Origin of the sequence: Christiangramia qingdaonensis, assembly GCF_048381525.1 — a bacterium.
Classification (GTDB): Bacteria; Bacteroidota; Bacteroidia; order Flavobacteriales; family Flavobacteriaceae; genus Christiangramia.
In genome coordinates this window covers 111,411-169,081 of record NZ_JBLWIM010000015.1, presented here as the reverse complement: position 1 = coordinate 169,081, position 57,671 = coordinate 111,411, and the positions used below count along the sequence as shown (strand labels likewise).

Below are 57,671 nucleotides of genomic sequence, written 5' to 3'. Positions count from 1 at the left end.
TGGCACTGCAATTAACTTAAGCGCATTAATAAAAATATTTCCGAAAGGTTTGATCCAATCCTCTGTAAAGTCTGGTCCCCAACTAAAATTAGTCATGATAAGTCCAAAGATGACCCCTACGGCCATTCCTAAAAGTATCTGCCAGTGCAATGCGAGTTTTTTCATATACCTGTTGTTCTACTATTAAATTTTTGATGATTTATTCTGAAGAAAATAGTCGGCCATCACTATTGCGGCCATGGCTTCTACGATGGGTACTGCTCTAGGCACAACACATGGATCATGTCTTCCCTTACCCTGCATGTCCACCTGCTCGCCTTTGGAATTGATCGTTTGTTGTTTTTGCATAAGTGTTGCAACTGGCTTAAAAGCTACTCTAAAGTAGATATCCATCCCATTGCTTATTCCTCCCTGGATACCGCCACTCAAATTAGTCTTAGTGGAACCGTCCTGGTTGAACTGGTCATTATGCTCACTACCTTTCATAGTAGTTCCTGCAAATCCGCTGCCGTATTCAAAGCCTTTCACAGCGTTGATCGATAGCATCGCTTTACCAAGTTCAGCATGTAATTTATCAAAAACAGGTTCACCCAAACCTTTAGGAACATTTTGAATCACACAATCAACGATTCCACCAACCGTATCACCGCTGGAGCGAATTTCCTTGATAAAAGTTTCCATTTCTTTAGCCTTGACAGGATCTGGACATCGCACCGGATTCTTTTCAACTTCTGAAAAATCCAGGTCCTGATATTTTTTATCCAGTTCAATATGACCTACAGTAGAAACATAGGCATTAAATTGAAGGGAACTTAAAAGCTGTTTAGCAATACTACCTGCAACAACCCTGCAAGCCGTCTCTCTGGCCGAGGATCTTCCGCCGCCACGGTAATCTCGAACACCATACTTTTCGTCGTAGGTATAGTCGGCATGGGAAGGCCTGTAAGTATCTTTTATATGTGAATAATCTTTGGATTTTTGATTCGCATTTTTAATTACGAATCCAATTGGAGTACCGGTTGACTGCCCTTCGAAAATTCCAGATAGAAATTCAACAGTGTCAGGTTCCTTGCGCTGAGTTACAATTGCAGATTGCCCGGGCCGTCTTCGATCCAGGTCCTGCTGTATTTTGTCCAGATCTAGCTCGACTCCTGCAGGACATCCATCAATTACACCACCAATAGCAACACCGTGAGACTCACCAAACGTAGTTAATCTGAAGAGTGTGCCTATAGAATTTCCTGCCATTTATTCGATTTTGAACAAATGTAATTTTTTAAGAACATATTTGAAAGTGGAATCCTATATATTCCCAATGTAGGAAAAGGCTATTGCTTAATTTGGAATTATATTAGTTAATTACTGAATTTCTATGAGCTGGCGGACTTTCCGCTATTGTCCCTTGCAAGAACTTCAGACACTCTGTTTAAAAGGGTATCCATATCAAATGGTTTTGGAATAAAGTCAATAGCGCCTACAGATTTACAAAGGTCGCCTACATTGTGTAAGGCAGACATCATAATAATCGGTATGTGAGCAACTTCTTCATCTGCTTTGAGTTCTGCGCATACATCTGTTCCGTCCACTCCAGAAATAAGCTTATCCAGAAGTATCAGTTCTATATCGTGTTTTAATATATTTTCTTTCGTAATCTTAGGTTGCTGAGAGACAGTTACATTATGATCAGAAAACTCAAGTATATCTTTAAGCATTAATCCAATTGTTTGATCGTCGTCTACGATTAAGATTCTAGCCATATGTTTATTGATTTAGGGGTAATTTAAAAGTAAATTCAGAGCCTTTACCAGGCTCACTTTTCACAAGAATTCTTCCTTGATGTTTTTCTATAATTTCATTTGAAAGATAAAGCCCAATTCCAAAGCCTTCATAAGTTTCATCTTTATTTCCAGAAACTCTATAGAAACGTTTGAATATTTGCTGTTGTTCCTGCAAAGCTATACCTATTCCGTAATCTTTCACACTTACTGCAGCTTGATTATCTTCGGTCCTAAAAACCCTTACCGATACTTTCTTGGTATCGGGTGAATATTTCACTGCATTGGTTATTAAATTCGTAATTACCTGACCTATTCTCTCTTTATCAGCTTTTATTGAGATTTTTTCTTCATGACTTATATCGATCTGCATCTCACGATGAGAAAACGATAGATCTTCAATTACTGTTTCGATCTGTTCATTCAATTGAAAATCGCTTAGCTCAAGAATTAGTTCATTTTGCTCAATTCTACTTAGATCAAGCATTTCAGATATTAATCGAATAAGCCTTTCGATCTGGCTCTGTATTCTATGCAAATATGGTTTAACTGGGATATTCCTGGAATCTGCCTCTACCTTCTCAGGTAATATAGATTGTAACAATTGTATGTAACCTTTAATTGAAGTAACTGGGGTCTTGAGTTCATGACTTACCAGTTTTAGAAAACTTTCCTTTCGCTTCTCATCATCTTTTAATTTCTGAATTTCGGTACAAGAGGATATCCATGAATTTATTACGCCTTCTTCATTTTTAATAGCAGTTGCTCTGGCTAAGTGCCATTTTGGTATTCCATCTTTGTTAAAAATCCGCAATTCGGTCTCAATATCCTGTCCGGTATTCATGCTACTTTCAACAAGTTCACCAATAAACTCCCTGTCTTCATGATATATAAGCGAATACCATGAATCTTTAAGTAATTCATTAGAAGTCTTTCCAGTAAAATTTAACCAGCTATTATTGTAAAATACAGGTTCACCTTCAGCAGTTGTCGTACAAATCTTATGAGGTATGAAATTCACCAGTTCTCTGAATTTCTTTTCACTTTCCCTTATTTTCTTATTTAATAGACCTTGATTGGTTACATCGTGAGCAATTATTGCCACTCCTTCAATTTCTCCAGAGATATTTTTTTGAGGTTGGTAAACGAAATCAAAATAACCAAGCTTTAATGATCCATTTTGCTGATGTAAAAGAGGTCGTTCCTGAGCAATATAGGGCTGTCCATTTTTATAGACATCATCAAAAATTTCAGGCATTCCCTGCCCGATCATTTCAGGTAGTACATTAAATAATGGTTTTCCTTCCACGTTATCACCCTTACCCCAAACATCCTTAATTGCCTGGTTCGCAATTTCCACTATCATGTCTTCACCCTTCAATATAGCTATAAGAGAATTGGAAGAATGAATTAGTTCGCGATACCTAAATTCACTGTTCTTAATTTTTTCATGGTAAATGGCTTTAGGTGTTACTTCCTGAGCAATTACTGCAACTCCTTCTACTTCTCCATTCCTATTTTTCTGAGGTTGATAAACAAAATTAAAATGCGAAAGTTCTCGTTTATCACTTCTGGTAATATAAACTGGCATTTCATAGCCGAATTGAGGTTCTCCAGATTCAAGAACTGTATGAAGTAATTGCTCTAAGCCTAGCTCCCTTATATCAGGATGTACTTCTATGAGTGGTTTACCTAATATACATTTCTCTTTTTGCCAGAATTTCAGAATAGGCTCATTTGCTACCTGAATTACTAGATTTTTTCCTTTTAAAAGGGTAATCATGGAGGGAGAAGAATGAATTAGTTCTCTAAATGAATGAGCTTCGTTTTTTAAGTTTTCATTTTCAGATTTTAATCGTTCATTGGAGGCTAAGAGCTCTGCGATTCTAAGTTCTTTCTCCTTCGACTTTTCTTCTAATTCCTGAATCCGTAAATCCTTATTCATTCCCAGTCAATGCAATAAAATAGTCTGTAATTTTTTCGAACGCTAAATTTAATGTTTTGAACGCGCCACAATATATAATACACAGGCATTAACAAAACTTTACATTATTAAGCAAGAGCTTTATAAAGAATACTCACCGGGTGCTGTGCTATTCTTCCAGTTCCATCTTTAATTTGATGTCTGCAACTGGTTCCATTCGCAGATATGATTGTGCCCTCCTTACTCTTTCTTATAGCCGGAAATAGAGAATTTTCTCCTATACGCATACTGATCTCATAATGTTCTTTTTCATAGCCGAAAGAACCTGCCATACCACAGCAACCTGAAGGAATGATAGTCACCTTATAATTTTCAGGGATATTGAGAATATCGAAAGTTCGGGCGCTATTGGATAGCGCTTTTTGATGACAATGTCCATGAATTTTAATAGTTGCAGCCTCCGTGGTAAACTGATCCTTAAGGATATTACCCGCTGCAAGCTCTTGTTTCAAGAATTCTTCAATTATAAAGCAATTCTCACCAAGTTTCTCGGCTGAATTCTTATCATCTGCCAGTCTTAAATATTCATCTCTAAAACTTAAGATTGCCGAAGGTTCTACACCAAGCAATGGAGTTTCCTTATTAATTAGAGGATTAAAGATTCTAATATTCTCATTGGCCAGTTTCTTTGCTTCACCCAGAAATCCTTTGGAAAGGTAACTCCTTCCGCTTTCAGGATGATCAATAATTTGAACCTGGTAGCTTAACCGACTTAAAAGTCTGAGAGCGTCAATACCTACTTCTACATCAAGATAATTGGTAAATTCATCATTAAAGAGATAAACCGTTTTAAGCGGATTTTGAACTTCAAGTATCTTTTTATTAGCCAGGTAATATTTTTTAAGGGTAGTCTTTCCAACTGCAGGCAATTCTCTTTCTACTGCAACCCCAAGTAGTCTTTTTGCAATTCTGGAAGTAAATTTGTTTTGCATTACAAATCGCGATAAGCCAGGGACTTTTGATGCCATGGCGTTTTGGTTGCTGATTCCTGCGAAAGTTCGATCCCTTAAACTAGGTTTGTTCGATTTGTAATACTGAAATTGAAATTCAGCTTTAAGAGCAGCCATATCCACATTGGACGGACATTCACTTTTACATCCTTTACAGCTAATACACAGATCCAGCACTTCCTTTAGTTCTGGATGATCAAACCTGTTCTCCTTATCTGAATTTGTAAGAAATTCCCTTAAAGCATTTGCACGAGCCCTGGTGGTATCTTTTTCATCCCTGGTAGCTCTGTAACTAGGGCACATGGTTCCTCCCGCTTCTACCGACTTTCGGCAATCACCACTTCCGTTACATTTTTCGGCTAGCTTAAGGACACCTTCAGCATCAGAAAAGTCCATGATGGTTTCGATCTCGGGTTCTTTGCGATCTGGAACATATCTAAGAGAGGTATCCATAGCTGGTGCATCCACGATCTTACCTTTATTGAAAATATTATCTGGATCGAAAGCAAACTTTATATCCTTCAGTAGAGAATACACTTTTCCCCCATACATAAGCTCAATAAATTCTGCCCTCAACCTTCCATCGCCATGCTCCCCACTAAGAGAACCATTGTATTTTTTCACCAGTTTTGCTACATCCAGCGTAATACTTCGGAATAACCCAACATCATCAGATTTTTTCAGATTCAGAATAGGACGCAGATGAATCTCCCCAGCACCTGCATGAGCATAGTAAACGGCTTGCTGATCATAATTCTTCATGATCTCTGTAAATTCAGCAATATAATCTGCCAGTACCGGGATGGCCACAGCAGTATCTTCAATACATGCAACGGCTTTGTGATCTCCCTTCATATTACCCAATAGTCCCAAACCAGCTTTACGCAGATCGAGTGCAAGGTCGATTTGATCACCATACAAAACGGGAAAAGCGTAACCAAGATTGGAACTTCTAAGTGTATTCATTAGAGCTTCCAGTTTCTTTTCAAGTACTTCCTGTGTTTCTGCGCGTAACTCAAGCATCAGGATCGCCTCAGGATCATCTTCTATAAAAAATCTATTCTCACGATATTTTAAATTATCACTGGTACAGTCGAGAATGATCTTATCCATCATCTCACAGGTAAAAAGCGAGTGCTTCATAGCCGGAACTACCGCTTGCATACAGGCATCTATAGAACGAAAATGCACTGCGATCATCGCTTTTTCTGAAGGAGGCAGAATATCAAGCTTTAAGGTGATTTCAGTAATAAAAGCCAGAGTTCCTTCACTACCTGCAATGATGTCGCAAATATTCAATTTTCTATCACCACCCTCGAATACTGCAGTATGCAACAACTCATCAAGCGCATAACCTGTATTTCGTCTATGTAACTCCATTGGAGGAAAATTACTGATGATCGCTTCCCTGTTTACTTCTGAATTAAGTATATCCTGAATTTTACGATAGATATCACCCTCCAGTCCTTTGACCTCTAATTTCTTCTGAAATTCAATTTTAGAAAGATCGCTAAACTCAACTTCACTGCCATCACTTAACAGTGCTTTGATGGATTTGATTCTGTCCCGGGTTGTACCATACTTAATTGAAGTAGTTCCACTGGAGTTATTACCTACCATTCCTCCTATCATACAGCGGTTGGAAGTCGAAGTATTCGGCCCGAAGAAAAGACCATGCCTATGAAGTTTCCGGTTAAGATCATCCCGAATCACTCCAGGCTGTAGAGTTACTGTTTTGCTTTCGGGATCAACATTAATAATATCGGTAAAATGACGTGAGACATCCACAATGATACCATCACCAGTACATTGTCCTGCCAACGATGTACCGGCAGTTCTTGGGATTAATGTAGTTTTATTTTCCCTGGCGAATTTTATAAGTCTTATAAGATCTTGCTTTGACTTAGGTCTGCTTACGGCTAACGGTATTTCTCGATAGACAGAAGCATCAGTCGCGTAAATGGTTTTCCAGAGCTCATCATAGTATAGCTCTCCTTCTAATTCATTTGCGAGCTGCCGCAGGGAATTTTTCAATTTCATACTCAAATTTAGGAAGTTTCAGTTTACCGACTTAACAGAATCTTAATTAATATTAACAATACATTTACTAGCCTTGACGTTCTCATATTGGTAAACGGCATAAATTTGCCGGGATGAATTTAAAACAATCAAACATGAAAAAAGTAGTTCTATTTGCAGCTTTTATTTTTGGAGCTGTATTTCTGAATGAGGCAAATGCACAGCAGATATCTCAAAACGCTCTTGGTTTAAGAGTGGGTGACGGTGGTGGATTTGGTGCCGAGGTTTCATATCAGAGAGCAACAAGCGAGAACAACAGGTTAGAGTTCGATCTTGGATGGAGAAATGACAGCAATTACGATGCTATCAAGCTTGTTGGATTGTACCAATGGGTTTGGAATATTGAAGGAGGTTTCAACTGGTATGCAGGTGCTGGTGCAGGACTTGGTAATTATGATGACAATCGCAGAGGTGATATTGATCGTAATGACGGGGTTTTTGCGTTATTAGCAGGTAACGTAGGGATCGAATATAATTTCGATTTCCCACTTTTACTATCATTAGATTTCAGACCTGAAATTGGATTTTCGGACTATGATGATCACGATGATTTCACACCAGATATTGCTTTAGGTATTAGATACCAATTCTAATTGAATAGAAGATAACAAGAAAAAGGAGCCAATTGGCTCCTTTTTTTTATGATGCTTTAATCAATGCCTTATTGTATAGCTCTTCATACCTGGGAACGATCATATTAATATCGAAATCCCTTGCTGTTTCTCCAGCCTGCCTTTTAAATTTCCTTAAAACTTCTTCTGATTTCAAAATTGATATCGCACTGTTTGCCATTGCGATCACATCACCTACGTCATGTAGAAAACCTGAGAAATTATCTTTATTGACCTCTGGCAATCCCCCTGTATTAGAGGAGATTACAGGGACGGAATGAACCATTGCTTCAAGTGCTGCCAAACCGAAACTCTCCGTTTCAGAAGGTAAAAGAAACAGATCTGAAAAACACAGGATCTTATCAATTTCATTACTTTGCCCCAGGAATAATACTTTGTCTGTTATACCTAAATCGCGAACCAGTTTTTCGGCAGTTTCTCTTTCCGGACCTTCACCAACCATCATTAAGCGCGCACTCACAGACTTCTGAATTTCGAAGAAGATCTTCACAACATCATCTACCCTCTTTACTTTTCGAAAATTACTTACGTGTGTTATAATTTTCTCATTAGATGCCGCCATTAGTTCTCTCTGGCAATCTGTAAATGTTTTCTTCTGAAATTTAGATACATCGATAAAGTTAGGAATAACTTCAATTTTTGTTTTTACTTCAAAATGCCTTAGGGTATCCTCTTTTAGGCTTTCTGAAACTGAAGTAACATAATCACTTTTATTGATACTAAAAGTTACTGCAGGCTTGTAAAATGGATGATTTCCAACCAGGGTGATATCTGTTCCATGTAAAGTCGTAACCATAGGAATTTCAATTCCATCTTCCGCAAGCATCTTCTTAGCCATATATCCGGCATAAGCGTGAGGAATCGCGTAATGAACGTGCAAAAGTTCTATTCCGTAATTCTTTATTACATTTACCAGTTTACTGCTTAACGCAAGCTCATAGGGTTGATAATGAAATAAAGGATACTCCGGTACATTCACCTCATGAAATCTTATGTGGCTGGATATTGTCTCCAACCTTACAGGTTGTTTATAGGTGACAAAATGTACCTCATGACCACGTCTGGAAAGCGCTAAGCCTAACTCGGTGGCTACTACTCCGCTACCACCAAAAGTAGGATAACAAACAATTGCAATTTTCATTAATTAGAAATCTATAGATTCGTATATCACTTTCTGGATCTCAGACCGGATATCTTCCCTGATAAGCTTCCTGTTCGTTGAATCAGGATAAGTTCTGTTTGATAAAAATACATAAACTATCTCTTCTTCAGGGTCGGCCCAGGCGAATGTTCCTGTAAAGCCGCTATGTCCAAAGCTATTCATAGACAAGCAGTTGCAGGTTGGCCCTGAGTTTCCAAGCTGTGGTTTGTCGAAACCTACTCCTCTTCTTACATTCTGCTCACAATAATAGCAGGTATTGTATTTCTCAATGGTTTCTTTACGCAAATATTTCTTCCCGCCGTAAGAACCGCCATTTAGATAGGTTTGCATCAACTTCGCGACGTCATTTGCTGTACTAAACAAACCTGCATGCCCCCCAATTCCACCTTGCATCGCAGCACCCTGGTCATGAACATATCCACGAACAACCTGCCCTCTCCATAATTGATCATTCTCTGTAGGAGCGATTTGCAGGCTATCAAACCTCGTCTTAGGTAAATAACCAGTATAATTCGCGCCAAGGGATTTGTAAAAATGTTCCTGTGTAATATTCTGAAGTGAAGATTCATAATAGCTCTCCAGGTAATACTTCAACAGATAGTATGGCAGATCGCTATATTTATAAGACCTCGTTTTCTCAAGATCACTAAGCCTGATCGTATTAATGATGGTATCTCCAATATCCTTTCTAATAAACATATTATCTGCAACCTGTGTATTGTAAGTTTCAGAAGGTAAAGTGCTATAATAACTGTTAGATAGTTTCTTGGTATCGGGATCAAGCGTAGAAATATAAAATGGGATCCAGGCTTGCAATCGAGCATAATGCATTAACATATCCTGCAACTTGATATTGGATTTATTCGAACCTTTCAGTGAAGGAAGTAACTCACTAAGAGTAGTATCAAAACTCAGAACTTCTTTCTCATCCAATTCCATGACCAGCGGCAGGGTTGCAAGAATTTTGGTAAGGGATGCCAGATCATAAACCGTAGTATCTGTTACAGGTAGCTCTTCATCATAAGTCTGATAGCCAAAATTCTTCTGGTATATTACTTTACCCTGCCGGGCAATAAGTATCTGAGCCCCAGGAGTCATTTTTCCTGAAATAGCATAATTTATAATACTATCGATCTTCTGAAGTTTATAGGAATTCATCCCAACGCTTTCAGGAGTTCCATAAGCTAAGCGATCAACATCCCTAGTATTGAAACCAGTTCCCGCAGGAAATTCATTCTGGATGCTAACCGGAAGCCGACCTTTGGCCTGAGCTGCTCCAAAAATTATCTGACCCACCTTTTTCTGAGCGAGTGGATGATTCTGGTAACCAATTATGATCCCTTCTATATTCGTAAAGCTTTTTACATCAAGCAGCGCATAAGGTCTTGCGAACAGCGCAAGGATCGTTTTATTTTTGCGGGCAATCTCATGCAACCATACCAATTCGTTATTTGAAAATTTATAAGATGCCCACGGACTACTATTCGATTTATGGAAACCAACGATCACACGATCATAGTTTTCCAGTTTGACAAGTAGCGAGGCCAACTTATCTGCCTGAACCCAATCAACTTTCGAATATTTTTTTAACTGCTGAAGAAAAACGCTACCATCATCGTCCCCAAAGTTCACATAGGCTATGTTCTCTTCTGAAAGATCTTTAACCGGAACTACAGCTTTATTGTTTTTGATAAGCGTTGCAGCGTTTTCATAGAGCTCTTCCAGTAAAGCTTCATCACGCGAGGTGTATAATTCTTCTATCAGGAAATTTGTACTAATCGGTTTAAATTCATGAAGACCAGCTTTATACTTAGCGTATAAAATTTTCTTTACTGAAAGTGCCAAACGGCTTTCGCTAATAGTACCATCATTTACCGCATCCATGATACTTTGAGAAGCTCTGCCAACATCTTCACTCATTAGCAGGATATCATTTCCTGCTTTAAATGCATCAAGATCAACTTCACCTGGTTCCGAATTTCTCGAAACACCTTTCATGTCAAGTGCATCAGTAAAAATGAGACCGTTAAAACCAAGCTCTTTCTTCAATATATCTGTAATAATATCTTTAGATAAAGAGGCAGGTTTGCCATCTGTAGGCTCTAAATCAGGTACATTGAGATGGGCTACCATAATACTACTAAGCCCTTCGGGAATTAGTTTTTTATAGGGATATAGTTCTACGCGTTCAATCCTTTCCGCGGAGAAATTGATCGTTGGTAACGTCTTATGCGAATCGGAATCTGTATCGCCATGACCTGGAAAATGTTTTGCGCTGCTAAGTGCTCCTTCGCGGTGCATACCTCGCATAAAAGCAAGAGATTTTTCAGTGACATTAAATTTATCTTCCCCAAACGATCTATTTCCTATAATTGGATTGTCTGGATTGGTATTTATATCCACTACAGGGGCAAAATTAAAATGTACACCCAATCTCTTAGTTTGCTTGGAAATAGCTGCACCAGCTTCCTCGACCAGTTGATTATCCTGTATGGCGCCCAGTGTCATATTCCATGGCAGTGCAAAAGTGCTGTCAAGTCGCATGGCAAGTCCCCATTCAGCATCCATTCCAATTAGCAAAGGAACTTTAGACATCTTCTGAAACTCATTGGTTAACTGAGCCTGTTTTACCGGACCTCCTTTGGAAAAAATAAGTCCGCCAATATGATTTTCAGCAATGAGTTTGCGAATGGTATCGGCCTCATGATCATTTTTGGACCAGATACTAGCCATAAATAATTGACCAACTCTTTCCTTAAGATTCATGGAGTCATACGTACTATCCACCCACTGCTTTTGAGCCGCATGATCTTTGGTGAACAATGGATTTTTTACCTGGGAAAAAGCACCAAGACTGTAAAATAAAAAGAGTAAAAGTGGTAATTTGAGGGACAGGGTTCTCAATATCATTATTTCATGAAGCGTTTATGCCAGCTCTCAGAAGCAGGTACTTCCCATTCTGTAAGATATTCGGCTTTGGTATTAACGAGGTTGTTGAATACGATTGTATTCATGGACACCGCTTTATCCTTTGCCATTTTTCTGAAATCGGTAAGTGTTTTATAAGCAACAAAGTCTCCTTGTTTATAGGAAACATTCATTTTATCGAGAAGATCAACGTTATAGTCTTTCTCCAGCTGCTGAATGAATTGCACGGAAGAATCTATAGAACAACCTGTTGCAGCATTCAATTTTTGATCCAGAGCTATTGTAATAAATCTTTTGTACTTGATATCGTAGGAAGCCTTGAGATCTCCTCCATGTGCTGTCCATCTTTCAATGAACTGGTCTAATCTTGATGAGATCTCCTGTAATTCCTCTTCTGTAAAAGATCTGTTGGCTTGATAAATCCAAACTCTTGAATCTTCTGAAAGGCTATCAAATGGTACTAACATAGGCTAAATTTGTATTCACACAAATCTAATTGATTTAGCCTTGGAGTCAAATAGAGACTGGTCTTTTAACTTTTAGAATTTTAAAGTTCGTCTGCGCTGGCAATCATCTCAGCAACATCCATTACCTCGATACTATCTTCTTTTTCTTTATTCTTAACCCCATCTGTCATCATGGTGTTACAAAATGGACAACCCGCAGCAATTATTTCAGGTTTCACTTCCATAGCCTGTTCTGTACGCTCGATGTTTACATCCTTGTTTCCTGGTTCAGGTTCCTTGAACATTTGCCCTCCTCCGGCTCCACAGCATAAACCGTTTTTTTTGCACTTACGCATTTCCACAAGCTCAACTTCAAGCTTACGTAGAAGATCACGTGGTGCTTCATATTCATTATTTGCTCGACCTAAATAACATGGATCATGAAAAGTAATTCTCTTTCCTTTAAATTTTCCACCTTCAACTTTTAACCGACCTTCATTCAAAAGATCTTTTAAAAACTGAGTATGATGCATGACCTCGTAATTCCCGCCAAGAGCAGGATATTCATTTTTGATGGTATTAAAACAGTGAGGACAGGCAGTAACCACTTTTTTGATCTCATAACCGTTCAACACCTCAATATTTGTAGCAGCCTGCATTTGAAAAAGAAATTCATTTCCGGCTCTCTTTGCAGGATCCCCGGTGCAGCTTTCCTCGGTCCCAAGAACAGCAAAGTCAACTCCCGCCTTGTGCAAAAGTTTTACAAATGCCTTGGTTATTTTTTTAGCACGATCATCGAAACTTCCCGAACAACCAACCCAGAACAGAACTTCAGGCTTTTTGCCTTCAGCCATATATTCGGCCATTGTAGGTACTTTGAGTGCTTCCGCCATATTATCGATCTTTATAAAATTCTAATGTATTAATTTTCTTTAGCCCAGTTCAAACGGTCCATCTGGTTGTAAGGCCATGGTGCACCATTGTTTTCGATGTTTGTCATCGCTATGGATAATTCATTAGGAGCGGCACTTTGCTCCATTACCAGGTATCTTCTCATATCCAGAATAATGGATAAAGGATCGATCCCAACAGGACAGGCCTCTACACATGCATTACAGGTAGTACATGCCCATAGTTCTTCTCTAAGTATATAGTCGTCCAGTAATTGCTTCCCGTCATCTTCAAACTTTCCGTTCTTGGTAACATTCTCACCTACTTCCTCAAGCCTGTCCCGAGTGTCCATCATGATCTTTCTTGGAGAAAGCTTTTTCCCGGTTTGGTTCGCAGGACATTCAGAAGTACATCTACCGCATTCTGTACAGGTATAGGAATTCAGCAATTGAACCTGATTGAGATCAAAGACATCTGAAGCTCCAAACTTTTCCGGCTCTCCTTCATCCTCGCCTTCCGCAGGAGCTGCAAAAGGATCGGCATTTGGATCCATCATTAATGCTACTTCCTTCTGAACTGCTTCCAGATTATCCATTTTCCCCTGAAGACTCAGTTTTGAAAAATATACATTCGGAAACGCCAATAGAATATGTAAATGTTTCGAGTAGTATAAGTAATTCAGGAAGAATAGAATTCCAAGAATATGCAACCACCAGGCAGCTCTTTCAATAATAATAAGAGTCGCATTGCTCATTCCGTCGAAAAGAGGAAGCAAAAACTGGCTTATTGGAAAGCTACCCATTATACCAGCTTCTGAAGCGTAATGATCTGCTCCATTCATTTGCAGTTGATAGTCTGTAGCATTCATGATAAGAAATAATGCCATTAGCACCATTTCAAAATACAGGATATAATTTGCATCATTCTTAGGCCATCCTTTCAATTCACGACCAAGGAAACGGTAGATGTTAAGTGCATTTCTACGTATCCAGAAGATTACTACTCCAACAAATACGAGGAAAGCTAAGATTTCGAAACTTGCAATGAGAACATCATAAGTACCACCTAAAAAAGAAAAGATTCTATGAGTACCAAAAATTCCGTCGATAACGATTTCGAGAACTTCTATATTTATAATAATAAAGCCCACGTAAACGATAATATGCAGAAAACCAGAAACCGGTCTTTTTACCATTTTGCTCTGCCCCAAGGCTATTCTGGCCATTTTGGCAAATCTTTCTCCACCATTATCAGTTCGATCGATTTCCCGACCTAATTTGATATTACGAATAAGTCTTTTAATATTTCTGGCGAAAAAGCCAACGCCCACTAATAGAGCGATCACAAATAGTATTTGCGAAACAATTTGCATGATAGATTTATTTTAAGGAATCTTCCGGTTCTTCATAATCTCCAGCTTTCTTACCGAAAACTGAGAAATGAACGTAGCGCTTTGGATTAAGTTTGATATCCTGTAGGAGTTGTTCTAGCTGTTTGGTTGCCTGATCCAGGTTATTATACACAGCATCATCATTAATCAATTTCCCTGCGGTTCCTTCCTTGCTGTTCAGTTTATTTGAGATTCCTTCAAAATCTGCAATTACCTTTTCAAGATCTGAGGTGATCTTGCCAATATTCATGGTGGATAATGTATCTGAAAACTTATTAAAGTTTGTAGACATTTCATCAAGATTCGTAAACGTTCGATCGATCTTGGAACTATTTCCTTTTACTATACCCTGAAGCTCATCTGCGGTTACTCTAAATGAGGATACGGTAGCATCAAGATTTTTAAAAGTACCACGAATATTATTCCTTGTAGAGTCATCAAGGATTTCTGTAATGGCCGTTAACATCGAATCTGCACTTGTGATCGTGTTCTCCAGTTTATTCTGTAAAGGCGTCAACTTATCATTCACTAGTTCCATGATCCCTTCCTCCTTGTCTCCCTGAAGTGTATCACCAGACACAGCCCATTCAGATTTTTGGTCATAATTTGGAACAATAGCCAAAGACTTTCCACCTATGATGCTTCCACCATAAATGTTCACCTTACTATTTTTCGAAAACTTGAAATCATTCTTTACAGTAAAACTTACTACAAGTCTACCTGAATTGTCTTTGAACTCTATGCTGCTTACCTGACCAACTTTAAGACCGTTGATGGTAACTTCAGAAGATGGTGAGAGTCCTTCTACATCATCATATTCAGCATAAAAAATTCGATTCTGGGCAAGGAGGTTTTCTCCCTTGAGAAAACTATAACCAAACAATAAAATAACTATCGCCACGATAGCTAGAACGGCAGTTTTTACCTCTCTGGAATATTTCAAAAGCAATTTTTTAAGTGAATACGCACAAATTTAGAAATAAAAATAGAAAAGCTCTTCTATTTTAGCTTTGATTTTAACGCATCGTTAAGCGTTATTTTTTCCTCATTCTTAAAGGCTACGATATAACTATCTGTGTATCCACTTTTTACTGCCTCGCTGTGCATTCTCTGGATCTTTAAATAATCTGAAGTTGCTCCATAGTAATACTTATAAAGTTTTCCTTCTTTCTCCCTGCTAACATTCTTCATGCCTTTAAAATTATAAGGCTTAGTATCCAGTTTTTTTGAACCGGCCGCCAGCTGCACCCTAAACAACACATCTTTAAAGACCTGAGATTCTGGTAAAACTCCTTCATCTACTGTTCCTTTAAGTTGACTTACAGCCACTTGCTCCAGGGTATTTAAATTAATGGTTTTACTATAATTGAGAATAGCATTGGTAATTGCCCGGGCCATATCATCCTTCCCTTTTGAACTATTTAGATAAGGTCCCTCCTGGTTATTTGTAAGGAACCCAGTTTCTACAAGAACGCTAGGCATGTAGGTTTGATGTAGCACAATAAGTCCCATTTGCTTAACTCCCCGATTCTTTCTCTTCAATGTATTTGTAAATTCCTTCTGAACAAGATCTGCAAGCAAGATACTTTGATCCAGATATTCTTCCTGCATAATTGTAAGACCTATGGTAGATTCAGGGGAATTAGGATCATATCCAGCATAAGTAACTTCATAGTTATCCTCGAGATAGATCACCGAGTTTTCCTTTTTTGCCACTTCAAAATTAGTCTCATTTCTATTAAGTCCAAGCACGAAAGTTTCGGTTCCTGAAGCTTGTGAATTATGAGAATTACAATGTACAGATACAAAAAGGTCTGCATTCGCTTCATTGGCAATTCTGCCTCTCTCGAATAGCTCTACAAACACATCAGACTTCCTGGTATACACTACCTTTATATTCTTATACTTTTCAAGCTCGGCACCAATCTTCAGAATTATACTTAAAGCAATATCCTTCTCCTTAAAACCATTACCCATGTTACCAGGATCTTTCCCACCATGACCAGCATCCAGAACTACTACAAATTCATCCAGGTTAGGAGGAATTTCAGCAGAAAAAGTTACCGTTGATGTAATAAAGAAAAGGCTTGTGAATACGAAAAGATTAAGTAAGTTCGTTCTCATAGAAAGCTAACGCTTGTGTGGGGTGAATATTTTATTGCTATTTTTCCTGCAGTCTCAAAACTCAGCTAAAAAAATATATGTAATTTTGGATTTGCAAAAAGCACGCCAATCCGTACAAAAATAGCACTTAAAGCATTGCAAACAAATATCCCCAATACACTTTTTTGCTTAGTTTTCACGCTATTTATGACCTCACTTTTGCATGCGCAGGAGATTGGAAATAACTCGATCCCTGTTGAAAGTCAGAAGGATAGTATAGCTCCCACAGTTACACCTGAAGAGATCGCCCAGAACTTGCAGGTTACCGATACCGTTAAGCAGGATTCAGTCAAAAAGCCCCAGTTTATTACCGATGTTGTGGATTATAGCGCCAAAGATTATATGCGCTTGAGTCCAAAAGAAAATAAAATCTACCTGTATAACGAAGCAAAGATCGTCTATGGTGATATGACCATAGAGGCTGGACTCATCGTTATCGATAATAATAAGAATGAGTTTTTCGCCTATGGAATTGAGGATTCCCTTGGAGATTATATCCAAAAACCTATTTTCACCCAGGCAAACAGAAAAGTAGAGCCAGATTCACTTCGGTTCAATTTTGATACTGAAAGAGCTTTGGTTTACAATTCCCGAACCCAGGAAGCCGACTTTAATGTAAAAGGTATGGTCACCAAACGGGAAAATGATTCGGTTTACTTTATGAAGAATGTTCGGTTTACCACTTCTCAGGATGTAGATGACCCAGAGTATTTCTTCTATGCGAGGAAGATCAAGTTCGTACCTGAGAAGAAGATCGTGACCGGACTCGTAAACATGTACATTGCAGATGTTCCTACTCCTCTAGGACTTCCTTTTGGTTATTTTCCATTAACAGATGAGGAAACTTCAGGTTTTATTATTCCGTCGTTTGGAGATTCCCAGTATGGTTATAACCTTCAGAATGGTGGTTATTATTTTGCTATTAGCGATTATGTGGATCTACTGGCTTTAGGTAGTTACTACACTAACGGTTCTTACACCCTAGAATTTTCATCCAATTACGCTAACAGGTATAAATATCGTGGAAATGCGAGAGTAAGGTTTGAAAAGTTATTCACGAGCGAAAGAGGTTTCCCCGACTTTGCCGAGAGATCCAGCTATAACATTCAGTGGTCTCATAGCCAGGATCCAAAGGCTAGTCCAAATTCCAGATTTTCAGCTTCTGTAAACTTAGGGAGCAGCGAGTATTATGCAGAATCCATCAATCAGGCCAACACAGGAAATTACCTGAATAACGAACTAAACTCTTCGGTTTCATACAGTAAGACATTTCCCGGTGAACCTCAGGTGAATTTGAGTCTGGCCGCGCGTCACTCCCAAAATACCAGAACTAATTCGGTGAATCTTAGTTTACCAACTTTACAATTGAGTATGTCTCGTATCTATCCTTTAGCTCCAGCTTCTGGTAGTAAAAAAGGTTTTATTGAAAATATTAACCTTCAGTATAATTTACGGGCAGAGAACCAGATCAATACTGCCGATTCACTTTTCCTTACTCCGGAGATGTTTGATGATGCAAGGCTGGGCGCACAACATAGTATTCCGCTAAATACGAACTTTAAGCTTTTTAAATATTTAAGTGTTTCCACAGGTACCAGCTATGAAGAAACCTGGGTTTCCAGAACTTTTGAAAGATCCTATGATCCTGTGCTGGATGATGTCGTGATTGATACGATCAAAGGTTTTGACTCTTATCGTACTTATAATTTCAATACAAGCCTTGGAACTACATTATATGGTATTAAAAACTTCGGAAAAGATAAAAAAGTTCAGGCGATTCGTCACGTCATGAGACCTTCGGTGAGTTATAATATCAACCCGGGTTTTGACCGGTTTTATGATCAGTTTGTCCAGGAATCTGAAGATGAAAATGGAGAGATCATTGAAGATATTGTAGATTATTCAAGGTTTGACGGTACTTTATATGGAGCACCCGGAAGAAATTTTTCCAGTTCTTTAGGCTTCAGCTTAAGCAATACCATTGAAGCCAAGGTTAGGTCGAAAGATAGCACCGCGATAGAACCTGAAAAGATCACTTTACTAAATAACTTCAGTATAGGAACAAGTTATAACCTTGCGGGAGACTCCTTGCGCCTGTCCCCTATTTCACTTCGTGGGTCCATTCCGGTGATCAAAAATAAACTGGATATTAACTTTGGAGGAAATTTAGATATATACGCTCTGAATAATAATAACCGTAGGATCGACAAGCTGAATATTGAGAACGGCGGAAGCTTATTTCGACTAACCGCGGGAACAGTGAACTTTGGTTATTCTTTTTCTAACAAGGATTTTGAAGGCGTTGAAGAGGAAGAAACCGATGATATGGACAATGAAACCTATAGAAATGGTGGACGTCCTGATGATCTCTTCGGAACAGGAATGGGCGAAGATGGCCGTCTTTTCGATGAAGATCCTTTCGAAGGTGAAGAGGAGGAGAACGAAAATGGATGGTACAATTATAACATACCATGGGATGTTCGTGTAGCTTATGCTATGAATTATACGAATTCTGCCCGACAGAATACCGTATCTGCTCATTCATTAATGTTTAATGGAAATATAGAAATCGCACCAAAGTGGAAAATTGGAGCCAGCACCGGTTACGACCTTGTGAATAGCGGTGTTACTCCTACTCAATTACGTTTTCAACGTGATCTCGATAGCTGGTTGATGAGTTTTAGCTGGGTTCCTTTCGGACCTAGAAAATCATGGAACTTCCTGATAAGGATAAAGGCAAGCGTCTTAAGTGATATAAAATACGAAAAGCGACGGGATCGAGATAGAACTTTATAAAATACTGAGTTATGAAAAAGATTATTAAAACCAACAATGCACCGGCACCGATAGGACCTTACAACCAGGCAATTTTCGCTGGAGACACTCTATATATCAGCGGACAAATCGCAATAGATCCAGCAACCGGCGATCTAAAAACTGAAGATCTCGAAGCTGAAACTACACTAGTATTGGAAAATCTAAAGGCAATATTGACTGAAGCTGGTTTGACCCTTGATCATGTGGTCAAAACTTCAATTTTTATAAGTGACATGAACAACTTCGGAAAGATCAACGATGTCTATGCAAAATATTTTGCTTCAGAAAATGCTCCGGCAAGAGAAACTGTGGAAGTTGCAAATCTTCCAAAGTTTGTAAATGTTGAAATTAGCGCGATAGCAGTTAGATTCTAACTAAAGACCTCTAATTAAAAGCCTGGCAGTTGCAGGATTTGTTGCTAAGGGTACATTGTGTACGTCGCATAATCTCATTAGCATAAAAATATCTGGTTCGTGAGGATGCTTATCCAATGGATCTCTAAAGAATATGACCATATCTACCTGCTTTTCAGCAATCCTGGCAGCGATCTGAGCGTCTCCACCCAAAGGACCAGATAGTAACTTTTCTACTTTATAACCAGCAGCTTCGGTTTTGGCACCGGTAGTTCCCGTAGCTATGATCTTGATTTCCTTGGAATTCAGGATCTCATTAAACTGATTCAGAAATTGAACCATTTCAGGTTTCTTCCCGTCATGGGCAATGATCGCTATTGTCTTCATTAAGTTGAGAGTATTTCAGAAATACGTAAAAGATCTTTATTAATATTATGCTTCCCTTTTAATGCCTGGTCCAGGCTACAGCTTTCAATTTCATTATTCATCATTCCCACCATGAGGTCTCGCTTACCATCTAATAGAAGTTCGACAGCTTTTACACTAAGCCTGCTCGCCAGAACCCTGTCAAAACAGGAAGGCCTTCCTCCTCTTTGAATATGTCCTAGAACGGTTACTCGAGCATCGTAAAACGGGAGGTTCTCTTTCACATATTCTGCGAGTTCGAAAACATTCTTTCCTATTTTATCACCTTCAGAAACTACTACGATACTGGAAGTTTTTCCAGCTCTTCGGCTACGTTCCAGAGAATCCAGTAGTCTATCCAGTCCAAGATCTTCTTCAGGAATCAAAATTTCTTCAGCTCCAGCGCCAATCCCGGTATTCAATGCTATAAAACCTGCATCGCGACCCATCACTTCCACAAAGAATAGTCGGTTATGGGAACTTGCCGTATCACGGATCTTATCAATAGCTTCGATAACTGTATTCAATGCCGTATCGTAACCAATGGTATAATGAGTACCAAATATGTCATTATCGATAGTCCCTGGTACACCAATTACTGGAAAATTATGCTCCTGGCTAAATACCTGACCTCCGGTAAATGTTCCATCACCTCCAATAAGGATCATAGCGTCTACCCCTTCTTTTTTTAGATTGGCAGCAGCTTTAGCCCGTCCTTCTTTGGTCATGAATTCCTTAGATCTTGCCGACTGTAATATCGTTCCACCCTGATTGATGGTATTACGTACGCTACGCGCAGTTAATGGAATGCTATCTCCCGCAATCATTCCCTGGAAACCACGATAGTATCCAATACAATCAACATGATAATATGCACAGGTTCTAACAACCGCTCGAATTGCAGCATTCATTCCCGGAGAATCTCCCCCGGAAGTCATCACCCCAATCTTTTTCAATTTCTTACTCATTGGTAATTTTCTTAATAGATTAAAACTACAAACTAAATTTTTAGAAGCCAATCAAATGAACTCCCAGATTTCAATTATTTCTGAAGCTTGAGCTTTATTCATTTTCTTCTTCAGATTTGAAATTCATAAAAGCTGGTGCAGGTGATGGGGATGCAGGATCGTTTTCTTCTTCTTCTGAATCATCAAAACCTTCAATAGTAGTACTTGCTATCTTCCTTATCAACTCCTTAAAAGTATCAAAATCCACGTTATAGGATAACCCGACTCCCTGTGTAAAACCTATCTCCTCACCTATGAACTGAATGTTATTTTCCCGGTTAAATACTGAAGCCCTTAAAGTACCATCTGCATTTAAGAGAAAATCAATTTCTAGATCTCCGATTATAACAGATTCTGTCACTCCTCCAATAGGAACTCCCACCTGACCATTGATCAAAACACGATCTGAGATCTGGGTGGACAACGTCAAACCAAACCTATCTACGGTTTGCTGATCTGGAGTGCGGTCACCCTGTACATAATTGACACCTACCTGGAATTTACCATCATCATCAGCAAAAATATCGTTTACGATACTGGAAGCTCTTTCAGCAAGGGTCCCGTAAATCGCGGCGCCTCGCAATCCAAACTCACTATAAAACGTTCCCTGTGTAACCAGGAATAAAGCCTGTAATTCGGTAGTAGCCCTATCATCTATACGGTACTGTAATTCAGATTTGACCGTAGAACTAGCACTTGGAAAGTCAATTGCAAAGCCAATCTCAGGCTGTGCAATTTCCCCCTGTAGATTAATAACCACATCTACAGGAATCTTTCGATTAACCGATGGGTTTTCCAACAAAACTGCGGGATTCGCGTTCAATGAGTAAACGGCGCTTACATCCAGTTGGGCATCCATAGGATCTCCATCCCAATTTATACTTCCTCCAGACTCGACCGTAAAAACCTTTTGAACAAGTCCGGCATATTTAAAGTTATAGACTCCTTCATAAACAATAAAATCTCCCCACATATTGAATTTACCATTGGTATTGATCTCCAGAAGTAAGTTCCCGGAACCTCTACCACGCAATGTACTTCCGCTGGTCTGGTCTACTACAACTTCAACTTCAGCATCATTGGTAATATCAAGATCAAAGACCAGTTCAAGACCTTTTACTTCGGGAATTTCAATCTCTTCTCCTGCAAGACCCGCTGCTTTTTCTTCAGGACTTAAAAATCTTATAAAAGAATTATCCCCAACAGATTCAGTATCACTTAGCGGAATCTTAAAAACCGTCCCTCTTTCGGTAGCCGCATTCACTTCTATCACCAGTTCATCTGTAGGCCCCATGATCGAAGCTTCTCCATCAATAAATGCGGTTCCATAATAGAGGGCATCTTCATCGGCTTCCGTATCCAACACTAGGATACGGTCTGAAACCAGCGTTAGATCCAGAAACCATTCAGAAAAATTACGATGCGATATCAAACCATCCAGTGTTCCTTTCGTATTGAACTTGGTGTCTACAATATCGATGTTATCAAAAACAAATTGCTGCTGGGTAAGATCTATCTCTGCATTTTCCTGGAAATCTAGATCTACATTCAAATAAGGGATTCGTAATCCGGCTTCAGCTAAAGATAAAGATCCTGAGAAATCAGGATTTTTGTAATTCCCGGTTACAAAGGCCCTTCCAGTGGCAAATCCTCTAATATCTGTTAGAACATCTGCTCCCAAAGGAGTAAATACACCCATGTTCAGGCGATTCATATTCACTTCAAGATCTATCCTTGGTTCGCTGCCATTTACATTGATATCGCCTATGGCAGATAAGGATTCGATACCTTCCTTCTCAAGTTTAGCGTAAACCGAATAGGTACTGAGATCCTGGTTTCCGCTTACATCAAGTGCCAGATTACCCATCACAAGATCGTTTACCTCAAATTGATTGATATTTAAGTTCGAGACCGGAAAATAAGCACCATCTTCCTGGAGCAGTTCGAGATCGCCGTTGAGAATCCCGGCAAGGTCGAGACTATCTATTTCCGGGGTGATCTTTCCAATATCCACCTCACTAAACTTCATTTTAAAGTTTTTATAGGTGCTGTCCCGCATATTTCCGCTGAGTCGGATTTGTTCATTCTTATGACTCATAACAAGCGAATCGATCTGCAAATCACGAAAGCTATTATCAAAAACTATTTTATTGCTACGATCGCTATTTTCATTCAGGTACCAAACCTTGTTTTTGAATTTAAAATCTGATTTCTGTATTCCAACCACAGATTTACTGTTCTCATTTATCGTATGAAAAAGATTCAGATTGAATTCATCAGAATTATTCTTTCCACCTTTAAATTCTGAACGTATGAACAGCGTGTCACGCTGAGTCACATTAATGAAACTGAATTCTGAAAATTTATAAAGATCGGTGGAAACGCTATCGGCTTCAAAGAAGGTATTATAGATAGGATTCGTATTGTCAACCTGAAGATTAATGTCTTCCGCCATATTCTCAAAGAAATCGATTCTTGGAGACCTGAAGGTTAATTTAAATTCAGATTCATCAGACTCCACCCGACCTCGAATAAATGTATTAGGAGCCAGTTCAATTTCAGGATAGAAAACTTCGACGATCTGGTTATAAATATCGAAATCGAACTCCATATACTGGTTCGTCGTGATAGTTTTAGGTTTGTAGTTCGTGTAAATACTACCTATGGAATTTTCTATTAGCGCACCTACTTCGTTGACTTTAAAAATACCGCTTACCTCTCCATTTATAACATCTGGGGAATTGATCGTAATAGTTCGAACAGGGCCATCAAATGTAGAAGCTATATTTAGATCATCGAAGTAATAAAGATCGTTCTGGTTTTTATACGACGTGTTTAGAAGCAGGATATCTCCAAATGCATTATCAACATTCGTTCCCTGCATATTCATGATCACATCACCCTTGAAAACTGAAACCGTATCTCTATCCACAAAATTAAGCGCATGCAGGTCGGCATATCCTACGGAAGCTTCAAAATCATACACATTGGTTTCTTCTGAAACATCTGCCAGACCATTAAATTCCATTTCCAGATTAGGATCATTCGACTTGAAATAACCATTAAAAAGAGGATTCCGAAGATTCCCCATAATCTGGATATTGGAATAAGCATAATTATTGAATTCCAGTTTAGCAATGGTTCCTTTCAACTGCGTATTCAGGTTTTCCTGGTCCAGACCTCTCCCGTCAAAGTCGATATCAAAACTTGCTTTCCCTAATTGAGTATTACCGATCAAACGCCCAAGGTTAAAATTCTTAAAGATCAGTTTACCTTTATAACTTGAGGAAGCAGAATTATTGAAATTATTAAGTTCAAAATCTGCATCTGCAGATCCCAGTTGTGTGGCTATCACAACATCTGCATCCAGAAAGCCGTTCGTTACCACCGTATTTCCTTTGATATTCACATTACCAAAATCTCGAAGAGTTTCAGGCAATTGGCCCTGAAGCGCTCCCGGCAGGAAGTTGATCATATCATAGTAGTTGGTATTGAAATCTGAAAAACTCCCATCTAATTTGAAAGAATTCGGCTCATCTGAAAATGAACCAACAACCTGGAAATTCCCATAAATCTCTGTTCGATCAAGACCCTGAAGTCGGAATCCATCTAACTGAAAATCATTTAAAGTACCGGTAAGTTCCGTCTGGAACTTTACGAGTTGATTCTCTCCAAAACCATCATAAAATGTAATTAGATCATTAGAGTTTAAAATACTTTCCCGAAACTTCGCTTCTACCTGCACCAGATTCTCAAAATCTGAAAAATCTGATAGGTCATATTCAAAAGAAAGATCGGCATTAACCATAGATCCCGGTGTTTGCAAGATCATGTTCTGCAGACTCATCCGGTTTGGATCGTAATGAAATAAAGTAGAAAGCTGATCTATCTGAATCCCGCGATGCTCGTAGCCGCGTAGCATTCCAATATCGATATCTATATTAGAATTAAAGATCCTTAGTTCGTTTGCATAAATATTAAGATCATCAACGACCAGAACATCAGAGCGATCAAGGTTTTCATCTATGAAACTATAGCGACTGTTCGTGATCTGTACATCTTCCGCAGTAAGATTAAAATCCTTTGGATCCCCTGTTGGTTCCTTCTGAAGTTTTTGAATAAGTATACCCAGATTATCCCTGTCTTCACCTTTATACCTGCGCATATGCATGTTCAGGCCATCAATTCTTGTATCTCCCAGTTCTGGAGCGTTACTCATAAGCTTAGAGTAGCTTAGAATAGAAGAACTTATTTCTTTTGCCGTAAATAGCGTATCCTTACGATGATCTTCTACATAAATATCATTCAAAAGAATATCTCCAAAATAACTTATAGAAACACGGCCAATATTTACATTGACATCACTATTTTCCTGAAGAGAATTGGTGAGTTTTCTTGCTACTGAAGTCTGAACAGCAGGAATGGAAAACACGATCAATAAAATAATGAATAACAAAACAAGGGCAACCACTGTTTTCGTTAGTATTTTCCAGAATTTTTTGATACGTTTTTATGTTTTAACTTTGCGACTAATTTACAATATCTATTCCCAAATAAATCTGATGGCTGATCATTTAATAAACATTCTCGCTATAGAATCTTCCTGTGATGATACGGCGGCTGCCGTACTCTCCAACGGTAAAATTCTATCCAATATTGTCGCAACTCAGGAAGTACATAAACAATATGGTGGAGTTGTTCCAGAACTTGCATCACGAGCGCATCAACAGAATATAGTTCCGGTGATTCATCAGGCTTTGGAAAAGGCAAATATCGACAAAAAAGATCTCTCTGCAATTGCATTTACAAGAGGTCCGGGACTTATGGGTTCTTTGCTCGTAGGCACCTCTTTTGCCAAGTCACTTGCAATGGGTCTGAATGTTCCTTTAATCGAGGTTAATCATATGCAGGCACATATCCTGGCACATTTTATCGAAGAGGAAGGATTTGACAAGCCGGAATTTCCATTTCTGGCTATGACCATAAGTGGCGGACATACCCAAATCGTGAAGGTTTCAGATTATTTTGATATGAAAGTTATTGGTGAAACTCTGGACGATGCAGTTGGTGAAGCTTTTGATAAAAGTGCAAAAATATTAGGACTACCCTATCCCGGCGGCCCGTTAATAGATAAATACGCCAGAGAAGGTGACCCAAAAGCTTTTCAATTTACTAAGCCGAAAGTTGATGACCTGAACTTCAGTTTTAGCGGTTTTAAGACAGCTGTGTTATATTTTATTCAGAAGAAAACAAAAGAAGATCCTGAATTTGTCGAGAAAAATCTAAAAGATATTTGCGCCTCTATTCAATATACCATCATAGGAATTTTAATGGATAAATTGAAAAAGGCAGTAAAAAACACCGGGATCAACCAGGTGGCTATTGGTGGCGGAGTTTCTGCAAATAGTGGAATACGCCAGGCTTTGGTTAATGCTGAAAAAAAATGGGGCTGGAAATGTTTTATTCCGAAGTTTGAATACACGACAGATAATGCTGCAATGATCGGGATCGCTGGCTATCACAAATACCTACAAAAAGATTTTGCCGATTTTTCGGTAACCGCGCAATCGCGATATAAAATATAATATGCAGCTATTTTACAATCCAAATATTTCAGAAAACGATAAACAGGTAATTTTTCCGAAGGATGAAAGCAGACATATTGTAAAAGTATTGCGGAAAATTGAAGGTGACGAGTTAAGCATTACTAATGGAAACGGGATGTTATTCAAGGCTCAGATCATAATGGCTGATGTAAGACAATGTGTTGCAAATATCAGTTCTTTTGAAAGTCAGCCAGCACCACCCTATTATTTACATATGATTGTTGCACCTACGAAGATGAACGATCGCTATGAGTGGTTTCTGGAAAAAGCGATGGAGATTGGTGTGCACGAAATTACGCCGGTTATTTGTGATCATAGTGAACGCAAAACCGTCAAACTGGAACGTTATCAACGAGTGCTATTGAGCGCTATGAAACAATCCCTGCATATGCATTTCCCAAAATTGAACGACCCTGTTAGTTTTTCTGAATTAATGCAGACAGAAATGCAAGGTATGCGATTAATTGCTCACTGCGAGGATGACGAAAAGAAACCCTATCTTCAGAATAAATTGAAGGCCAATAGCACTATCAATATTTTGATTGGTCCTGAAGGAGATTTTAGTTCCAAAGAGATAAAAACTGCGACGAAAGAAAACTGGCAGCAAATAAGTCTTGGAGAAAGCAGATTACGGACTGAAACTGCAGCGATTGCAGCATGTCACACAGTCGCACTCATCAATCAAAATTCATGAAAAAGTTCGCATTCGGAATTCTCTTTTTAATGCTGGTATCGTTTAAGGTAAATGGGCAGGAAATTGCCGTTCTAAAATATAATGGTGGTGGAGATTGGTATGCGAATCCAACAGCCCTACCCAATCTTATTAAATTCTGCAATAAGAACTTACAAACTTCTTTAAATGAAAAACCGGAAACTGTAGAGCCCGGAAGTAGTGATTTATTTCAATTTCCGTTTATACATATGACAGGACATGGAAATGTAGTGTTTAGCGAAGCTGAAAAAGAAAACCTCAGGCAATACTTGTTGAGTGGCGGATTCCTGCATATCGATGACAATTACGGAATGGATGAGTATATCCGGCCTTTGCTAAAAGAATTATTTCCCGACCAAAATCTTCAGGAAGTCCCCGCGAACCACGAAATTTTCAGGAATCAGTTTGAATTTCCTAACGGTCTGCCAAAAATCCATGAACATGATGCGCAAAGACCTCAGGCATTGGGAATCTTTGAAAACGGCAGATTACTGATTTTATACACCGTAGAAAGTGATCTTGGTGATGGCTGGGAAAGTCAGGAAGTTCACAATGACCCGGAAGAAATTCGGCTAAAAGCATTACAAATGGGAGCAAACATTATTAAATACGCATTCGAAAACTAGCTATGCAACTTACTCACGACACCACGAATTTCGAAAACAGACAATTTCCAGTTATTTTGCTGTTAGACAATATCACCAGTGAAGCGAACATAGGTAGTATCTTTCGTCTTGCCGATGCTTTTGGAGTTGAAAAGCTTATTTTTCATGGAACCTTTCCAAATTTAAACAGTAACCGATTAAAAAGAACAGCCAGAAATACACATACTACAGTGGAGTTTGAAGTTTACGAAGATGCCACCCAAGTGATTAGGGATCTTAAAAGCAACGGCTATAGAATGACCGCGGTCGAGATCACCTCAGAAAGTAGGCCTATCTCAGAGTTTAAACTTGTGACTGAAAATATCCTTTTAGTAGCCGGAAACGAGAGGCACGGCGTTTCCGAAGAAATTTTAAAAAACTGTGACTCTGCATATCATATCGAGATGTTTGGAAAAAACAGTAGCATGAATGTCGCCCAATCACTGGGAATTGCTTTGTATGAAATTACAAAAGTGCTGCGCAGTTAAGTAAGAAATAATATATTTACGCTGTGAAAGCAAAAGAATTCGCGAACGGTATATTACGAGCAGTAGGTATCATGATTGGTATCGTCCTGGCACTCTATTTTCTATGGGAAATCCAGTCGGTAATCGTTTATATCGCTATAGCCGGTATCATAGCACTAGTTGGTCGACCTGTCGTAATTTTCCTTCGGAATAAGCTGAAACTCCCCAACCAATTAGCTGTAATTACGGTGCTTTTGCTGGTCCTATCCATCTTTGTAGGTATTATTTTCGTTTTCGTTCCTATTATTATTGAACAAAGTAAATATTTAGGACAGATTGATATTGAAGCTTTTAAGAGTGACCTGAATGATCTAAACGATCAGGTCAATAATTATCTGGGAGTTAACGAGTTAAACTTAATTGAAGGTCTTAAACGAAGTGAATTTGTACGAAATTTCGATGTTGGTCTAATTCCGCAATTCTTAAACAATGTCTTCGGAATACTGGGAACAACCATGATTGCTGTCTTTTCGATAATTTTTATTTCCTTTTTCTTTCTGAAGGATTCCAAGTTAATGTTGAATAGTATTCTTGTTTTTGCCAATCGCGGTGAAGAAAAGAAATTTCAAAGAGTTTTTAATAAGATCAAGGTACTATTAAGTCGATATTTTGTAGGATTAACTATGCAAATTGCAGTATTGTTCTTCCTCTACTCCATTTTACTTAGCGTCTTTGAGATCAATAATCCTATTGCCATCGCTTTTATTTGCGCGTTCCTGAATCTTGTTCCATATCTGGGACCACTTTTAGCAGGAATTTTAATGGCTTTGTTCGTGATATCCAGTTTTCTTGGTGCAGATTTCAGTAGCGTCATTCTTCCAAGATTAATTTACGTGATGATGGGTTATGCAATTTGTCAACTAATAGATAACTTTATTTCACAGCCCATGATATTTGGAGCTAGTGTGAAATCCCATCCACTTGAAATATTTCTTATTATCCTAATTGCCGGACTTATGTTCGGGATCGCAGGGATGGTAGTCGCAGTTCCTTTTTATACCGCGTTAAAGGTGATCGCTAAAGAATCTTTAAGTGAGTACAAGATCGTGAAACGATTAACCAGAGATCTATAATTGGATGCTTCACGAGGCACTTTTAGAGAAAGAAATCCAAAGTTTTATAAGAGAGAATCAGAAGAAGGACCTACCTGCTCTGATCTTAAAAGGTAGCCCTTTCGACCATATCAAAATTCAGGACATCGCAATGCAAATAAAAGGCATGCGCATTGCAGAAAAGAAATTTCCACTGTTTTTTAATAATCCGCGAATACTTTATCCTCCTAAACTTAATCTGGAGCAGACATCATCTCAGATCACTGCTGAATATAAATCAGGATTAATAGAAGGTTCTTCTGGGGCCGATCTTACCGGAGGCTTAGGTATAGACACCTTTTTCCTGGCAAAGAAATTTGACAGTTTTCAGTATTACGAAATGAATAAAGAGCTTTCTGAAATTGCTGATCATAATTTCAGAGAATTAGGAGCTTCAAATATTAGAGTCAATTACGGGGATAGCCTAGAATTACTAAAGCAAACCGGCCAGAAATTTGACTGGATCTATGCAGATCCTGCGAGACGTGATGAACATGGCAGTAAAGTCTACCATTTATCAGATTGTAAACCAAATATTCCAGAAGAACTCGATTTCTTACTTGAAAAATGTGATCATATTCTTCTAAAAACTTCACCGATCCTCGATATCACAGCAGGACTCCGTGAACTTCATTCTGTTAAGGAGATTCATGTGATTGCGGTTAATAATGAAGTAAAAGAGCTGCTGTGGCTTGTTGAAAAGAACTGGGAATCTGATCTTAAACTGACTACCATCAACTTCCAGAGAAAAAAGGTGCAAAAGTTTAGTTTTGATACAGAGATAAAAACCTTGAGTACGGTTCTTTCCAAACCTTTAAATTACCTCTACGAACCGAATGCTGCAATCATGAAAAGCGGATTATTCACGGAAATCAGCACTACATTTGGAGTTCCAAAATTGCATGAGCATTCTCATATTTATACTTCGCAAACACTGGTTAAAGAATTTCCTGGACGTCAATTTCAAATAACTGAAGTTAAGAGTTTTAAAGACAAGAGCCTAAAGAAAAGATTGAAGAATAAAAAAGCTAATATCACCACCAGGAATTTTCCAGATTCAGTAGAAAATATTCGGAAGAAATACAGAATTCAGGATGGAGGAAGTGATTACATCTTCTTTACTACAAACCTGGAAGATGAGAAAATCGTAATTTTTGGTAAAAAGGCAAAATTAACGTAGATCGTAAAAGATCTTTGGCTTCCTACTATTAGCAGGAAATTTGAGTTGTTGAAGAGTTTTAGAATCTTTGAAGCTAATCTCTGGCAACACATTCAAGAATGCTTTTAAATGCTCCTTAAGGCTTTCAATTTCCCTGAAACTTTCCGGAATCAATATTTTAAGTCGGTCAACACCATTTTTATCCAGAGAAACTTCAATGATGAAATTTTGGAGTCCATTAAACCTGTTTAATATTTCAATGATATGCTGTGGATAAAGACTGGTGCCTTTAAGTTTTATCTTTTGTTGCTTTCTACCAATTACTGGTCCTAACCGTCTTCCTTTCCTACCGCATTTACAAGCTGTATCTGTATAAGTTAACATATCACCTGTGGCAAAACGAATAAGCGGCATACTTTGCACGTTTAGTGGTGTAACTATCAGCTCTCCTATTTCACCTTCCGCAACGTGATTGCCATCCTGATCAAGGACTTCAGTAAAAATAAGGTCTTCCGGGACATGATTGCCCTGATGCTTGTTACATTCTGTAAAGGCAGTAGCCATCTCTGTTGAAGCGTAAGTAGAAAACAACTCAATGTCCCATAAGGAAGAAATCTTTTGACCAAGACTATTCAGCTCAAAGTTGGAAGTTCGCAGGGGTTCACCAATACATATTGCCGACCGAATAGATGAGTTTTGATAATCAATCTGATTTTCCTCAGCATATTGAATGAGTTTCAGAAGGAAAGAAGGAACAGCTATAATGTATCTTGGTTTAAATCTAAAAATACTTTCCCATTGTAATCCAGGCAAACCACCTCCAGTTCTAATCGCTCCAGCACCTAATTTTCTAAGACCTAGAAAATAAGCCATTCCGGCCATAAATCTTCGATCCAGTGTTGTGGTGATCAAAACTTTATCCTGCCTCGTAATTCCGGCAAGTTCAAAAGAACGGGACTCATTCTCAGCTAGCCTTTCGAGATCATACTCATTAAGATAAAAGGAAACCGGCTCACCAAGAGTACCGCTTGTGGTAACATGATCTATAATCTGTTCCTGTGGAATGGAGATAAAATCCTCATTATATTGCTGAAGTTGTTCTTTGGTAGTAATGGGTAATTTTGAATAATCTTCATAGCTGGTGATACAATCGACCTGTACGGAATGCTCCTGAAAAACACGCTGATAGAATCTGGATGTTCTGAATGTATAGCTCAGCTGCTGCTGAATTCTTTGCCACTGCTTTTTTCGATCTGACTGCTGCACTTCTAATTAAATTTTTCCGGTAGATTTCCTGATCATCTTCTCAACTTCCCTTAAATCTGGAATGGACGTAATTTCTCTTTTTCGGGCTTGTTTAAAATGAATTAACGCGTTTTTATATTCCTTATTCTCATAATAGATCCTGCCAGCAAAATACCACGCCTCCCAAAAATCTGGATTAAGTTGCACAAGTTGTATGGCACTCTTCTCACTTAAAGGTTTATCGCCATTCAAGTCACGTTTAACGTCGTTTTCTAGTGCTCTAAAGGCTTCGTAGTCTTGATATTCCTGGGTTTGAAGGAAACTGCTTGCTGGTATATTAAATTCCTTCGTTGACACTGAGCTCGATTTAATGCCTTTCTCATAATTTGCGAAAACCTGGTTTAGATCATAATGTATAAATTCTCCCATCTGGTAAGGATTTGAGCTTACCCAAACCTTTCTTTCCGCCGGTTTAAAAATAATTCCGTGATGCGCTAAAAGCTGGTTAATTGCTTTTTCATTGCCCATTCCAATCGACTGCTCGTCCAGACCCCGCCGATTTCTAAGAATCTCAACCGCCTTAAATGGATTCAATTTGTCCTCCTCATCGAGCAATTGCTGCATTCGGTCGTACCGGTACTGAGTGTGACTTTCCTCACGGGTTAGCTTATTCTTCTTATCATGAGAATAGGCTTCACTTTGGAAATGATTACTACAAACTAGTTGATCACGATTCTCCACTTCATATACTCCAAACTTACCCGGCGATACTTCGATCAAAACTGTTCTTTTTTCATCTCCACTTCCCACCATGATCGATTCTGAAACAAATACTTCACGTTTTTTTGCAATGGCAATTGCCTCTTCAATTGTACCGGCATATTGTAAAATTTCCCTTGCCAACAGACTAATGGGAGTTTTAGCAACCAGCGGCATTCTGGATTTCCCGGCATTGATAGTTACAGTAATTCCCTGCATGTTCATTCCACTTAATGCACCTATCATCCCGCCCCAGGTATACATCATAAACTTATGACCTTCTTCGGGCTTCACAAATGCTGCGATCTTTTGTTCTCCAAAATCGTCACCTGCATAAAAATCAAAATTCCTACCTATTAATAATTCTCCATCGCTGGTTTTATCGTCCCAGGCTGCAAAACTTGTGCATCCCACCAACATTAGATCCTGTAAAGCATGTCCAATATCATGAGCTCCATGAAAATAAAGCATCCGAATATAGGCAGGTGCGAAATCATCATACTTTTTCAGGCCATACCTCGAAACCCCATATATCTCCTGTTTATATTCTTCGGAAACATGGAGGTACAGTTTTCGGTTAAACCAACTAACAAAAGTTTTTAGAAAGCCTCGATAATTTTCTGAAGGGACCATTTCTTCAAGCTTGGACATAAAGGCTTTTTCCTGGTGATGTATGAGCTCCCGGCCAAGACTTCCATGAGCAACTCCCCTTTCCAGGGCATTTCCTTCAAGATACATTTCCCATACACCAAGATCGTTCTGGTATAGCTGGTTATTACCCAAACTGTACAGATTATCTGAATGTTTGATTCTTGTGGTATCAATTTCTTCGAAACCGCTAAGATCTGGTTTATGCTCCATGGACTTTTTAATTCCGCAGGAACTAAAAACTATTATAATGAGAATATGTAGAATACACTTATTCATCTAAGTCAGTTTACGATAGATTAGAATATCATTCTGTCGATACGTAAGTTCAAAATTTTGATCGAGCAACCAGCGAGTTTTCATTTCAGAATCCAGAAACACCATCATTTCTGCACGTTTAGAAAGATCTTTGAGTAATGATGAATCTTGAATATTTCCCTGGATTATATAATTATTAAGCAAAGGAAGTTCCTTAGCACTCTCAAGAATATGGATTTTATCATTTCGCAATCTATAAGCATTCCTTGCCGCTACTCTTTTTGATTCATCCAATTCCAGGCTGTATACTTCGGTTTGAGGATATTTGATCTTAATAAATAAAGGTAAGATCCCTATTCCAGAATTCAGAACAAGAATATCATCCACTTCAGCAAGATAACGTGATATCTTTAGAAACTTTTCTCTCTGTTGCCTGAATTCAGCTTTAGCTTCAGAATAAGTTGTGTGATAGCGATAATGCTTCAGAATTGCTTCTTTATGATAGAGTTTTTCAGAAATAAAGTTTTTCTTATTTCTTCTGAAGGATAATGAACCAAATTGCTGAAAGATCAATTTTCGGAACAAACTACGCTGAAGTATAAAACTTACCGAAACCGCCGTAAGGACTCCGATAATTGAAACAATGGAAATGGATTTCAGAGCCGGATGTTTAGCGAAAACCAAAGCACCTATTCCCAGCAACGTTGTTAAAACCGACAGAATGATGGATGCCTGATAGGTCTTTAATTCAGACTTACCAGTTTCATATTCTCGAAGACACGAATTAGTTATAAAAATGCTGTAATCAAGCCCGAGCCCAAAGATAAAACTCGAAATAATGATATTTAAAATATTGAATTCTATCCTGAAGAAATACATGATTCCCAGTGCACAGATCCAAGTGATCGCGATGGGTAGCAAAGTGATCACACTTAGAAGCAAATTCTGGTAGAATACCAGGAGTACCAGAAAAACTGCTACTATAGAAGCGAGAATAAGGATATTAAAGTCGGCTTTAAGATCTCCTAAAAAGTTCTGGTTGATCGCTTTTCTGTCCAAAGCTACAACTCCTGGAACATTTTCGAAGTAGCTAATAAAACTTTCAACCTTATCTTCAGGTAAATTAACACTGCTTGAGACCGTCGAAATTTCAGAATTATTAGATACGAAGTCCTGCATATAGAGGGAACCGGCCAACTCATAATCCTTGAGTCCTATACTTGAATAATTTTTATCAAGCACTTGATCGAAATTGCTAAAACTATTCGATTTAAATCCAAAGTTTTCTGAAGTCTTTTGAATATTATTCTTTACCAAATCCTGTTTTTCAGGAGTCCAGAAGCTGTTCCATTGTTCGATACGAGATTCCTGGGTTTCGGTAGAAAGCACTACTCCACCTATACTACTGAAGTTTTCAATATCACCTTCACTTTCGAACCTTTTAAGATCCTGATATAATTGGTTATTTCTGTACAGGGCTTCATCCAGTGAGTTTCCGTAAGCCACCAGTAAAATTGTTTTTCCAGATCGTCCAGCAAGTCCTTCCAGCTCTAATTCTACCTTTTTGATATTTTCCGGCTGATAGTTAAGTTCTGATAAGTCTTCATTAAATTCAACTTTACTGAAGAAGAAAAGAGAAACTACAAATAATCCTGATATCAAGTATACCAAAGGTTTAATTCTGGAATAATCCAGACTTGATATTCTGTCCAGAATCGTTGTCTTTGCAGAAATATTCCCTGGTTTATATAGAAAAGGAATAAGCACAAGTGTGAAGAAAGAAGAGAATAACACACTTAAACTTGCAAAGATCCCTAGATCACGCAACGCTTCACTTTTTACAAAAATCAGGCACATAAATGCGATCGCCGTAGTGAGACTGCTCATAATGACTGGCTTCGAAATATCTTTATACAGCTTATCGATATCTGAACTATTTCGAAGATGCGTTGAAATATGCAAGGAATAATCCAGCGTAATACCCAGAAGAATCGCACCAATTCCCAGGCTTATAGCCGAAACTGAACCCTGTAAAATATAAAGAATGGCTACAGCCGTGAGACCGGCAAAAATACTGGGTAGAAATAGCAAAATTGGAACATAAAATTTCCTGTAGTAGACCACCAGTAGAATGAGCAATACCGTAATCGCGATCATTACAGTAGTTCGAATATCCTGTTTAATTTGCTCTGCATTGGCTACCGAATAACGGAGTCCGCCGAAATAATTTCCTGTGATAGTATCGTATCGAGCATTTAGCGAAGCAATTTTAGCTTCCAGTTTTGATGTGAATTCCTTATTCCTGTTCGATTCTGAAGCAGGATAGACTGGATCTATAAAGAATAAGATATTCTTTTGATCCTTAGTCATAATATAGTTCTGATATAGCACGTACTGGTCTCCAACCTGCAATTCCTGCAAACGTGCCAAACCAAGACTCGTAATATTAAGAGGATCTGAGAGAAAATAATTTTTAGTCACAAACCCAGTGGGTGAAATCAATTGCTTGTATCCAGATTCGATACTTAAGGCTATACTGTCTGCATCTGTCTTATCATTAATTATAGTGTAATCCTGTTCATTTAAAAAGATTGGTAAATTAGACTGAACGAAATTATAGATCTGTTTGATGTCCTGTTCCGGAATTTTTCCTTTGACACCAGCAACATATTCTGAAAGCTCTGAGTTTAAGAACTCAGATATTTCGTTGGCATAAGCCACCAGGCTATCCCGATCTTTACTCTCTTCAGCCTGCACCCGAAAAATGATCTTATCTGAAAATTTCGATTCTTCCAGAATGGTTTTCAACAGATCCTGATCATTTCCTGACGGTACTAGTTTGGTAATATCCTCTTCTAACTGAATGCATGTAGCGAGAAAGGACATGAGGCCAAGATACAGAACTGCTATGGTCAACGCCAGGCTTCTATGCCCATTCAAGAATTCATGAATTTTCAGAAAAAATCTAGACATTAATTATTTGCTGGTTGTTTAGATTTTAGAATAGAGAACAGACAGTAAAATATGGTCCAGGAAATTACTGCGCTTACAATTGCCAGAACTATACTACCAATTAAATACTGAGTTAATCCAACGAAAAGATCTTTTCCTGAATCAAAATTCTCCAGACTCAACTGCCAGTCAAAACCATTCCCCAGAAGAAAATTCCCTAACTGATAACTTAAATAGAGAATCAACGGAATAAAAGGCGGTATGCTTATATTGCTAAATAAAAAGGCTATAGCCTTATTGACTTTAAGTAGGGCTGCTAATGTAAATACAAGTAAGGTATGCAAACCCCAAAATGGTGAGATTCCTACAAATATTCCCAACGCGATGGCAGCTGCTTTTCTTTCAGGAGAATCCTGATCTCTAATAATATCCTCTCTAAAAAATCTGCTTATACCTTTTTGCTTGAATTCACGATACTTATTCCTTGGATGGATGTAAAAGAAACTGATCAATACAAAATACATGTATAAAAACACGATACGTACAATATCCCAGAATGGACGAAAATGAGTCACCCGCTCTCCTGGATCGTAGTGAACCCTTATAGGTATATTTTTTACTTCAACTTTTTTCCATGCCGACTTTACCAGGACCTCGATCTCTAATTCAAATTTCCAGGTGATCAATTTTAAAGAATTAATAAGTCGAACGGGATACAGTCGGTAACCACTTTGAGTATCCTTTAATTCCTGAGCGGTCACTACCAAATACCAGAAACTGGAAAATCTATTGCCCTTGCTACTTTGCCCCGGGATTCCGGCCTGCGTCATATTTCGATCACCCACTAGCAATAGTTCTGGATCGCCGATTTTCCTGTTTTCGAGTTCTACCAGAAACTTCTCCAGATCTGCAGGATAATGCTGCCCATCTGAATCTATCGTGATCGCATACTCGTAAGCTTTCTCCTCAGCTCTTTTAAAACCTGTTTTTAAAGCAATACCTTTACCTCTGTTTATATCATGCAACACAATATCGAGGAATTCAAAATCCTTCAAAATCTCATTGGTGGCATCCGTCGATCCATCGTTAATGACGATAATATTGCTGGTATAAGTAACTAATTCGGTTAGGAAACTACGAAGCGAATGATCATTGTTGTAAGTAGGAACAATAACACAGCAACTTAATGCATCAAAACGCTCTTGAAGAATAGGCATTGTACCCAAATTATTGGCTTTAATGCAAAAATATCATTTAAATAAAGAGTATTGGCCTGCGCCAGTACAAATTTATATCACCTCGTAAAGCGCATTGATCTTAGTAATAATACCGGTTTCACTTTTTGCGATTCCTTTAAGCTCGTAGTAAGCTCCCTGCTTTTCCAATTTTGATTCTAGAATAAGCTCATCATTATCTGTAGGATCAAAAACAGCAGTAAATTTCACATTACTAGCTCTCTTAAGACTAAGGTTTTCTTCAGAAATTCTTTCTGCTTCCTCCTTAAATAACTGCATGAGCACAACTCCCGGGGTTACCGGTCTTCCGGGAAAATGTCCATTGTAAAGTTCATGCTCCGCATTGACCTTCAGGCTTGTTTGCGTGGTATCATTATCTTTTACAGACTTGGTAACAGTATAAAAATCTTTCAAACCTTTTTATTTATGTTGGAATACCGAAGCAGGTATCTTCTGATTGGTCTTAAAATTACTCATTTTAATTTCGGTATAATCACCTGAAGGTTCCATAAGCTTCACTTTTTCAATATACTTTTCAGTATTAAAAAAAATCAATATCTCAGAGAACATTTCAGCTAAATTCTCGTCCTTTGGAGTAACCGTAGCTTTTACAAATTTTCCATCCCTGGCAAAGTCTGTTTCAAACAATTCATCCATTTCCAGAATACGACCGTTAAAGCTTCCTGCAACCAATTCTCCCATTTTTTCGAAAAGTTCGCTGTTTCCTATATTCAATTTCCTGGTCTTACCATCCTCAATGATATACAAACTGGAATCTTTGAACAGCAGCTGATAATTATAGGGAGAAGTATAAGACCACTTAAGCTTCCCAGGAGAAACATACCAGATATGACCATCACTTTCTACGGTCTTTTCCATGGTATTCATAAACTTCAGCTGCCTGAAATCTGCCTGAAGATTTTCTATGGTCTCAGCTTTACTGGAAACCGACTCTTTGAAAGCTTTAGCTTCCGAAGTAGAGAATGGCGCATTCTGAGCGAACAGCTGGCAACTAAATAGTATAAAAATGAATTTAAGAATACGCATCGATATCAAGTAAGTGATCTGGCCTGATTGCCTTTAATTTTTTCTGCTTCAAAAATACCAATAACTGTTCCAACACTTTGCCGCTTTGAGGGATGTTATCGTGTAAAAGTATTAAATCTCCGGCTTTAAGATCTTTTATAATTCGCTTATAGATCTTATCCGGAGAGTTGGTGATCGCGTCATAAGGTCGTACACTCCAACCTATGGTGACATGACCGGTAGCCAGAATTGCCCTGGAAACCTTGGGATTGATAACTCCAAATGGTGGCCTGAATAATTTCGTTTTTAACCCAGCTACTTCGGTGGCAATGCGGTCACATTGCTGAATTTCAGAAATGACCGCGCGAGTTGAGAGAAAACCGAATTTTCGTGAATGTGAGAAGGTATGATTACCCACCACATGACCTCTATTTATGATTTCCCGATAGATTTCAGGATGTTCCTCTATATTTTTACCAATGCAAAAGAACAATGCCTTTACCTCGAATTCATCCAGAATATCCAGGATCTTTAAAGTATTTGGATGCGGACCATCATCAAAACTTAGTCCTATTCCATCCTTTTCCACTGCAGAATGTATCGAATTCTGAAAGAAATTAAGGCGAATATTTGTGGACAGTATAAGGATCGTGCTAATGTATATCATGGCCACCAGCAGAATAAACCATCCAGACCAGTACCCATTTAGAGCACCCAGAACGCTTCCAAGCAGTATAAAGCTGAAGATGATTCGAAGTATTTTATATTTCAAGACTTTCCAGTAAGATGAATCCGTGATTTCTACCAAGATATTGGTTATAGACCAAAATTCGGTTGAAAGTTGAAGCCGACTTTGAATTTAACCTGAATTTCTTCGGAATTAGTTGATGTTGAAGGATAGAAACGCCCAGTGCACAACCAATAGCAGAAATAGAATTGTTATCTCCGGTAAGTGATTTGTAGCCAAGCTGTGGAACATTACTAAAAATACCTTGCTGTAGTTTTTGATAATAAATATCAAACCTGATATCTCCATTGTTCCCAAGAACGATTGCGTCTATATGCTCCAGTATTAGCTCATTTTCATGCAGAAATTCAATTACTTTTTCTTCAATTTCATCAGACTGGACCTCATTAAAAATTTTAACCGCGCTACAAACTGCCAGTGAACCTGAACTTTTTTCCCTGGAAATACTGAAAAAAGCAGAACTTTCAGAAATTATGGTTCCCGGAGTATTGGAGTTTAGTAGGTCTGTATTTGTAATTTCCTCTTCTTTAATTTGACAGTCAAGCTTTTGAAAACCGGTAAATTTCACTGAAGTTTCATCTACGGCGCCAATGATCAAATTCTGAATTTCAGGATCGAGCTCAAACTGCATTTGCGCATCCAGTAGGCAACTTTCAAAGCTCACTGAATTTTGAGTGTAAGTCATATTATAACCAGTGCATTTCAGAAAAAGAGCGATCTGTCCACTCACTGTATTGTGAGTGGATTGTATAAAAGATGTAGGTGTGAGTAACTGCTCCTCACTTTCCTCTATTTGTTGCATGAACTTTTCGGTATCCTGCATACAACCCTGACCTGTGCCAACAAGAATCGCATCGGGACTTTTAATACCAGACCTGGAAAGCGCTTGCACTGCACTGTAGATCCCCATTTTCACTGCTTTAGACATTCTTCGCAGCATCATGGGTTTAATCAATTCCTTATAATTGCGTGCACTGGCATTTAAGATATTTCCCTGCGCTTCCAGCACTTCTTCAGAAGTCAGGAAATCTTCCGGCTGCGCTGTAATGGTGGAAACACTGTTGATGTAAAAGCTACGCATGCTTACTGAAGATTAGAGAGGTGCAGTTACCACCGAATCCGAAAGAATTCGACATTACGTGATCCAGTTTGCGGTGTTTCTTTTGAGTAATCGGAACCAAACCGTTTTCCATCATATCCTGAAAATTGAGGTTGGCAAAAAGCTGCTGATTCTGTAACGACAATATAGAATAAATAGCCTCTACTGCTCCAGCGGCTCCTAAAGTGTGACCAGTAAAAACTTTAGTAGAGCTGAAGTCAGGAACTTCATTCTGTGCGAAAACACGCTTCAAAGCATTGGTTTCGGCGAGATCATTATTCTGTGTTCCGGTACCGTGAGCATTGATATAATCGATCTGGGAAGCATTTAAATTTGCCGATCTTAATGCAGCGGTCATCGCTTTGTAAGCGCCTTCCCCATTTTCTGAAGAGGCAGTTTGGTGATAAGCATCGTTTGCATTACCCGCTCCTGAGACTTTGGCTATTACTTTCTGGCCAGAACTGTTACTTTCAGCTTCAAGAACCAGATATGCAGCTGCTTCCCCAAGGTTGAGTCCATTTCTATTTATATCGAATGGCCTGGCTGGTTTTTCTGATAAAATTCGAAGAGAATTAAAGCCATTGAGTGTGAATTTTGTGAGACAATCACTTCCTCCCACGATCACTTTACTGAATCTACCCGACTGAATCAACCTTGCCCCGTTCATGATAGCATTTGCAGAAGAGGAACAGGCAGTACTGATGGTCGTAATATGTTCTTTAATCCCAAAATATTCCGCGATCTTTTGGGTGGTATAACCTGGATGTTGCGCTTGTATATAAGTTCTTAAAGCAACATTTTCGTCAAATTGATCGAAATATTCCTCGGTTTTATCGATTCCTCCCACACTGGTTCCAGATACAAAAGCTGTATTTTCTGGATCAGGTTCTATATCTATATTTTCAAATATTTCAGTAATAGCTTTTATCCCGAGTAAGGAAGCACGGGTGATCCCGGAGTTAGCAGAGAGATTTAATTCGTCCAGTAATTCAGCATTGGAAAGTTTGATCTCGCCAACAGGAAATTGATGTTTTGTTTTTAGGATAGCGGGTTTTGATAATCCGTGAACATTACTTTGTAAAGAATGAAGATTAGCCGTTACGCTCGAGCCAATGGCAGAAACAATGCCCATCCCGGTTACGACTACAGTTTTCATAAATTACTTTGTACGATGTTTCTCAATAAAACTAGCCATGGTATTTACTGAAGCAAATATTTCCTTTCCCTGGTTGGGATCGGTCAGCTTAATTCCATAATCTTTTTCAAGCAATACTATTAATTCCAGGGCGTCAATGCTATCAAGTCCCAGTCCATCTCCAAACAGGGCTTCGCCATTTTCAATTTCTGAAGGTTCCATGTCCTCCAGATTAAGTTGTTCTATTATGCTTTTTTTTAGCTCGGTATGTAGGTCACTCATGTGTAGTAGCGTAGATTTTCGGCAACTGTCCCCGTTGAGATTGCAGATCTTCAAGACCGGCGACGTGCCACAAAAATACATCATATTCATTATTGTGCAAGTTTAGCCAGCCACAAAGCACATTTTCGCAAGCTAAATTCTTAAGTTGTATTTCAGCATAATCCAGCATTAGTTCCGGATCGAATTTTTCAGTAATAAAAAAAGCATTTTCAGACTGAATTGAATGTCTGATACTTATTTCTCCCAGCACGATATTTGGCAACGTATATACAAAGACAGAAGGTGAAGCGAAATCCTCCATACTTTCCTGAAAACGAAGATCTGTATCCAGGCTCGAACTGGAATTTGAAAATATCAGGCCGGTATTGTTCTCAATTTTGATCTTTTCTGAAAGTAATTCTGTAGCAATAATACCTGCTTTACTAAGTCCATCCATTTTGAAGAACTTGGAATAATTCATTCCGAAGAATTTATACGACTGACTCATGAATTTAGCGGGCGCTATATCCTTTTTTGTTTCAAACAACAAACCTTCAGAAGATATGATACTATTGTCCTTAATTCTGATGAACTTAATTGAGTGATCTTCAGACATGAGCTTTCGTTTTTCTGAAAAGCATGGCAATATTACAGCCTCCAAAACCTGATGCTGTTTTTAATGCGATATTAAGTTCTTTTTGAATAGCTTCCGTAGTAATATTCAAGGATGTAGAAACACCTGAGCTTTCGAAATTCTTCGAAATGATAAGTTCATCATTGAGTAAACTATGTTTAAGCATTATGGATTCGATCAAGGCTGAAGCGCCTAAGGTATGCCCGAAATAGCCTTTTAAGCTATGCAATGGAATATCGTTGAGATTGGATCTATCGAATGCTATAGCTTCCATTTCATCATTATACATGGTCGCCGTTCCATGAGCTGAAATAGCGTCAATTTCTTCGGAAGCTATACCTGTAAAATGCTTCAGTCTGGTAATTGCCTGGTACAAACCTTCACCATCCCTACTAGGACCGGAAATATGATTTGCATCATTGGTAGTAACAGCATGAACAAATTCCACTTTTTGTTCCTGTGATGTTTGCCCATCAATAAATACTGCTGCAGCAGCTTCACCGAGACTGATTCCGTTTCTTTCGGCATCAAATGGTTTGCATGCCTTCGCGCTCATCGCCTGGAATGATTGAAAACCAGATAATACAAATTCTGAAACCAGGTCGCCCGCTGCTACTATGGCGTTTTTAAACTTCCCTGACTTAATAAAATCTGCTGCAGTTTTAATAGCCAGACCTCCGGAAATACATGCATTTGATACCACGATTGGTTTTTGTTTAAATCCGAAAAAGTCGGCAACTACCTGTGCCATTTTCCAAAGTTCAACCCGGTTTCTTCCAAATTTATTAGAATTTAATAGATCGATGTTTCCCTTGGTCGTGGCAATCACCAGCCCTGTACTTAAAGGATCTACCATTGTTTCTTTATCGATCACATCCTTTATGGCCAGAATCAGCATTTTTTCCAGCTTTGTGTAATCATCACAATGACCGATCAAGGAAAAACTACGATCAATGAATTCTTCTTCAAGAATCCCTGCGTAATATCCAGCCTGATACTTTGAAGTAGGCTTTTGAAGTTTCAAAGCTGAATTTTGCAATCTCAATTCCCCTAGATTGGCCAAAGTACCAAAACCCAAAGGAGAAATTATGCTATCAGATTTTAAAAAAACTTGCTGCATTTTACAAGTTCATTTTTGATTTCCAGGCTTGATAGAACTCGGGGTTTATAAGCGAGAGTTCTTTATTTCGATCTAAAAAAACCTGTACGGTTCTTCCTGTACAGATCAAGGCCTCATTTTTAAAGATCTTATAATTAAAAATCATTTTTGCTGAAGCAGCATTTTCAAAACTTGTTTCAACTGTAAACTGATCTCCATAAGCCAAAGGTTTTTTATGCTCACAACTTGATGAAACTATAGGTGTTGCATAACCATTTCTTTCAGCATCGAGATAAGAAATACCATGAGAATTGCAGAAATCCTCTCGTCCTTCCTCAAAATATTTAAGATAGTTTCCATGCCAGACGATTTTTAGAGGATCGCATTCATGAAACTTTACTTTCAGTTTTGTGGTATGAGTAAATGTTGTGGACATTAATCGACGGTTACCGTTTTCATTTCAGACAAAGCGATCACCTCTCCCCTGTCATTTTCGGTTCGGGCAGAGACCGAGGTCACGTTCATGATCTCATGCAAAATCTCCACATAGGTGGTAATACTCTCTCCAACCATAGGCTGCCCAAGAATTTCAACAGTTTTAATCACACCTATAAAACCTGTTTTTGGCTTCGTATTCCCGCTGAGAGAACCCTGATATCCACGATGCAAGGACATACTTTGAGCCATATGTTCAATAAGACCGCTCTCAGATAATTTACCTTTATCGAGCATGAGACTGTCTTTCGGGACTGTAAACCCTGTTACACCAGTAAGCTCTGTGTATTCAAATAAAGTGTCCACGAATACAAAAGGTTTCTTTTGAGGAATGAGATTAGAAATTTCTTCTGCTGAACGTATAGGATGATGTAATAAGTTTTCTGCCATAGCTAACTGAAATCGTTCCAGTAATCATAATAATTATACCATTGGTGAGGATATATTCTCACCATTCTTTCTAGATCGTCAAGATAAGATTTTAAAATTTCTTTCTTCGTGTAGCTGCTAGCTTTATAAGGTCGAGCAAAAAAATGATAGTGGAAATTCTTTTCTCGCATTAGATGTACGAACAAAACTGGAATTTTATTCCTGGCGGCAAGTTTGAAAGGACCCTCCGGAAATTTCACCATTTCTCCAAGGAAATTAGCTTCCAAAGTACTCGAATGCTCCATAAATCTGTCTGCTGCTAAAACCAGTAATTCATTATGATCCAATGCTTTTTTCATCGCGAATACATGACTTAGATCATCCTTCATCACGATCACTTTCACCTCTGTATCTCCAGTGACAGATTGCAGGTAATGCTTAATCTGTTGATGTTCAAAATCAGTTACTACCAGATTTACAACTGCATCTGCATGACGTTCCTCAAAGAAATGCTTGGCAAGATTAAAATTACCAATATGTGCTGTGAGCAGTATTCCGCCTTTCTTCTGCTTCAGCAATGATTCTATATATTTAACGCCATCGAATTCAAAAGTAAACTTGTTCTTTAGTCCATTGGTGATGGCAATCCTGTCTAGTTGTATTCTTCCGAAGGTATAATAACTGCGATATACATTAAAAGCCGAGCTTAATGGAGAATACCCAAGCCTTTTTCTGAAGAGATAATAGGTGCTGCGGGTTGAAGAAAAAGAGAAGAGGATAAAATAGGCGGCAACGAATAGGAGTACGAAATAAGCCGCGATCAGTCCGAAGCTTTTAATGATTTTTACATAGATCCTGAAGCCAAGTAAAGTTCCCCGGGATTTCCCTTTCCAAGTAGCCATGATTAAGAGTAGAGTCCGCCATTAATATTGATCACTTCGCCGGTGATATACGAAGATCTATCAGATGCCAGAAAACTTACCAGGTTAGCGACTTCTTCCGGATCTCCAAATCGATTTAATGGAATTAGTTCTTTAAACTTTTCAGCATCAAAATCTGCGGTCATTTCAGTATTAATAAATCCGGGAGCGACGGCATTTACCGTTACTTTCCTTTTTCCAATTTCCTGAGCAAGTGCTTTTGTAGCCGCAATAACAGCTCCTTTTGCTGCTGAATAATTTACCTGTCCCGCGTTTCCCTTTAAACCTGAAAGTGAAACCATATTAATGATCCTTCCGCTTCTAGCTCTCAACATATCCTTCAGAACGCTCTGGGTCACATGATAAAATCCCTGCAAACTAGTATCTAAAACCGAATTCCAGCTATTCTCAGACATAAAAATAAAAAGTCCGTCGTCGCTGATACCAGCATTGTTCACCAGAACATCAATACTGGAATCCTTATTCTCAGATTTCCACGTACTCATCTTCTCTGAAACTTCCGAAGGATTTGCAACATCAAATTTTAGAAGTTCACAGGAAACGTTCAATGATTCAATTTCCCGTTTGACCACCTGAGCCGCCTCCTCATTATACCTGTAATTCAATAGAATATTGAGTTTATGATCTTTAGCCAGCGCTAGACAAATCGCTTTTCCAATTCCGCGAGAACCGCCGGTTACCAAAGCAAATCTTTTCTTAGTCATAAGCCTGATGAGTTTTGAGATATAACTTTAAATTCTGAATGTCTTTATATAGAACTCTGTCTTCTTTTATCTGCGGAAAAATCATTTTAAGATCCTTAATTTTCAAGGTAGTCGCTGAAGATAAACGATCATCATATTGAAGTATGTAAAGCGCCTGAAGGATCGTTGCCATTTCAGTAGCTAAAACCTCGTAGCAGTTATCGATCACCTTACGCGTCATCATTGCAGAATTTGCTCCCATACTCACAATATCCTGATTGTCATTATTATTAGGTATACTATGAACGTACATGGAATTGGAAAGCATTTGATTTTCAGCAGTAGTCGAAACCGCTGGAAACTGTGCACCCTGCATTCCAAAGTTCAAACCTAATTTCGAAGCATTGACAAAAGCCGGTAAAATGTCATTTAGTTTTGGATTCAGTAAATAGTTGATCTGCCTTTCAGCAAGCATGGATGTTTTGGTCATTACCAGCCTAAGTTTATCCATTTCCAGAGAAATATAATCACCATGGAAATTACCTCCATGGTAAACCTGCTCGGTCTTTACGTCGATAATTGGATTATCATTAGCAGAATTTACCTCTTCCAGTAAAATTTTAGTACTATGTGAAAGAGTATCCATTACAGGGCCAAGAACTTGTGGAACGCATCTTAAACTATAATATTCCTGAACTTTTTCTTTGAACAACTCCGTTTTTGCATGATCGGTATTATAAAGTTCTTCCTTTCGGGATCTTGTGAGGCCGGAGTCCTTTAAGTGATTTCGCATAAGCTCGGCAATTTGCTGCTGACCCTTATGAAGTTTTGCACGGTTTAATTCATCGGAAAGATGGTCATCATAAGCTTCTACGATTTCATTGATCACAGAAGAGCAAAAAACCGACCAGTCCAGCAATTGTTTTGCGTAAACAACGTTGACCAAGCCAAGCCCAGTCATTGCAGAAGTTCCATTCATGATCGCCAGCCCTTCTCTAATCGTAATTTTGGCCGGCTGAATATTCTTTTCTCTGAAAACTTCTTCAGTATTTCTGCGCTTACCTTCGTAGAAAACTTCGCCTTCGCCAATAAGTACCAGCGCGAGATGTGCCAATTGTACGAGATCGCCTGAAGCTCCTACTCCACCATGTTCAAAAATCAAAGGTGTAATTTCTAAATTGATCAATTGGATTAGAACTTCGGCAACAGAAATATCAATACCAGATTTACCTAAGCTAAGAGTATTAAGCCTGGCTAACATCAATGCCCGCACGTCAACTTCTGAAAGTACAGCTCCTGCGCCCGTAGCATGACTTCTTATGAGGTTCAACTGGAGTTTGACAGAATCTTCTTCCGCAACCCGGTACTGAGCCATAGGTCCAAACCCGGTATTTACTCCATAAATGATCTTATTTCGCGAAAATTTCTCAAGAAATTGATGACTTTGAATAATCCTGTCTCTGGCTTTAGCACCTAATTCCACCCTTATTCTCTGAAAAACAACTTGTTGAAATTCTGAGAGTGTAAGTTCCTTCTCCAGGTTGATCATAAGTAGCTGCTTGATTTCAGGATTATATAAAGATTGTGCTCTGGACAAATGTAATATTTTTAGTGGGAAAGCTGCATATGGTATGAATCGCGGGATAAATTTGAAGTATTGATAATTTCATAATTATGAACTTAACCTCTCCAGAATTTTATCAAATTATTGCTGAAGTTATTAAACAGTTAGCATTGAAGAATCAGCTATTAAAATTAATTTCAATAGGATACATTAGTCCAATAGATCTGCCAATTGGCATGATCGATTGCTTATATCTCACGAAGGCTCTGCCGTAACTGGCAGAGCTTTTTATTTTGGTGAATTCTACTGAAGCATATTTTCCATTAGCTTTGTATTGACAGATTATGGATAAAAAAGAATATGACGTTGTAATTATTGGTGCGGGACCGGCTGGTATGGTTGCAGCAGGTTACCTGGAGAAAACCGGTGTTTCTGTATTGGTGCTGGAAAAGCAGTTTTTTCCAAGGTTTACCATTGGGGAAAGTTTGATCCCCCGCTGTATGGATAATTTTTCTGAAGCCGGATTACTCGAAGACCTGCAGGAACAAAATTACCAGAAAAAGACAGGCGCCCGTTTCGTTAAAAATGGGAAAATCGCTGAATTCGATTTTAGTAAAAAGTTCGGGGAAGGCTGGGACTGGACCTGGCAGGTACCCAGAGCCGATTTCGACCTGAAACTTGCAGAAAGTATTCAGAAAAGGGGCGTGAAGATCAATTTTGGAGCTGAAGTGGTTTCTGCGAAATGGGAAAACAAGCTATGGACTATAGAATCTAAAGACCCGAAAGCCGTTCTAAGCAACATTACTTCCAGATTTATAATTGATGCCAGTGGAAATGGACGAGTCCTAGCCGGACTGCTTAAACTGGAAGCTCCCGCAAAAATTTATGATCATTCCTCCATATTCACTCACATAAAGGAAGATAACCGACCTCCAGGTAAGGAAGGAACTCAAATTACCTTCGAGATCATTACTAGGGGTGCGTGGTTCTGGTATATTCCTTTTTCTAATGGGAATACAAGTTTAGGCTTTGTAGGAGAAAACGACTGGTTCAATACATTCTCAGGATCAAGAAGTGAAATGTTTAAGCAAATGCTGGGTCAGTGCGATTTTTACAAAGATCGGTTCTCAAAGCAGGAATACTTGTTTGAGCCTGTAAAACTATCTGGTATATCCAAGAATGTTCAGCATTTACATGGGGATGGTTTTGCGCTGGCTGGAAATTCAGCTGAATTTCTCGATCCGGTATTTTCTTCCGGGGTTGCATTTGCGACAGAAAGCGGATTATTAAGTGCAAAACTAGTGGCAAGGCAATTGTCTGGAGAAATTATAAACTGGGATAAAGAGTATACTGAGCATATACAAAAGGCTATTAATGTTTTCGCCACCTATGTAAAAGAATGGTATACAGGAAGATTACAGGATATATTTTTTACTGATAATGCGAGTGAAAACATTAAAATGCAAATTTGTTCTGTACTTGCAGGATATGTTTGGGATAATAAGAATCCTTTTGTTCGAAATCATGAGAAGGCTATCAAAAATTTGCACAACTTTTTATATTCAGAAAAGTTTCAATAATATTATTTCGGCTATTTAATTGAAGTCAAGTAGTTTAAGGGAAGCAGCTCAATTTTAGCTTAAATTTTCTTTCAAAAAAATAAAAAAGGTTTGGTTGGTACGTAAGTAAAACTTAGATTTGCAACCGCAAAATTACTTGCGAAGTTCTTAAATAAATGGAGAGTTGCCAGAGTGGTTAATGGAGCAGTTTGCTAAACTGTCGACGAGCAATTGTCGCATGAGTTCGAATCTCATACTCTCCGCTAGATTCTTAGTCTGTGGTTCTTTTATTCTCTTTTCGACCGGAAAATTGGAATAAATTTCCTCCGCTTCCCGGATATCTTTTAAGATAGTTTGGAACGGAAAAGACTAAAAACACAATTGACCTTTCGGGGTGTAGCGTAGCCCGGTTATCGCGCCTGCTTTGGGAGCAGGAGGCCGCAGGTTCGAATCCTGCCACCCCGACTAAAGCCTGTTAATCTTATGATTGACAGGCTTTTTTCATTTCTGGTTTCTTCTGTGCTTTTTCCAGGCTCGTTCTATTCAGAATCTGATAGATCATTATACCTTACAGGCATTCATTAACCAATTGCTCTTCTGGTATAATCCAAACAGTCCTTCAGAACAAAATTCTCTAATCTTAGGATCCATAATTTCAGTAAAGAAAATTGGCGATCTACTTTATCTTCAGCACAACTGACTAAAAAAATAGTTAATTTAGAAGCTTATCACCTAAGCTATTCTGAAGTGCAAACGAAAATAGAGATTCATACCTCTCATGAATTTAAAGCTGCTTTTGAAGCTTATCCTAAGGTGCCCAAAAAGAGACTCTAATACTTACGTGAACTGATCATTCAAACTGCTCAGGAAACTCAAGGTGTTGTCAAGCTAGATCTTAATTTAAAGTGGAGCGAACCCGCTTTCAGGAGTAATATTGGAAGTACGCTAAGAATAGACTGGAAATCAAAAAATCCCGAACAATATGCACTCTATTTTCAATGCTCCAGCAGGTTGATTGAAACTTTTCGATTATTATACGAACCAAAATTGAGATTTGAAGGAAACAGAGCTATTATTCTTAATTTAGATCTGGAAATACCTATCTATGAACTAAAGGAGTGTATTAAAGCTTGCTTGAGGTATCACGAGATCAAACACTTAAATTTTTAGGTATTGCATAAATGTTTATTATCAGGCGCTTTAAGCATCATCCGGCATAATCCATTTGTAGATCTCTTTACAACTATTTTCTTATGATTGACCTGAAAAAACGGTGTTTTATTGAGTAATCAATCGAGATCAGTAAGGTATCAGATAAAATCACTCATAAAAAAAGCCCGCTAAATTAGCAGGCTTCTTTTATATCTAATATTGCTTCTATCTAAGACTGGCTACAGTAATAGAAGGATATTTTGCTTTTATTAGCATATAAACTCCATAACCTACCAGACCTATGGCAACTATACCTAATGCAACCGAACCAAATTCTGCCTGAATATAACTAAATGCATCGGTTTGAGTTTTAACATTGCTACCACTGGAAAGTCCGGACTTTAATGTTAAATAAGCCATAAGACCTAAAACTAGTCCTCTGGCGGTATGTCCAAATTTACCGGCATTAATAAGCAACTTCTGCTCTTTTTGATCCATTCCTGCTTCTTCCACTTCCTCTCGGAATCTTCCAGAGTATGCCCGATACAAGTCATAGATAGCTTTTATCGCCATACCTATACCAATAATGATAGCGATCGTATCTCCGTTAGAACCAGACATGATTCCACCCATCATTCCGCCAGAACCACCTGAACTACTACTACCGAAAGCCAATTTGAAAGAGTAATAAGCCAAACCACCATAGATGAGTCCGCTAATAAAATATCCTATCCGCTTTCCATAACCTTTTAGATTGTCTTCAAACTCTCCTGGGTTATAAAATACCTGGTACATTCTCCAAAATACATATCCAAGAAGTCCGATTCCCATAACTACAAGTAAAACCTGCCCGTATGACTGTTGTGCTAAATATTGCAGTGCACCCTTACTTCCCGATTTTTGTCCGCCCTGACCAAACGCAGCCATAGCCGTTAATACTCCGATTAGGCAATAAACTGCACCTTTCGCAGCCATTCCAAACCGCGCAAAATTCTTTTTCTTACTACTCATTTTAATTAATTTGATTGGTTAATCAATTTTAAAGTTATCGGAAATTGAACGTCTGACTAAACAATACCTCAAACTTTAGGCTAATTTTAGCTTAATTGAGCTTCAAGACTGACGCCTTCGTCATTAAAATTAAGAAATCAGCCTTTTTCGATAAATTTTCGATGGTCTTTCAACCATTTATTTAATTTGAAAGATTCAGCTTGTGTAGCTTTCTTTTTTGTATTCTGATTTATCCATTGAGCTGATTCTGTTTCTTTCACAAATAGTTTGTCATAACTATACAAAGTTGCTCCAAACACCTTTACATATTTGACACTTTTGATCTTATAACAATTCTCTTCTTTGGAAATATTAACCAGGTTCATCGTCCTTAATAAATTTGCTTTAACTGATTCGAAAACTAAACAGCAAAATTAGGGTACAATGCGTATGCTTTAGCCTAAGGCTTTGTTAAGATTAGCTATGCGTACGAATTAGACTAAACATTGAAGTAAATCCGGTATCTTAAAATTATAACTGAAATCCTAAAATTTTTGACCTCCTTAAAAATTTGACGGCTATTCAGCTGAATATGTAGTAATTGACTATAAATGTTAATTCTTAAATATATCTTAATTTATTCTATTTCTCTTTATAACTTTACGTTTAAACCGAACAAAAAAATCCCCACCCTATGAAAAGATTGAACTGTTTGTTATTAATTTTCGCTATGTTTTTTATCGTATCCTGCGACACAGACAATGATGATATGGAATTGGTAGAAACAGAAATGATCGCTCTAAATGAGATTTTACTGAATTCTGAATGGCGAATCACCAGTTTTACTGAAAACGGTCAGAATAAGACCGATGATCTTAAAAATTATACATTTATTTTTCAAAGTTCGAATGAACTGATTGCAGATTCTAACCTGGGATCTTTTAATGGAACCTGGAGAGTCTCCAATGATAACGGAACCGAATTTGATCCCTCCAATGATCTCGATTTTATGATCTTTTTCACCCCTAATGGAAAACTGGGAGATCTTACCAATGCTTATGATGTCATCTCTGCTAATAGTGCTGAGATAAACTTAAAGCTGGAGGAAAATGCTGAGGGCAATTCCGGATATCTATCTTTCGTCAGAAATTAATTAGTTGCATAATGTTTAGCATTGCCCGGTAAATCTCTAAATTGCCGGGAAAATCATAATATGAGTAATTATAAAGCAGCAGACTCCCGATATGATATTATGGAGTATAGAAGATGTGGTAAAAGTGGTTTAAAGTTGCCTTTACTTTCCTTAGGTCTCTGGCATAATTTCGGAGATAATGATGACCAGGATAATGCGCGGGAAATACTTCATACCGCATTTGATAATGGAATTACGCATTTTGACCTGGCTAACAATTACGGCCCGCCGTACGGTTCTGCCGAAAGTAACTTTGGAAAATTCTTTAAACAGGATTTTAAGCAATACAGAGATGAGCTAATCATTTCTTCCAAAGCTGGATGGGATATGTGGCCCGGACCATATGGAAATTTTGGTTCCAGAAAGTACCTGATCGCGAGTTTAGATCAATCCCTGCAAAGAATGGGTCTTGATTATGTAGATATCTTTTATCATCACAGGCCAGACCCGGAAACCCCTTTGGAAGAAACCATGGGTGCTCTGGACCAAATCGTAAGAGATGGAAAAGCTTTATACGTTGGTATTTCACAATATAATGCTGAAGACACAGCGAAAGCTGCCAAGATTCTGAAGGAGCTTAAAACGCCATTTATAATTCATCAGCCCCGTTACAATATGATCGATCGTTGGGTTGAAAACGGATTAATGGATACGCTGGAACAAAACGGACTTGGCAGTATAGTTTTTTCTCCTCTTGAACAAGGGATTCTAACCGGCAAATATCTTAATGGCATTCCGAAGAATTCAAGAGCTGCTAAAGAAGGTAGTTATCTGGATAAATCACAAATTACAGAAGAAGTTGTTTCACAAATTCAGCAGCTGAACGAGTTAGCTGAAAAACGTGAACAAAGTCTTGCGCAAATGGCTGTAGCATGGCTTCTAAAAGATGAAAGAGTAACGTCTGTCTTAGTTGGTGTTAGTAGAAAGTCTCAGTTAGAGGACAACCTGAAAGCTATCAGGAATATTCATTTTAGTACAGAAGAACTAAAGGAAATAGACAATATTCTCAATTTTTGATATTTTCAGAACTTCTGGAATCTATTTGATATAGACCTCCAGAAGTTCTGCGCTTTCTGCGGAAATCTCCACTTCATTTGTGTTTGCTGGGATTAAAACCGATTCTCCAGCTTTAAGCTCTTCGGAATTAGAACCGATTGTAATTTTAGCTTCGCCGGAAACACACATATAAATAACAAAAGAATCCAGATTTGAAAGGTTCTTTGTCAGTTTACCTTTCACCGGAAGATAGTTCGTAGTGAAGTATTCACAGCTGGCTATTTCTGAAGATTGATTTTCTACATGCTCATATTCCAGCTTATAATCATCTTTTTTCTCAAAGTCTATAGCATCCAGCGCAAGTTCTGTGTGTAGTTCACGACTATTACCCTCGTTATCTACACGATCCCAATCATATATTCTATAGGTGATATCTGAAGTTTGCTGAATTTCTGCAAGTAAAATCCCTCCTCCTATCGCATGAACCTTCCCGGTATTTATAAAAACCGAATCTCCTTTATCTACTTCTTCGAAATTAAGAATATCGAGAATTTTCTTGTTTTCGAGATGATTTACATATTCTTCTTTATTGGTATTCTTATTAAAACCAATATTCAATTTAGAACCTTCATCGGCCTGCATCACATACCACATTTCGGTTTTCCCAAAGGAATCATGTCTTTGCTTAGCCAATGCATCATTAGGATGTAGTTGAACAGAAAGATCTGTCTTAGCATCAATAAACTTGATAAGCAGCGGAAAATCATCTCCAAATCTTTTATAGATCTCCTCCCCCATTAATTCTGCTTTATACTTCTTAATAAGATCTGTTAGTTTTTTTCCTTCTTCTGAACCATTACTAACTTCAGATATAAAGTCTTTTACTCCGGAAATCTCCCAGCTTTCACCTACATTCTCCTTATCGGTCTTTTTATTCAGAATATCACGAAGCTTGTTCCCGCCCCATATCTTTTCCTGAAGTATTGGTCTGAATTTAATAGGATAATCAACCATGCCTGAATTTTTTTTAAAATTTGTCAATTTTGTAAAGATCTCTGTATAACCGTTCCTTGTGTTTATTACCAACAGGATTCATATCGATCTCTTCAATTTTTTCAATAGTATAACCTTCAAAAGTTTCGATCACTTCTTCTTTCTCCTCTTCCGTAGCCAGTAACAAAAACTGAGACTCTGCAGGTTTTATATAACTTTCTCCATCATACAGAATTTCTATTGGCTGGCCATATTCCCATATCATTTCCGGAGTAAAACCTCTAAATTCATATACTTTAACACCCATGCGCTCCCTGTAAACATCAACAATAGAAATACTTTGATATGCTGGGTTCTTTTCAATTTTAGAAGCTATAGGTAAACCAAAGAATATGACACTAATAATAAACCATACGGTAAGATAGAAAACTGGTTTGATCTTTCTAATCTTTAAATACCATAAAATCATGACTCCAATTGTGAATAGGGTCACAGAGATCGTAATATACCAGCCGAGAAAATTCTGAACCTGCTGACCAAAATAAAAGTATCCCGCAAGCGGAAATAAGAGTCCGATCAACGCAATCAGTCCAAAATTGAAATATACGATCCAGGATTCTTTCTTCGAAATCATATCGAACCTACGGAATAAGTACTCTATATAAAAGGCTGTATTCAATGCCATTGGAAGCATAACTGGAAGTAAATACCTGGACTTCTTCTCGGGTATTATAGATAGAAGGACTACTGCGCAAAGAGTCCAGATAAGGGTAAACGTATAAGCTTTCTTATCAAAAACTTTATTCTTTAGATAGGGATATAAAAGTGCCACGAAACTCGGAATTGTCCAGATACCACTTTGGATCACAAAACTCCAGTAATAATAGAATGGTCTTACGTTATAATCTAACCAGCGTCCCGTTTCTTTTTCAGTAATCTTAGACATCGCGCTGGTATCCAGAAGATATACATAGATCGTCCAGAAAGCACTAATTAGCAGTGCGATACTAACTGTTAGCAATACTGGCTTCCAGTAATGTTTTAAACTTTTATATTGATATACGAAGCCAAAAGAGATCAAAAATGGTAAAAGAAGCGCATACATCGATACCGGACCTTTACTTAGAAAAGAACATCCAATAAAGATTCCGCTTAAAACAGCATTTTTCAGGGTATTTCCTGAATCCTGAAAAATCTGGAACAAAAAATAAATCGCCATGATCATCCAGCCATGAGTGTGAATATCCCATTGGCCATCCCGACCTGAAAAGAGTATATAAAAACTGGTAGCGCCTATAAGTCCGCTAATGAACGCGTACTTGCTATTATTAGTAAATTTGAAGCCTAGTTTATACAAAAAGATACTTACTATGCTTCCCATGACTGCGGCTGGTAATCTTGCGGCTATCAGGTTTTTCATTCCAAAGAGCATCATGGCTATAGCAGTTAACCACGTTGGTAAAGGCGGTTTCTCATAGCGTGGTTCATTATTCAGGGTCGTGAAGATCCAGTGATCAAGATTGATCATTTCCCGAGCCGTTGCAAAATTTCTTGCTTCCATGATATTTACAAAAATGGCATCGAGATTCACAAAGAATATCGCGAAGCAAACAATCAGTAAAAGCAGAAAGTAATTATCCTTTAACTTCATTCTTCTGAATATAAATATTTCGAAGATACATAATAACACCAAAACTATGACCTGCTAGTAACACAGGGTCTTCTCTAAGGATCGCATAGTAGATGATCAAAGATGATCCAAGCAAACTCAGAATCCAGAAGCCAAGTGGTAAGGATGAAGATTTTCTTCTTTCAGAATAAGCCCATTGATAGATAAACCTAAGGGTGAATATAAGTTGTCCTGCAGTTCCCACGACCAATAACCACATTGGAATATCCACATTTCTAAATAAAGCTGCAGCGTCATACTGATTGTTATTAAACCCATAGATCACCACGAACAAGGGAAAAATCCAGAGAAAAACTCTTACAAACCTATTTACCTTATTCCAGTCTCCCTGTAACTGTAAATTCCTGATGTATATGAAATAGGTAAGCGTCTGACCCAGCATAATGGCAAAATCGTCCCTCAGGTATCCGTATATGAATAATAAGAAAGATGCTAGCAAGCTAATATGCCAGAAGAATTGAGGTGTAACCACTCGTTTATTCTTTTCTGAAAGCAACCATTGTGCGATCATTCTCCCTGAAAAAAGTAGTTGAGCAATAAATCCCAGTAGGTAAATTATCCAATCGTTCATACTTCTGTATATCGCGATTTTATGAAATTATATGAGTTGCAGTGCAATGGAAAATGATAGTTTGATTGATGTTCTGGAATATTTCTGGCCGAAAACACAAATGTATAATATTATTCGAATTAAGGAATATTTTACCTCTTACCGATTTTTTCTCATACTTCAACTAAAAGTGGCTGTGGCTCAGGGATAAATTAAAATATCAAATTATATTTGAATACCCAATCTATTAGAATACACCTGCCTTGGCTAACCAAATAACTAGTGGTATGCTACAGCAAGAACATTACATCCAGAGTACCGAGGAAGAAATATCTCATATTGAATCTGTAAAAGAATCTATCGAAGAGCTTCGCGAATCGGGGAACTTTTTTAGTGTTTCACTTCAAACACTTGAATTAATAAGAAGATTCAATCATTTATATATACAGGTTTTTGAAAAAATGGAAGAAAATCCAAGTTTACTGCACCAATTAGTAGTTGCTGCCGTTGGTCTGGAAAAAAAATTGATCAGAGAAAGCTAAACTTCTAAAACCGTATCTACACTGAAAATCAAAAACTTCCGATTGGGAGTTTTTATTTTTTTAAACTTACCTGAACTTTTCCCAAAAAAAGCATTGTTTAATTTATAAAGTGGTTTATATTTGCAACCGCAAATC

The 57,671-nt window shown here is 38.2% G+C and carries 50 protein-coding genes and 2 tRNA genes (1 of these 52 only partly in view); 15 read left to right on the top strand and 37 right to left on the bottom strand.

The window, feature by feature from the left end:
• From ACNI3T_RS12085 to ACNI3T_RS12065, 5 genes are all read right to left on the bottom strand, one after another.
• Positions 1 to 165, bottom strand: partial view of a dicarboxylate/amino acid:cation symporter gene (locus ACNI3T_RS12085; protein ID WP_322300204.1) — the 5' end (the start) only. The gene continues 1,155 nt to the left of window position 1, outside the view; the window shows 165 of its 1,320 coding nt (coding positions 1-165); its start codon is at positions 163 to 165; its stop codon lies beyond the left edge, outside the window.
• An 18-nt stretch (positions 166 to 183) separates the two neighbouring features.
• Positions 184 to 1,248 (bottom strand): chorismate synthase, encoded by a 1,065-nt coding sequence (gene aroC, locus ACNI3T_RS12080; RefSeq protein ID WP_322300203.1) that lies wholly within the window; start codon positions 1,246 to 1,248, stop codon positions 184 to 186.
• 122 nt (positions 1,249 to 1,370) lie between these two features.
• Entirely contained in the window at positions 1,371 to 1,757 is a 387-nt protein-coding gene (locus ACNI3T_RS12075) for a response regulator (RefSeq protein ID WP_418228024.1), read from the bottom strand.
• Between the two features lie 4 nt (positions 1,758 to 1,761).
• Positions 1,762 to 3,720, bottom strand: coding sequence for an ATP-binding protein (locus ACNI3T_RS12070; protein ID WP_418228023.1), 1,959 nt, complete (start codon positions 3,718 to 3,720; stop codon positions 1,762 to 1,764).
• A gap of 107 nt (positions 3,721 to 3,827) precedes the next feature.
• The gene (locus ACNI3T_RS12065; RefSeq protein ID WP_418228022.1) at positions 3,828 to 6,749 is read right to left on the bottom strand and encodes an FAD-binding and (Fe-S)-binding domain-containing protein; all 2,922 of its coding nucleotides are present in this window, start codon (positions 6,747 to 6,749) and stop codon (positions 3,828 to 3,830) included.
• 134 nt (positions 6,750 to 6,883) lie between these two features.
• On the opposite strand from ACNI3T_RS12065, the gene ACNI3T_RS12060 reads away from it, so the two are divergent.
• A complete protein-coding gene (locus tag ACNI3T_RS12060) occupies positions 6,884 to 7,381 on the top strand; it encodes a hypothetical protein (RefSeq protein WP_418228021.1) in 498 nt (165 codons plus the stop codon).
• A 46-nt stretch (positions 7,382 to 7,427) separates the two neighbouring features.
• Here ACNI3T_RS12060 and bshA read toward each other — a convergent pair whose 3' ends face one another.
• From bshA to ACNI3T_RS12025, 7 genes are all read right to left on the bottom strand, one after another.
• Positions 7,428 to 8,561: an N-acetyl-alpha-D-glucosaminyl L-malate synthase BshA gene (gene bshA, locus ACNI3T_RS12055; RefSeq protein ID WP_418228020.1), complete on the bottom strand. Its 1,134-nt coding sequence runs from the start codon at positions 8,559 to 8,561 to the stop codon at positions 7,428 to 7,430.
• Positions 8,562 to 8,564: 3 nt separating this feature from the next.
• Positions 8,565 to 11,492, bottom strand: coding sequence for a glycoside hydrolase family 3 N-terminal domain-containing protein (locus ACNI3T_RS12050; protein ID WP_418228019.1), 2,928 nt, complete (start codon positions 11,490 to 11,492; stop codon positions 8,565 to 8,567).
• Positions 11,492 to 11,977 (bottom strand): ABC transporter ATPase, encoded by a 486-nt coding sequence (locus ACNI3T_RS12045; RefSeq protein WP_322300196.1) that lies wholly within the window; start codon positions 11,975 to 11,977, stop codon positions 11,492 to 11,494. Before ACNI3T_RS12045 ends, ACNI3T_RS12050 begins: the two co-directional genes overlap by 1 nt.
• A gap of 80 nt (positions 11,978 to 12,057) precedes the next feature.
• Positions 12,058 to 12,849 (bottom strand): (Fe-S)-binding protein, encoded by a 792-nt coding sequence (locus ACNI3T_RS12040; protein ID WP_141877711.1) that lies wholly within the window; start codon positions 12,847 to 12,849, stop codon positions 12,058 to 12,060.
• A 29-nt stretch (positions 12,850 to 12,878) separates the two neighbouring features.
• On the bottom strand, positions 12,879 to 14,219 hold the full coding sequence (locus ACNI3T_RS12035; RefSeq protein WP_322300195.1) for a (Fe-S)-binding protein: 1,341 nt from the start codon (positions 14,217 to 14,219) through the stop codon (positions 12,879 to 12,881).
• Between the two features lie 7 nt (positions 14,220 to 14,226).
• Entirely contained in the window at positions 14,227 to 15,180 is a 954-nt protein-coding gene (locus tag ACNI3T_RS12030) for an MlaD family protein (RefSeq protein ID WP_418228018.1), read from the bottom strand.
• A 56-nt stretch (positions 15,181 to 15,236) separates the two neighbouring features.
• Positions 15,237 to 16,361: an N-acetylmuramoyl-L-alanine amidase family protein gene (locus ACNI3T_RS12025; protein ID WP_418228017.1), complete on the bottom strand. Its 1,125-nt coding sequence runs from the start codon at positions 16,359 to 16,361 to the stop codon at positions 15,237 to 15,239.
• Positions 16,362 to 16,547: 186 nt separating this feature from the next.
• Between ACNI3T_RS12025 and ACNI3T_RS12020 the strand changes: the two genes are divergently transcribed.
• Both ACNI3T_RS12020 and ACNI3T_RS12015 read left to right on the top strand, forming a co-directional pair.
• Entirely contained in the window at positions 16,548 to 19,196 is a 2,649-nt protein-coding gene (locus ACNI3T_RS12020) for a putative LPS assembly protein LptD (RefSeq protein ID WP_418228016.1), read from the top strand.
• An 11-nt stretch (positions 19,197 to 19,207) separates the two neighbouring features.
• Positions 19,208 to 19,591 (top strand): RidA family protein, encoded by a 384-nt coding sequence (locus ACNI3T_RS12015; protein ID WP_418228015.1) that lies wholly within the window; start codon positions 19,208 to 19,210, stop codon positions 19,589 to 19,591.
• Here the strand turns inward: ACNI3T_RS12015 and ACNI3T_RS12010 are convergent, their stop codons facing one another.
• From ACNI3T_RS12010 to ACNI3T_RS12000, 3 genes are all read right to left on the bottom strand, one after another.
• Positions 19,592 to 19,957, bottom strand: coding sequence for a methylglyoxal synthase (locus ACNI3T_RS12010; RefSeq protein WP_418228014.1), 366 nt, complete (start codon positions 19,955 to 19,957; stop codon positions 19,592 to 19,594).
• Positions 19,957 to 20,943, bottom strand: coding sequence for a 6-phosphofructokinase (gene pfkA, locus ACNI3T_RS12005; protein WP_322300189.1), 987 nt, complete (start codon positions 20,941 to 20,943; stop codon positions 19,957 to 19,959). The genes ACNI3T_RS12010 and pfkA overlap by 1 nt, the downstream gene beginning before the upstream one ends.
• 94 nt (positions 20,944 to 21,037) lie before the next feature.
• On the bottom strand, positions 21,038 to 25,414 hold the full coding sequence (locus ACNI3T_RS12000; RefSeq protein WP_418228303.1) for a translocation/assembly module TamB domain-containing protein: 4,377 nt from the start codon (positions 25,412 to 25,414) through the stop codon (positions 21,038 to 21,040).
• Positions 25,415 to 25,544: 130 nt separating this feature from the next.
• Between ACNI3T_RS12000 and tsaD the strand changes: the two genes are divergently transcribed.
• The 6 genes from tsaD to ACNI3T_RS11970 are packed head-to-tail and all read left to right on the top strand — an operon-like array spanning position 25,545 to position 30,742.
• A complete protein-coding gene (gene tsaD, locus ACNI3T_RS11995) occupies positions 25,545 to 26,567 on the top strand; it encodes a tRNA (adenosine(37)-N6)-threonylcarbamoyltransferase complex transferase subunit TsaD (protein ID WP_418228013.1) in 1,023 nt (340 codons plus the stop codon).
• Position 26,568: 1 nt separating this feature from the next.
• Entirely contained in the window at positions 26,569 to 27,282 is a 714-nt protein-coding gene (locus ACNI3T_RS11990) for a 16S rRNA (uracil(1498)-N(3))-methyltransferase (RefSeq protein ID WP_418228012.1), read from the top strand.
• On the top strand, positions 27,279 to 27,926 hold the full coding sequence (locus ACNI3T_RS11985) for a DUF4159 domain-containing protein (RefSeq protein ID WP_418228011.1): 648 nt from the start codon (positions 27,279 to 27,281) through the stop codon (positions 27,924 to 27,926). The genes ACNI3T_RS11990 and ACNI3T_RS11985 overlap by 4 nt, the downstream gene beginning before the upstream one ends.
• Before the next feature lie 2 nt (positions 27,927 to 27,928).
• Positions 27,929 to 28,432: a TrmH family RNA methyltransferase gene (locus ACNI3T_RS11980; protein ID WP_418228010.1), complete on the top strand. Its 504-nt coding sequence runs from the start codon at positions 27,929 to 27,931 to the stop codon at positions 28,430 to 28,432.
• A 23-nt stretch (positions 28,433 to 28,455) separates the two neighbouring features.
• Complete coding sequence (locus ACNI3T_RS11975; protein WP_322300184.1) at positions 28,456 to 29,544, top strand: AI-2E family transporter; 1,089 nt, start codon at positions 28,456 to 28,458, stop codon at positions 29,542 to 29,544.
• A 4-nt stretch (positions 29,545 to 29,548) separates the two neighbouring features.
• Positions 29,549 to 30,742, top strand: coding sequence for a class I SAM-dependent methyltransferase (locus ACNI3T_RS11970; protein ID WP_418228009.1), 1,194 nt, complete (start codon positions 29,549 to 29,551; stop codon positions 30,740 to 30,742).
• Here ACNI3T_RS11970 and flxY read toward each other — a convergent pair.
• The 17 genes from flxY to flxA form a co-directional block, all read right to left on the bottom strand.
• Entirely contained in the window at positions 30,734 to 31,987 is a 1,254-nt protein-coding gene (gene flxY, locus ACNI3T_RS11965; RefSeq protein ID WP_418228008.1) for a flexirubin biosynthesis putative acyl-CoA ligase FlxY, read from the bottom strand. The two genes, ACNI3T_RS11970 and flxY, sit on opposite strands and share 9 nt — an antisense overlap.
• A 6-nt stretch (positions 31,988 to 31,993) precedes the next feature.
• A complete protein-coding gene (locus ACNI3T_RS11960) occupies positions 31,994 to 33,652 on the bottom strand; it encodes a C45 family autoproteolytic acyltransferase/hydolase (protein ID WP_418228007.1) in 1,659 nt (552 codons plus the stop codon).
• Complete coding sequence (locus ACNI3T_RS11955; RefSeq protein WP_418228006.1) at positions 33,653 to 36,604, bottom strand: MMPL family transporter; 2,952 nt, start codon at positions 36,602 to 36,604, stop codon at positions 33,653 to 33,655.
• The gene (locus tag ACNI3T_RS11950) at positions 36,604 to 37,800 is read right to left on the bottom strand and encodes a DUF2062 domain-containing protein (protein ID WP_418228005.1); all 1,197 of its coding nucleotides are present in this window, start codon (positions 37,798 to 37,800) and stop codon (positions 36,604 to 36,606) included. The genes ACNI3T_RS11955 and ACNI3T_RS11950 overlap by 1 nt, the downstream gene beginning before the upstream one ends.
• A 72-nt stretch (positions 37,801 to 37,872) precedes the next feature.
• The gene (locus ACNI3T_RS11945; RefSeq protein WP_418228004.1) at positions 37,873 to 38,232 is read right to left on the bottom strand and encodes an ApeI family dehydratase; all 360 of its coding nucleotides are present in this window, start codon (positions 38,230 to 38,232) and stop codon (positions 37,873 to 37,875) included.
• Positions 38,233 to 38,238: 6 nt separating this feature from the next.
• A complete protein-coding gene (lolA2, locus tag ACNI3T_RS11940; protein ID WP_418228003.1) occupies positions 38,239 to 38,865 on the bottom strand; it encodes a flexirubin biosynthesis/transport protein LolA2 in 627 nt (208 codons plus the stop codon).
• Positions 38,852 to 39,616, bottom strand: a complete 765-nt coding sequence (locus ACNI3T_RS11935) for a polysaccharide deacetylase family protein (protein WP_418228002.1) — start codon at positions 39,614 to 39,616, stop codon at positions 38,852 to 38,854. Before ACNI3T_RS11935 ends, lolA2 begins: the two co-directional genes overlap by 14 nt.
• Positions 39,606 to 40,673, bottom strand: a complete 1,068-nt coding sequence (locus tag ACNI3T_RS11930; protein WP_418228001.1) for a beta-ketoacyl synthase chain length factor — start codon at positions 40,671 to 40,673, stop codon at positions 39,606 to 39,608. Before ACNI3T_RS11930 ends, ACNI3T_RS11935 begins: the two co-directional genes overlap by 11 nt.
• Positions 40,666 to 41,847 carry a beta-ketoacyl-[acyl-carrier-protein] synthase family protein gene (locus ACNI3T_RS11925; protein WP_418228000.1) on the bottom strand — a complete coding sequence of 394 codons (1,182 nt, stop codon included), beginning with the start codon at positions 41,845 to 41,847 and terminating at the stop codon, positions 40,666 to 40,668. The genes ACNI3T_RS11930 and ACNI3T_RS11925 overlap by 8 nt, the downstream gene beginning before the upstream one ends.
• 3 nt (positions 41,848 to 41,850) lie before the next feature.
• Entirely contained in the window at positions 41,851 to 42,108 is a 258-nt protein-coding gene (locus ACNI3T_RS11920; protein WP_418227999.1) for a phosphopantetheine-binding protein, read from the bottom strand.
• Positions 42,101 to 42,703, bottom strand: a complete 603-nt coding sequence (locus tag ACNI3T_RS11915; protein WP_418227998.1) for a 3-oxoacyl-ACP synthase — start codon at positions 42,701 to 42,703, stop codon at positions 42,101 to 42,103. The genes ACNI3T_RS11920 and ACNI3T_RS11915 overlap by 8 nt, the downstream gene beginning before the upstream one ends.
• A complete protein-coding gene (locus ACNI3T_RS11910) occupies positions 42,696 to 43,841 on the bottom strand; it encodes a beta-ketoacyl synthase N-terminal-like domain-containing protein (RefSeq protein WP_418227997.1) in 1,146 nt (381 codons plus the stop codon). The genes ACNI3T_RS11915 and ACNI3T_RS11910 overlap by 8 nt, the downstream gene beginning before the upstream one ends.
• 1 nt (position 43,842) lies before the next feature.
• Positions 43,843 to 44,256, bottom strand: coding sequence for an acyl-CoA thioesterase (locus ACNI3T_RS11905; protein ID WP_418227996.1), 414 nt, complete (start codon positions 44,254 to 44,256; stop codon positions 43,843 to 43,845).
• Complete coding sequence (locus ACNI3T_RS11900) at positions 44,256 to 44,705, bottom strand: hotdog family protein (protein ID WP_418227995.1); 450 nt, start codon at positions 44,703 to 44,705, stop codon at positions 44,256 to 44,258. The genes ACNI3T_RS11905 and ACNI3T_RS11900 overlap by 1 nt, the downstream gene beginning before the upstream one ends.
• Before the next feature lie 2 nt (positions 44,706 to 44,707).
• Complete coding sequence (locus ACNI3T_RS11895) at positions 44,708 to 45,586, bottom strand: LpxL/LpxP family acyltransferase (RefSeq protein ID WP_418227994.1); 879 nt, start codon at positions 45,584 to 45,586, stop codon at positions 44,708 to 44,710.
• Positions 45,587 to 45,588: 2 nt separating this feature from the next.
• Positions 45,589 to 46,329 (bottom strand): flexirubin biosynthesis SDR family reductase FlxB, encoded by a 741-nt coding sequence (flxB, locus tag ACNI3T_RS11890; RefSeq protein WP_418227993.1) that lies wholly within the window; start codon positions 46,327 to 46,329, stop codon positions 45,589 to 45,591.
• Positions 46,322 to 47,857, bottom strand: a complete 1,536-nt coding sequence (flxA, locus tag ACNI3T_RS11885; protein ID WP_418228302.1) for a flexirubin biosynthesis tyrosine ammonia-lyase FlxA — start codon at positions 47,855 to 47,857, stop codon at positions 46,322 to 46,324. Before flxA ends, flxB begins: the two co-directional genes overlap by 8 nt.
• Before the next feature lie 359 nt (positions 47,858 to 48,216).
• Between flxA and ACNI3T_RS11880 the strand changes: the two genes are divergently transcribed.
• The 3 genes from ACNI3T_RS11880 to ACNI3T_RS11870 all read left to right on the top strand — a co-directional run bounded on the left by ACNI3T_RS11880 (position 48,217) and on the right by ACNI3T_RS11870 (position 49,896).
• The gene (locus tag ACNI3T_RS11880) at positions 48,217 to 49,452 is read left to right on the top strand and encodes an NAD(P)/FAD-dependent oxidoreductase (protein WP_418227992.1); all 1,236 of its coding nucleotides are present in this window, start codon (positions 48,217 to 48,219) and stop codon (positions 49,450 to 49,452) included.
• A 157-nt stretch (positions 49,453 to 49,609) separates the two neighbouring features.
• Positions 49,610 to 49,694: transfer RNA gene (locus ACNI3T_RS11875), tRNA-Ser, on the top strand.
• Positions 49,695 to 49,821: 127 nt separating this feature from the next.
• Positions 49,822 to 49,896, top strand: a tRNA-Pro gene (locus tag ACNI3T_RS11870).
• 912 nt (positions 49,897 to 50,808) lie between these two features.
• On the opposite strand, the gene ACNI3T_RS11865 is transcribed toward ACNI3T_RS11870, so the two are convergent.
• Positions 50,809 to 51,594, bottom strand: a complete 786-nt coding sequence (locus ACNI3T_RS11865; protein WP_418227991.1) for a DUF1206 domain-containing protein — start codon at positions 51,592 to 51,594, stop codon at positions 50,809 to 50,811.
• A gap of 137 nt (positions 51,595 to 51,731) precedes the next feature.
• Positions 51,732 to 51,959 carry a hypothetical protein gene (locus tag ACNI3T_RS11860; protein WP_418227990.1) on the bottom strand — a complete coding sequence of 76 codons (228 nt, stop codon included), beginning with the start codon at positions 51,957 to 51,959 and terminating at the stop codon, positions 51,732 to 51,734.
• A 308-nt stretch (positions 51,960 to 52,267) separates the two neighbouring features.
• Here ACNI3T_RS11860 and ACNI3T_RS11855 point away from each other — a divergent pair, with 308 nt between their 5' ends.
• Both ACNI3T_RS11855 and mgrA read left to right on the top strand, forming a co-directional pair.
• The gene (locus ACNI3T_RS11855; protein WP_418227989.1) at positions 52,268 to 52,726 is read left to right on the top strand and encodes a hypothetical protein; all 459 of its coding nucleotides are present in this window, start codon (positions 52,268 to 52,270) and stop codon (positions 52,724 to 52,726) included.
• Between the two features lie 60 nt (positions 52,727 to 52,786).
• Entirely contained in the window at positions 52,787 to 53,782 is a 996-nt protein-coding gene (gene mgrA, locus ACNI3T_RS11850) for an L-glyceraldehyde 3-phosphate reductase (RefSeq protein WP_418227988.1), read from the top strand.
• Positions 53,783 to 53,803: 21 nt separating this feature from the next.
• On the opposite strand, the gene ACNI3T_RS11845 is transcribed toward mgrA, so the two are convergent.
• From ACNI3T_RS11845 to ACNI3T_RS11835, 3 genes are read right to left on the bottom strand one after another with little or no spacing between them, the layout of a single operon-like run.
• A complete protein-coding gene (locus ACNI3T_RS11845) occupies positions 53,804 to 54,775 on the bottom strand; it encodes a type I phosphomannose isomerase catalytic subunit (RefSeq protein WP_418227987.1) in 972 nt (323 codons plus the stop codon).
• A 13-nt stretch (positions 54,776 to 54,788) separates the two neighbouring features.
• Positions 54,789 to 56,405 (bottom strand): ArnT family glycosyltransferase, encoded by a 1,617-nt coding sequence (locus ACNI3T_RS11840; RefSeq protein WP_418227986.1) that lies wholly within the window; start codon positions 56,403 to 56,405, stop codon positions 54,789 to 54,791.
• Complete coding sequence (locus ACNI3T_RS11835; RefSeq protein ID WP_418227985.1) at positions 56,389 to 57,015, bottom strand: lipid-A-disaccharide synthase N-terminal domain-containing protein; 627 nt, start codon at positions 57,013 to 57,015, stop codon at positions 56,389 to 56,391. The genes ACNI3T_RS11840 and ACNI3T_RS11835 overlap by 17 nt, the downstream gene beginning before the upstream one ends.
• A 266-nt stretch (positions 57,016 to 57,281) precedes the next feature.
• Between ACNI3T_RS11835 and ACNI3T_RS11830 the strand changes: the two genes are divergently transcribed.
• Entirely contained in the window at positions 57,282 to 57,536 is a 255-nt protein-coding gene (locus ACNI3T_RS11830; protein WP_418227984.1) for a hypothetical protein, read from the top strand.
• The last annotated feature ends 135 nt before the right edge of the window (positions 57,537 to 57,671 follow it).

Coding starts and splice junctions, on each gene's coding strand:
- ACNI3T_RS12060 (WP_418228021.1), top strand. CDS start 6,884: ATGAAAAAAGTAGTTCTATTTGCAGCTTTTATTTTTGGAGCTGTATTT.
- ACNI3T_RS12025 (WP_418228017.1), bottom strand. CDS start 16,361: ATGAGAACGAACTTACTTAATCTTTTCGTATTCACAAGCCTTTTCTTT.
- aroC (WP_322300203.1), bottom strand. CDS start 1,248: ATGGCAGGAAATTCTATAGGCACACTCTTCAGATTAACTACGTTTGGT.
- ACNI3T_RS11915 (WP_418227998.1), bottom strand. CDS start 42,703: ATGTCTGAAGATCACTCAATTAAGTTCATCAGAATTAAGGACAATAGT.
- ACNI3T_RS11895 (WP_418227994.1), bottom strand. CDS start 45,586: ATGGCTACTTGGAAAGGGAAATCCCGGGGAACTTTACTTGGCTTCAGG.
- ACNI3T_RS11865 (WP_418227991.1), bottom strand. CDS start 51,594: ATGAGTAGTAAGAAAAAGAATTTTGCGCGGTTTGGAATGGCTGCGAAA.
- ACNI3T_RS11900 (WP_418227995.1), bottom strand. CDS start 44,705: ATGGCAGAAAACTTATTACATCATCCTATACGTTCAGCAGAAGAAATT.
- ACNI3T_RS11955 (WP_418228006.1), bottom strand. CDS start 36,604: ATGTCTAGATTTTTTCTGAAAATTCATGAATTCTTGAATGGGCATAGA.
- ACNI3T_RS11860 (WP_418227990.1), bottom strand. CDS start 51,959: ATGAACCTGGTTAATATTTCCAAAGAAGAGAATTGTTATAAGATCAAA.
- ACNI3T_RS12015 (WP_418228015.1), top strand. CDS start 19,208: ATGAAAAAGATTATTAAAACCAACAATGCACCGGCACCGATAGGACCT.
- ACNI3T_RS12035 (WP_322300195.1), bottom strand. CDS start 14,219: ATGCAAATTGTTTCGCAAATACTATTTGTGATCGCTCTATTAGTGGGC.
- flxA (WP_418228302.1), bottom strand. CDS start 47,857: ATGATCAACCTGGAGAAGGAACTTACACTCTCAGAATTTCAACAAGTT.
- ACNI3T_RS12070 (WP_418228023.1), bottom strand. CDS start 3,720: ATGAATAAGGATTTACGGATTCAGGAATTAGAAGAAAAGTCGAAGGAG.
- ACNI3T_RS12075 (WP_418228024.1), bottom strand. CDS start 1,757: ATGGCTAGAATCTTAATCGTAGACGACGATCAAACAATTGGATTAATG.
- lolA2 (WP_418228003.1), bottom strand. CDS start 38,865: ATGCGTATTCTTAAATTCATTTTTATACTATTTAGTTGCCAGCTGTTC.
- ACNI3T_RS11980 (WP_418228010.1), top strand. CDS start 27,929: ATGCAACTTACTCACGACACCACGAATTTCGAAAACAGACAATTTCCA.
- tsaD (WP_418228013.1), top strand. CDS start 25,545: ATGGCTGATCATTTAATAAACATTCTCGCTATAGAATCTTCCTGTGAT.
- pfkA (WP_322300189.1), bottom strand. CDS start 20,943: ATGAGTAAGAAATTGAAAAAGATTGGGGTGATGACTTCCGGGGGAGAT.
- ACNI3T_RS11925 (WP_418228000.1), bottom strand. CDS start 41,847: ATGAAAACTGTAGTCGTAACCGGGATGGGCATTGTTTCTGCCATTGGC.
- ACNI3T_RS12010 (WP_418228014.1), bottom strand. CDS start 19,957: ATGAAGACAATAGCGATCATTGCCCATGACGGGAAGAAACCTGAAATG.
- ACNI3T_RS11985 (WP_418228011.1), top strand. CDS start 27,279: ATGAAAAAGTTCGCATTCGGAATTCTCTTTTTAATGCTGGTATCGTTT.
- ACNI3T_RS11855 (WP_418227989.1), top strand. CDS start 52,268: ATGAAAAGATTGAACTGTTTGTTATTAATTTTCGCTATGTTTTTTATC.
- ACNI3T_RS12065 (WP_418228022.1), bottom strand. CDS start 6,749: ATGAAATTGAAAAATTCCCTGCGGCAGCTCGCAAATGAATTAGAAGGA.
- ACNI3T_RS12045 (WP_322300196.1), bottom strand. CDS start 11,977: ATGTTAGTACCATTTGATAGCCTTTCAGAAGATTCAAGAGTTTGGATT.
- ACNI3T_RS11970 (WP_418228009.1), top strand. CDS start 29,549: ATGCTTCACGAGGCACTTTTAGAGAAAGAAATCCAAAGTTTTATAAGA.
- ACNI3T_RS11930 (WP_418228001.1), bottom strand. CDS start 40,673: ATGCGTAGCTTTTACATCAACAGTGTTTCCACCATTACAGCGCAGCCG.
- ACNI3T_RS11990 (WP_418228012.1), top strand. CDS start 26,569: ATGCAGCTATTTTACAATCCAAATATTTCAGAAAACGATAAACAGGTA.
- ACNI3T_RS11910 (WP_418227997.1), bottom strand. CDS start 43,841: ATGCAGCAAGTTTTTTTAAAATCTGATAGCATAATTTCTCCTTTGGGT.
- ACNI3T_RS11830 (WP_418227984.1), top strand. CDS start 57,282: ATGCTACAGCAAGAACATTACATCCAGAGTACCGAGGAAGAAATATCT.
- ACNI3T_RS11905 (WP_418227996.1), bottom strand. CDS start 44,256: ATGTCCACAACATTTACTCATACCACAAAACTGAAAGTAAAGTTTCAT.
- ACNI3T_RS12050 (WP_418228019.1), bottom strand. CDS start 11,492: ATGATATTGAGAACCCTGTCCCTCAAATTACCACTTTTACTCTTTTTA.
- ACNI3T_RS11880 (WP_418227992.1), top strand. CDS start 48,217: ATGGATAAAAAAGAATATGACGTTGTAATTATTGGTGCGGGACCGGCT.
- ACNI3T_RS11835 (WP_418227985.1), bottom strand. CDS start 57,015: ATGAACGATTGGATAATTTACCTACTGGGATTTATTGCTCAACTACTT.
- ACNI3T_RS12020 (WP_418228016.1), top strand. CDS start 16,548: ATGACCTCACTTTTGCATGCGCAGGAGATTGGAAATAACTCGATCCCT.
- bshA (WP_418228020.1), bottom strand. CDS start 8,561: ATGAAAATTGCAATTGTTTGTTATCCTACTTTTGGTGGTAGCGGAGTA.
- ACNI3T_RS12040 (WP_141877711.1), bottom strand. CDS start 12,849: ATGGCGGAAGCACTCAAAGTACCTACAATGGCCGAATATATGGCTGAA.
- ACNI3T_RS11960 (WP_418228007.1), bottom strand. CDS start 33,652: ATGAATAAGTGTATTCTACATATTCTCATTATAATAGTTTTTAGTTCC.
- ACNI3T_RS11950 (WP_418228005.1), bottom strand. CDS start 37,800: ATGCCTATTCTTCAAGAGCGTTTTGATGCATTAAGTTGCTGTGTTATT.
- mgrA (WP_418227988.1), top strand. CDS start 52,787: ATGAGTAATTATAAAGCAGCAGACTCCCGATATGATATTATGGAGTAT.
- flxB (WP_418227993.1), bottom strand. CDS start 46,329: ATGACTAAGAAAAGATTTGCTTTGGTAACCGGCGGTTCTCGCGGAATT.
- ACNI3T_RS11920 (WP_418227999.1), bottom strand. CDS start 42,108: ATGAGTGACCTACATACCGAGCTAAAAAAAAGCATAATAGAACAACTT.
- ACNI3T_RS11845 (WP_418227987.1), bottom strand. CDS start 54,775: ATGGTTGATTATCCTATTAAATTCAGACCAATACTTCAGGAAAAGATA.
- ACNI3T_RS11840 (WP_418227986.1), bottom strand. CDS start 56,405: ATGAAGTTAAAGGATAATTACTTTCTGCTTTTACTGATTGTTTGCTTC.